We start from the raw sequence: 51,899 nt of genomic DNA on the forward strand, positions 1-51,899 counted from the left end.
CCACTCACGATCGCGGCTTGACTTCTAAGAACCTGAGATGTCTTTCTCCGGGGCGCCCGCGTCGGCGCCGAACTGCCTGAGCGTTTCTCGAGCGTCCAGATGTGCGCTGGCGATAAGGAGGTGGTGGACGGCGGAATGGGGGACTATCGCCGGGCGTCCGCGTCAACCGAATCTGAAGCTCACCGCCGTCGGCGCAGGACCGACCTCGGGAACAACCGTCCCCGCATCGACAGCGGTGCGGTGCGGCGCAGGCTGTCCCGCAGCTGCCCGAAAGCGGGCTCCAGCGTCGGGTCCGGGGTTGTCTCGTCGCTGTACCAGCTGCGTTCCACCGCGCCCAGCACGGTGCGCAACGCCTCCCTGCCCGAGTCGTCCAGACGGTGGCGTTCGGCGATCTTTCCGCCGGCCACCCGGACCGTGTCGCTGTCGGAGATCGGCAGGTCGCGGTCCGCGCACTCGGCTTTCAGCTCGCGCCAGGCCGCGTCGGCGGCGCCGGGGGAGTGTGTCGCGATCGTCTGGAGGCGGCGGCGGCGCATCAGGTCCCGGATCGCGGCGGGGCCACCGGTTGCCGCGAGCACCAGGACGACGAACGCGGCGAGCCACCACGACACCATTCCGGCCAGCAAACCGAGAGCGGCTACCAGCAGGACGGCTCCGGTCAGGGGCAGCCACAGCGCTGCCAGGCGTAGCCGGGTCGGGGCGGTGACTGGGTTTCTGACCAGGACATCGCCGTCGGGGGTGGATCCAGGCGGGACGCCGGACGGGGGCAGATCCGCGGCGGGCGGCGGGCGGCGGCGCAAGAAGTACGACGTCGCGACGGCCGCGGCGCCGAGGACGGCCAGCGTCAGAGCCAGCCAGGTCAGCCAGCTGTCGCCGGGAGTCGTGTCCACGGGGGCGGCGGGGGTGGCCTGGTCTTGGTTCTTGTCCGCCGACGCGCCGGTGGACGGGGCGGCGGAGCGCGAGGCCGTCGGGAGGTCGTCGGTGGCGTTGGGCTGCTGCGGGTTCTGGGTGTTCTGCTGGAGATACGGCGGGACGATGCCGCGGCCGTCGGCGAGCGGGGTCGGGTCGAAGCTGACCCAGCCCTTGTCGCCGAAGTACGCCTCGACCCACGCGTGCGCGTCCTGCGAGCTGATCGACTGGTAGTCGCCCTTGGAAACGCCGGGAGTGAAGCCGATCGCGACGCGCGCGGGGATGTGCGCGACCCGCAGCATCACCGCCATCGCCGACGCGTATTGCTCGCAGTAGCCCCGTTTTCCCTTGAGGATGAAGTCGGCGAGAGCGTCGGAGTCGGTGGCGTCCGCGGTCTTCGTGTCGTACACGAAACCGTTCTGCGCGCTGAAGTACTGCCACAGCGCGGTGGCCCGGTCGAAGTTGTTGGTCTTGCCCGCGGTGAGCTGGTCGGTCAGCGCCGTGACCCGCTTGTCGACCTGGCTGATCCGGGTGTAGAGACCGGGCACCTCGTCGGATTTCGGTGCGGTGTCCCGCAATTCCGCGGCCGTCGGCTCTTTCAGCGACGCGGTTTCCACGTAGGGCGGCGCGGGCTCGCTGCTCGTGGTGAACACCGAACCGCTGACCCGGTCGTACAGCCACTGCGGCGGCACGCCCCGGAGCGCGCGCGGGGCGCCGTAGACCGGCAGCCAGTTGTCGACCCAGCGCGTCGGCTGGATCTGGATCTGCCGCGACACCCCGGTGCCGTCGTCGCCGGGCGCGGCGGGCAGCGTGCTGTTCGCGAGCACGCCGGTCTGCGCCTGGCCGCCGGCGCGCAGGCCCCAGCCCTTGTTCGGGGTGTAGGTGTCCAAGGTGAACGCGCGCATCAGCCGCCGGTCCGGGCCGAGGCCGCGGACCTGGAACAGCTCGGTGTTCTGACCCTGGTCGAGCAGCCCGCGCAGCTGGGTGAACGGCGCGATGCCGAACCCGCCGGTCCCGTCGCCGTCGCCGCCCGGCCCAGAGCCGAACGGGATCTTGCCGACGGTCCCGACCATGGTGATCCCGCCGCCCAGCAGGCCGAGCACGATCGCCGAGCTGACCACCGCCACCGGGGCCTGCGCGAGCCGCAGCGTGCCGCCGGAGCCGGGCGCGTCGCGGTTGCGCCAGCGACGGTGCCGGTGGTTGCCGTCGAGGGCGAGCAGGCACGCGAAGGCTCCCGCGCCGAGCACGAACGTCCACCACGGCATCAGGTCGTCCGACAGCGCCGCGGGCACCGCGTACACGCAGAGCAGCACGAGCCCGGTCGCCGCAGGTGCTGCCGCGGCCACGGCGAGCGTGTCGACCAGCACCGCGACCAGGCCGACCGCGATCGTCACCAGGCACAGGATCGGCTGCGTGCTGTCGACCGGCGGGAGGCCGATCCGGATCTGGTCGGCCGCCGCGGTGAGCGTGGCCTGGAGTTCGCCGAAGGCGGTGGGGCCGGGGAAGATCGTGAGCACGCCTTGGGTCGTGAACGCCCCGGTGATGAGGAACAGCAGCACGAGCAGCTGCCCGAACCCGGCGACGACGGTCGGCGCGCGCAGCGATCGCAGCGCCAGCCCGGTGCCCGCGACCAGCACGACGGCCACGAAGACGTACCCGAACCAGGCCCAGCCGGCCACGACGCTGGTCAGCGACGTGGCCGCGCACAGCGTCGCGAGCCCGGCGGCGATCGGCGGCAGGACGCTGCTCCGCCACGCGGGCGGGGGATCGGTCGGCTGCGGCGTCGGGGTGTGCGGGATCGGCGGCGCGCCGGACGGGCGGGGAGCGGTGGTGGTCATCGGATCCCCCTGAGTGCTCGTGAGGGGCAATACCGGTTAGAACCGGGATTGCCGCTCACGACGGTGCTTGCCGGGCTCATCGCGTACCGCCGATCACCGTCGACCGGTGGGTGCCCGCGCGGCACAGCAGCCCCCACACCTCGGGCATCGGCGTCCGCGGACCGGCCACCACGACGCCCCAGCCCGCGCCGCGCAGCAGCTCCGCCGACTCCTCCGTCGCCGCGGCCAGGTGGTCCGGCGAGGCCGAACCCGCCCAGCTCGGCGTGTCCAGGAGAACGGCGAGGCTGCGGACCCCGCGAGCCCGGTACCGCGTCAGCTCGTGCACCGATTCCGCGCTCACCGTGCCCAGGATCGCGATCAGTTCCTGCCCTTCGGCCGGGTCGTGGCCGAGCGTCACGTCTCGCTGGTGCGCGGGCTGGAGCGCGGCCAGCGCGTCGAGCACCAGGTTGTCGTAGCCTTCCCCGCCGTCGGCGGGAGAGTCGGCCAGCGAGATGCCGTGTTCGGTCACCAGCCGGACCCGGTGGCCGGTCCGCCGCAGGTGCAGCGACACCGAAGCGGCGAACGACACCGCCCACTCCAGACTCGCCGACGGGCCGCTCCCGTGGTGCGCGGCCGCGCGGTGGTCCAGCAATACTGTCGTGCCGCCGCGCCAGGGGCGTTCCTCGATGCGGACCATGATCTCGTCGCGGCGCGCGGTCGACCGCCAGTGGACCTTCCGCATGTCGTCGCCGGTGCGGTAGTGCCGCACGATCACGTCCGGCTCGCCCTGCCCGGAATGCAGCCGGACGCTTCCGTCGTCTCCCGCCCCGGCCCCGGCGCCGCCGGGCAGCCCCCACAGCGGCACCGTGCGCGGCACGACGACCAGCCGCGAATGGCCGATCAGCTCCCGTTCGAATTCGCACAGCCCGAACGGGTCGGTGATCGTCGCGCGCAGCGGGCCGACCTGCTGGATCCCGCGCATGGCCGGGCGCAGCGGGTACCGCAGCAGCACGCGCCGGTCGTGCGGCAGCCGTTCGACCACGAACCGCGGGCGGGTGCCCAGCGCGTACGGCACGCCGTCCTCCAGCAGCACCTCGCCGCCGGGCAGCCGCCCGCTGCGCCACAGCTCCAGGTCGACCTCGCCGGCCGCGCCCGCCGCGACCCGGTCCGGGCGCAGGGAGCGCGCCGCGCCGAGCCGCAGCCGGGTCGCCGAAATGTAGACGGCGACCAGCAGCGGCAGGGCGACGACGAACACCGCGACCCGGAGCAGGTCGCGTTCGTTGAGCACCAGCGAGCACACCGCGGCCGCGATCCCGGCGGCGAGGAGGCAGCGGCCTCGGGTGGTGAGGCCGGAAAGCGCGCGCAGCATGCGGATTCCCTACTCGGGTAGCGGGACGCGCCTCAGCGGGCCGAGCCCTGGGGGACGGGGACGCGGTGCAGCACCGCGCGGACCACGTCGGTCGCCGAACGGCGGGCGGCGTGCGCCTCGGTGGTGAGCACCAGCCGATGCGCCAGCACGGGGACCGCGACCGTGTGCAGGTCGTCGGGCACCACGTAGTCGCGCCCGGACAGCGCGGCCTGCGCGCGGGCGGCCCGGACCAGGTGCAGCGTCGCGCGCGGCGAAGCGCCGAGCCGGATCTCCGGCACCTGCCGGGTCGCCGACACGACGTCGACGGCGTACCGGCGGACCTCCGGCGCGATGTGCACGCCGCGGACGGTTTCGATCAGCCGCTGCATCGTCTCGCCGTCGGACACCGGAGTCAGGTCCGCGAGCGGGTTGTGCCCGGAATGCTCGTCGACCATGGCCAGTTCGGCCTGCTGGTCGGGGTAGCCGATGGACACCCGCGCGGTGAACCGGTCGCGCTGGGCCTCGGGCAGCGCGTAGGTGCCCTCCATCTCGATCGGGTTCTGCGTCGCGATGACCATGAACGGCGCGCCGAGGGAGTAGGTGCTCGTGTCGACCGTGACCTGGTGCTCCTCCATGCACTCCAGCAGCGCGGACTGCGTCTTCGGCGAGGCCCGGTTGATCTCGTCGCCGACCACGATGTTCGCGAACACCGGGCCGGGCCGGAACTCGAACTCGCCGGTCTGCCGGTTGTAGATGGAAACGCCGGTGACGTCGCTGGGCAGCAGGTCGGGCGTGAACTGGACGCGGCTGACAGTGCAGTCGATCGAGCGCGCGAGCGCCTTCGCGAGCGAGGTCTTGCCGACGCCCGGCACGTCCTCGACGAGCAGGTGCCCCTCGGCGAGGAGGGTCACCAGCGCGATCCGGATGACGTCCGGCTTGCCGACGAGGACGCGTTCCACGTTCGCGGCGATCCGGCGCGCGGCGTCGTGCAGTTCGCCGAGCCCGGCCGCCGGGACCTGCGCCAGCCCGTCCGCGGACTCGACCGCCGGGTACGGCGGCTGCCCGGACCCGGAGCCGTGACCTCCGGCGGGGGAAGCGGACTGGATTCTCGACGTCACTCGACCTCCTGGTGGCGCAATAGCTGGACGGGAACCGGCGGGGATGCGCGCCTGTCCAGCGTTCTCCCCAGTGTGTCAAACCCGGGAGAACCGGGCGGCGGAACCCCGAGATCGTTTCATGGTGACGCCCAGCCACCTCGGTACTCCTTCTTACGGGTGATTATGAGGCATTTTCAGGTGATCCCGCTGACCGTGTGCACTGTCGTATGCTCCGAAACGAAGTCGCCCGACCACGGTTCGACGTCGGAAGAGGTGCATCCGCGCATGAGCGAGGCCGAGGCGGAACGGAAAGCCGGGCTCCCGGGACTGTCCGGCGGCCGGTTCGCGGTCACGCCCGAACTGGCGACCGCGACGTACGCGAAGCTCGGCGAACTGCAGGACGTCGTCGGCGAGATGGTCCGCGAGGCCGCGGTGCTCGGCCGGTCGGTGCCGCTCGGCGGCGGGTACGCCGGCGAGGTCGGCGCGTTCATGGCGAAATACGGCCTCGGCCGCGACGGCTCGGCGGTCGACCAGCTCACCGCGTTCGGGAAAGAAATCGCCGGGCTGAAGAAACGCATCGGCGGCGCGCTGGAGAAGTACCGCGACCAGGACGGCGAAGCCGCCGAAGGCGTGGACTGCACCGGTGGCTGACCGTTCCGCGGCGCGCGCCGCGCTCCTTTTTCTCCCGCTCGCCGGGCTCACGGTGCTCGTTTCGTGCGGCCGGATGCCCGGCATCTCACACGCCGCGCCCGCCGACGGAGGCCCGCCCGCGCCCGCGCCGCCGTCCTCCTCCGCTCCTTCGCTGGCCAAGCTCGATCCGTGCACACTGCTTTCGCCGCAGGACCGGTCGTCGGCCGGGCTCCCCGGGCAGGGCAAGCCGAAGACGATCGGCGAGGCGCGTGCCTGCGACTGGACGGTGCCCTCGACCTTCGGCGTCACCGTCACTCTCGACGAGACCAACGGACTGGCCAACCTCGACCTCTCCGGCGGCAAGCGCACCAAGAAGGACGTCGGCTCGCACCAGGCGGTGCAGGTGTCCGGCCGCCGCGGCACCTGCGCGGTGCTGCTCGACGTCGGCGGCGCGCGGAGCGTGCAGGTCGACGTGAACAACGCGAACTTCGCCGACTCGGACCTCGCCTGCTCGCGGGCGGGCGACGTGGCCGGGCTGGTCGAGCCGAAGCTGCCGTGAACCCCCCGTGCGAGGAGGAAAGTCGTGACCGACACCCCGGCTGAGTCCCCGGTCCCCGAGCCGACGGCCCGGTACGAAGCGTTCAGCCACGCGGCGCTGGCCGCGCAGGCGGTCAACGGCAACGACCCGGCCGCCGCCGGCGAGTCGGGCACGCGGTGGGCCGGGCTGTCGCAACGGCTTGAGGACTCGATCGGCGGGCTGGTCGCGTTGTCCGCGGGCAGCGAGGAAACCTGGCAGGGCGACGCCGGCGACGCGATGCGGAAAGTGCTCGGCACAGCGTCCGGCTGGCTGGCCGAAACCTCCGTGGTGTCGGCGAAAGTCGGGGAAGCCGTGCAGGGGCAGGCCGAGGTCGCCGCCCGGGCGCGCGCGGACATGCCCGCGCCGGTGGACTTCGACCCGGCGGCGATGATCCGCTCCGCCGCGGCGAGCGGGGACCTGGTGCGGCTGGCCGGGCTGTCGTCCGCCATGGACGAGCGGCGCGCCGAAGCCGAGGCCGCCCGGCAGAAGGCGATCGACGTCCTGCGCACCCGGGACACGGCGTTGCGCGGGCTGCTTCCCGAAGGCGAGTTCCCCGCGGTCCCGCCGCTCGGTGCGGGGCCGGCTTGATCAGCCTGTCGGCGTCCGCGTTCGACATCGTCTGGGCCGACCTCGGCCTCGACGCCCCGCCCGCGCCGCTGGCGGTGCGCAGCGTGGGGGAGACCGACGCCGACCGCTCCGCGATCCGCGCGGAGGTCTACCGGAACCTCGGCGAGCGCGGCCTCTTCGACGGCCGTCTCGACGCCGCACTGGAGAACAGCCTCCGCGTGCTGGCGTCCGCGGAACGGTATGTGGAGTGCGAGGCGCTCGCGGACATGACCGCGGACGAACCGTTCCGCGCGGTCGCCGCGATCCGCGGCCGCAACGCGGTGCTGGCCGTGCAGCCGGCGCGGACGATCGGCGTGCGCGGCATCGGGGAAAGCGAATTGGCCTCGGCGATCGTCGACGTGCTGCCGGAACTGTCGGCCGGACCCGGCTACGGCGTCCGGCTGCCCGCGGCGGGGAAACCGCCCGGCGGCGCACAGGGTGAGGAACTGCGGGCGATCCAGTCCCGGCCGGTGTACGCGGCGGGCCAGTTCACCGTCCACGTCCGCGACCGGGCGGGCAAACTGGCCAGGACCGGCGGGCTGACCTGGTTCGACACGGACGCCGGGGCCTATTCGGCGGTGTCCTCGCCGGGTCGCGGCGGGCAGGAATGGGTGACGGTGTCCCCTGTGGACAGTGCACGGCTGGCCGAGCGGGTCATGGAGCTGGCACCGCGCCGACCCGATGGGTCGTGAGCGGCGATGCCGGTTCTGACCGGCACCGCCGCTCACGACGTCGGTTACGGGGGCCGCTGATCACCGTCGACCGGCGTGCGCCCGCGCGACAGCGGTCCTCGCTCGGCCCGCCGCGGTTGTCTCGGCACCGTCGCGCCGGGTTCCGTCCGGCTGGCCGCGGCCAGTTCCCCACGCCGCCCCACCGGACTCGGCCCGCCTGCTCCCCTTGCTTCCACCGCGTGACCAGGCTGCGCTGCCCCGCCCCACCGCGCATCTCCCGGGGGTGGCGCCGACTCCCGCCACGCTCCTTCCAGACGCCACTGCGGCTCCCCGCCACCCCGCTGCGGCTCCCCGCCGGGCCCCGCTGCGCTGCCCCGTCCTGCTCCACCGCGCATCTCCCGGGGGTGGCACCGACTCCCACCACGCCCCCGCTGCGGCTCCCCGCACTGCTCCACCGTGGCGCCTCCCGAGAGTGGCGCCGACTCCCGCCACGCCCCCTCCGGGCCCCGCCGCGGCTCTCCGCAACGTCGCCCCGCCGGGCCCCGCCGCGGCTCCCCACCCTGCTCCACCCGCGGTCCCCACCAGCCCCCACCGGTTCCCCCACCGACCCCCACCACTGGTCCCCACGCTGCCGAAAGGCGGACGTTTCAGGCCTTCCGAGGTTGCGGGAGACCCCGGTGCGGGGGATCTTCGCCACGGTCCCCCCACCGCGCCCCCACCTGGACCCACCTCCGTGACCTGCGCAAACGCGCCACCCGACGGAGTGGCGCGGCCGCGAGACGCGTTGACTGTGGTGAAAAGTGGGGTACGGTGGTGCCCAGTGGGGCGGAAGGGAGCCCCCGAGCCGGAACCGGGCGGGGAGCCAACCGGATCCGGTAGGGAGGTGGAGGCCGGTGTTCCTCGGCACCCACACCCCGAAGCTGGACGACAAAGGGCGGCTCACACTGCCCGCGAAGTTCCGCGAAGCCTTGGCAGGCGGGCTGATGGTCACCAAGGGGCAGGACCACTGTCTCTTCGTCTTCCCCCGTGCCGAGTTCGAGCAGATGGCCAGGAAGGTCGCCGAAGCCCCGTTCACGAACGAGGCGGTGCGGGCCTACCAGCGCTACCTGTTCGCCGGGACGGACGAGCAACGTCCGGACGGGCAAGGGCGCGTCGCCATCGCGCCGGAGCTGCGCCGGTACGCGGGGCTCAACAAGGAGTGCGTGGTGATCGGCGCGATCACCCGGCTCGAGATCTGGGACGCCCAGGCGTGGCAGGGCTACCTGGACGAACACGAGGACAGCTACGCACAGGCTCGGGAGGAAGTTCTGCCGGGCGTCTTCTAGGAGACGCCCTGAGCGCACCTGCGTCGTCGGGGGACGTGGGTACGCCGTTCGACGCGGATGCCGTGAGGCCTCTGTCCGCTCTTTGACCCTGGCGCACCTTCCCCGGTGCCAGGTCAGCAAGCGGGCGGGCAGGGACCTGACGGCATCCGCCGCATCTTCCCCGGAACACACGCGGCAGAAAGGGGGAAGACATGGCGGGCGAAGCCGAGCACGTTCCGGTGCTGCTGGACCGCATCGTCGAGCTGTTCGCCCCCGCGCTGGCCGATCGCGACGCCGTGCTGGTCGACGCGACCGTCGGCCTCGGCGGCCATTCCGACGCGCTGCTGGCCGCGTTCCCCCGGCTCCGGCTGATCGGCCTCGACCGCGATCCCGCCGCGCTTGAGCGCTCCGCGGAGCGGCTCGCGCGGCACGGCGACCGCGTCGACCTGGTCCACACTGTCTACGACGGACTTCCCGAAGCGGTGTCCGGGCTGGGACTGTCCTCAGTGGAGGGCATCCTGTTCGACCTCGGCGTCTCGTCGATGCAGCTCGACCGCGCCGAACGCGGATTCGCCTATGCGCGGGACGCGCCGCTGGACATGCGGATGGACCCGACCACCGGGTTCACCGCGGCCGACGTGCTCAACACTTACGCGCCCGGCGAGCTGATCCGGATCCTGCGCGACTACGGCGAGGAACGCTTCGCGCAGCGGATCGTCCGCGCCGTGGTGGCGGAACGGGAGAAAGAGCCGTTCACCCGCAGCGGCAGGCTGGTCGAACTGCTCTACTCCGCGGTTCCGGCGGCGAGCAGGCGCACCGGCGGGCATCCGGCGAAGCGCACCTTCCAGGCGCTGCGGATCGAGGTCAACGGCGAGCTGGAAGTGCTGCGCCGGGCGATGCCCGCGGCGCTGGGCACGCTGGCGATGGACGGCCGGATCGTCGTCGAGTCCTATCAGTCCCTTGAGGACCGGCTGGTCAAGCAGGCACTCGCGGAACTGGCGAAATCCCGGACGCCGGAAGGGCTTCCGGTCGAACTGCCCGGGCACGGGCCGGAATTGAAGCTCCTCACCCGGGGAGCGGAGAAAGCCGGCGAGAGCGAGATCGAGCACAACCCGCGGGCCGCTTCGGTGCGGTTGCGCGCAGCACAACGGATCGGAGAGCCGCGATGACCGCACCCACGAAGTCCCGCCGCTCGTCGTCGACCGCTGCGGAGCGGGCACCGCGGAACACCGTCACCGAGGCCGACGCTCCGGCTCGGCGGCGCACGACGGCGGCCGAGCGCGCGTACGCCCGGCGGGCGCAGCGGGCCGACCTGCTGCGGCAGCGCGCGCCGAAAAAGCCGGTCGCGGAACCGGAAACCGTCGAAACGAAGACCGTGCGCACACGGCTCAAGCTGCGCTGGCCGCAATCGCGCGCGTCGTTCGTGCTCGTGATGATGGGGCTGCTGGCGGTCGGCGTCGCCGCGACGCTGTGGTTCACCACGCAGGCGATCGCCGATTCGTACCGGCTCGAAAAGCTGCGCACGGACAGCGCTTCGCTGATGGAGACGAAGGACCGGCTGGAGCGCGAGGTCGCGAAGGCCCAGTCCCCGGCGTCTCTCGCGCCCGCGGCCAAACAGCTGGGCATGGTGCCCGGCGGCGACCCGGCGCGCATCGTCGTCGGCAAGGACGGCAAGACGACCGTCGTCGGCGAACCGAAGAAGGCCGAGGCACCGCAGGACGACGCGGCCGCCCCGCCGTCGACCCCCGTCGCGCCGCCCGCGGAAGGCGGCATCGAAGGCGATCTGCCGGGCACCACGCCGGGCCTCGCCGGGGGAGGCCAGTGATGGCGGCGGGCGGCAGCAGCCGTTCCCGGGCGGCGGGCAGCGCGCGGCGGACTTACGCCGCGGGCACCCGCCGCGCGGTAGCGAAACGGGGCAACGGCGGACAGCGCAGCCGGTTCTCCGCGGTGCGCATCATGCTCGTCGTGCTGATGGTGGTGGCGGGCGCGAAACTGGTGCAGGTGCAGTGGTTCGAGGCCCCCGCGCTGTCGGCGGCGGCCGAACGGCAGCGCACCCTCACCATCGACATCCCGGCGCAGCGCGGATCCATTGTGGACCGCAATGGGGCGAAACTGGCGTTCAGCGTGGAAACCCGCACGCTGTCGGTGAACCTGCGGGCGCTGCACAAGTCGATGGACGAGTACGCGAAGAAGTACCCGGACAAGGGCCGCAACTTCGAAACCGAGGTGTCGGGAGCGGCGAAGCTGATCGCGCAGAAGCTCCCGCACCTGACGACGGAGGCCGAACAGCTGGCGCTGCTGCACAAACAGCAGTCCTTCACCTACCTTGTCGACAACGTCGAACCTTCGGTGGCCGACCAGATCGTCAAGAAGTACGCGTGGATCAGCGTGGAGAAGCGCGCCAAGCGCGAATACCCGGGCGACACGCTCGCGTCGAACATCGTCGGCATGGCGAACTGGCGGATGGAAGACGCCGACGTGTCGAAGCACAACCTGCACGGCGTGATCGGGCTGGAGAAATCGCGCGACGCGGACCTGGCCGGCACGCCCGGCCGCGAGATCGTGAACACCCAGAACGGCAACGACAATCTGTACCTGCCGGGCACCGAGCACGTGCTGAACGCCGCCGTCCCGGGCTCTGACCTCGAACTGACGATAGATTCCGACCTGCAGTTCGAGCTGCAGCGCCAGCTGAGCGACTACGCCGCGAAGGCCGGAGCCAAGGGCGGACAGGCGGTCATCATGGACGCGAAGACGTCCGAGGTGTACGCGCTGGCCGACGCGAGCACGTTCAACCCGAACGACCCGTCCACCATCAAGGACGACCTGCTCAACAACCGCCCGATCACCACGCCGTACGAGCCGGGTTCGGTGAACAAGGTGGTCACCGCGACCGCGGCGATCGACGACAAGATCGCCACGCCGACCTCGACGCTGGAGGTGCCGGGCTCGATCAAGATCGCCGACCGGACGGTGCACGACGCGTGGGTGCACGGCACGCAGACGTTCACCACCACCGGCGTCTTCGCGAAGTCCTCCAACGTCGGCACGCTGGAACTCGCGCAGCAGGTCGGCCCGGACCGGTATCTCGCGCTGCTGAAGAAATTCGGCATCGGGCAGAAGACCGGCATCGGCCTTCCCGGCGAAAGCTCCGGATACGTGCCGCCGCGCAAAGACTGGTCGGCGTCCACGTTCGGCAACCTGCCGATCGGGCAGGGCCTTTCGATGACCGTGGTGCAGATGGCCGGGATGTACCAGGCGATCGCGAACGACGGCCTGCGCGTCGAACCGCGGATCGTGAAGGCGAAGAAGAACCCGGACGGCACGGTCACGCCGGAAGCGCCGCCGAAGACCGAGCGCGTGGTGAGCCCGGAAACCGCGAAAACGGTGCGGGACATGCTGCGCGCGGTGGTGCAGAACGCGAAGAGCCCGAACGCGGGCACCGCGCCGTCGGCCGGGCTGGAGGGCTACCAGATCTCCGGCAAGACCGGCACCGGCCAGCAGATCGACCCGCGCACCAAGGCCTACAGCTCGAGCCTGGCGAACATCACCTTCGCCGGGATCCTGCCCGCCGACCACCCTCGGTTCGTCGTCGGCATCCGCCTCGACGCGCCGGACAGCACGCCCGCCGGGCATTCCGCGGGGCCGCTGTTCCACTCGATCGCGTCGTACCTGTCGCAGCGGTACCAGATTCCGCTGTCCGACGGTCCGTCGCCGGTGGTGCCGCTCGTCGTGGGCTGACCCGCCCGCTCTCCTGAACCGCCGGTCCGTGAGGGCCCCGCGTCGGGGGCGTTGCCAGCGGCACGCGGAGTTCCGTCGAAGGCCGCGGTGCGGCTTGGGCGGCGCACCGAATGCGGTGTTGGGCGTGCTCAACGCAACCAATGCGGCCTGGGGTGCGTTCGATGCGGCCAGCGCGGCGCCGGGGCCGCGCGAGGCGGCGGACGCGGCACCGGGAGCGGGCCGCGCGTGCGGGCGGCGCGGGCGATCGTCCACACGGGCCGGTGCATCGCGAGGGAAAGGGTTGCGCCGCAACGATCTTGACCGCTCCGCCTACCACACCCGCGGCGGGGGCGCGCGTTCGCCGTACCGCGTTGGGTCACCCGGATCCGGCCTCGGTAACCTCTCCGGCGTGTCCGTGTCCTCGTCCCAGCCCCGAAGCGGGCCCGCTGCCGCGTCGCTGCCGGACAGCCCGGTCAAGGCAGCCGCCGCCCCGCCCCGCCCGGCCCGGATCGACCCGGTCCCGCTGGCCACTCTGCTCGCCCGTGCGGGAGCCCGGCTCATCGCCGACCGTCCCGAGGCCGCCGACTTCACCGTCACCGGCACCACGCTGCGTGCGCAGCACGTGCTCCCCGGTGACCTGTTCGCCGGCCTCCCCGGAGCCCGCGCGCACGGAGCCGACTTCAGCGACCAGGCCCTCGCCGCCGGCGCCGCGGCCGTCCTGACCGACCCGAGCGGAGCCGACCGGCCCGCGCTGCGCGACGCGCCGGTGCCGGTCCTCGTGCACCCGGACCCGCGCGCCGCGCTCGGCGAGATCGCCGCGTGGATCTACGGCGAGCCGTCGCTGAGCCTGTCCGTCCTCGGCGTCACCGGCACCTCCGGCAAGACCACCACCTCCTATCTGGTCGACTCGGGCCTGCGCGCCGCCGGGCGCACCACCGGTCTGATCGGCACGGTCGAGACCCGCATCGCGGGCGAGCGCCTCGTCAGCGGGTTCACCACGCCGGAGGCTCCGGACCTGCAGGCGCTGCTCGCGGTGATGCTGGAACGCGGCGTCACGCACGTGCCGATGGAGGTGTCCAGCCACGCGCTGGCGCTCGGCCGGGTCAACGGCACCCGGTTCGCGGTGGGCGCGTTCACGAACCTGTCGCAGGACCACCTCGATTTCCACAAGGACATGGAGGAGTACTTCGCCGCCAAGTCCCTGCTGTTCGACGGCCGGTCGACCACCGAGGTCGTCGTGGCCGACAGCGCGTGGGGGCAGGCGCTGCTCACGCCGCAGACGGTGACCGTCTCGACCGAGGCCGGGGCCGACGCGCTGTGGCGGGCCGCCGACATCGAGGCGACCCCCGCGGGGGAGCAGACCTTCACGCTGCTCGGGCCGGACGGGCTCAGCCTCGCCGCGAAGATCCCGCTGCCGGGCACGTTCAACGTCGCCAACGCGGTGCTCGCCGCGGCGATCCTGGACAGCGCGGGCATCGACGCCGGCGACATCGTCGCGGGGCTCGCCGCGGTGGAGGTGCCTGGCCGGATGGAGCGGGTGTACCTCGGCCAGGAGTTCACCGCGGTGGTCGACTACGCGCACAAGCCGGCCGCGGTGGCGCAGGGCCTCGACGCCCTGCGCGCCCGCACCGACGGCCGCGTCATCACCGTGCTCGGCTGCGGCGGCGACCGCGACACCGCGAAGCGCCCGATGATGGGCGAGGCCGCGGTGCGCCGCAGCGATCTCCTGATCGTCACCGACGACAATCCGCGTTCGGAGGACCCGGCCGCGATCCGCGCCGCGATGATGGCCGGGGCCCGCGCGGTCGGGCCCGCGGCGGGCGGCGAGGNCGCGAGGCGATCGCGTCCGCGGTGTCGCTCGCCCGGCCGGGGGACATCGTCCTGATCGCAGGCAAGGGCCACGAGACCGGCCAGGAGGTCCAGGGTGTGGTGCACCCGTTCTCCGACCGGGACGAACTGGAGGCCGCCATCCGCAAGCGTCTCGAGGTGACCGCGTGATCGAGCTGAGCCTGGCCGAGATCGCCGACGTCGTCGGCGGCAGGCTGCACCGCACCGACGGATCCGCCGTCGTGACCGGCAGCGTCGAATTCGACACCCGCGAGCTCGGCCAGGGCGGGCTGTTCCTCGCGCTGCCCGGCGAACGCGTCGACGGGCACGATTTCGCCGCGAAGGCGGTCGAGGCCGGCGCGATCGGCGTGCTGGCCGCGCGGGAGGTCGACGCCCCGGCGATCGTCGTGCCGCCGCTGCCGCCGGGACAGGGCAACGCCGGGTCGGTAGCGCTGACCGGCGACACCGACGGCTCCGGAGTCGCCGTGCTCGCCGCGCTGGCCAAGCTCGCCCGGTACGTCGTCGAGCGGCTGGCGGCGGGCGGGCTGACCGTCATCGGCGTCACCGGCTCGTCCGGCAAGACCTCGACCAAGGACGTCATCGCGCAGCTGGTCGAGCCGATGGGCCCGACGGTCGCGCCGCCCGGGTCGTTCAACAGCGAGCTGGGCCATCCGTGGACCGCGCTGCGCGCCGACGCGTCGACCAGGTTCCTCGTGCTGGAGATGTCCGCGCGCGGGGCCGGGCACATCGCCGCGGCCGCCGAGACGACGCCGCCGCGGATCGGCGCGGTGCTCAACGTGGGCAGCGCGCACGTCGGCGAGTTCGGCTCGCGCGAGGGCATCGCGAAGGCCAAGGGCGAGCTGGTCGAGGCGCTGCCGGAAGACGGCCTGGCGGTGCTGAACCTCGACGATCCGCTGGTCGCCGCCATGGCGAGCCGCACGAAGGCCCGTGTCGTGGGGGTGGGGGAGTCGGCCGGGGCGCAGGTCAGGGCCGTCGACATCACGGTCGACGACGAGGCCCGCCCGTCCTTCCGGCTGAGCACGCCCGAGGGCGAGGCCCAGGTGACGCTGCCGCTGCACGGCGAGCACCACGTCGGCAACGCGCTGTCGGCCGCTGCCGTCGCGCGCGAACTGGGCGCGACCACCGGGGACATCGCGCAGCGGCTGTCGTCGCTGCAGCGGCGCTCGGAGCGCCGGATGGACGTCACGACCCGCGCGGACGGCGTCACGATCCTCAACGACTCGTACAACGCCAACCCGGAGTCGGTCCGGGCCGGGCTGAAGGCGCTGGCGTCGATGAGCCGCTCCGGCCGCCGCGCCTGGGCGGTGCTCGGCGTGATGGGCGAGCTGGGCGAGGACTCGGTGACCGCGCACGACTCGATCGGCCGGCTCGTGGTCCGGCTCAACATCGAGAAGCTCGTCGTGGTCGGCCAGGACGCGGCCGCCATGCACCAGGGCGCGCTGCAGGAGGGTTCCTGGGGCGAGGAGTCGGTGCTGGTACCCGATGTCGAGGCCGCGGTCGCCGTGCTGCATGATCAGCTCCGTTCCGGGGACGTGGTGCTGGTCAAGGCGTCCAAGGCCGCCGGTCTCTGGCGGGTGGCCGAAGCGCTGCTGGCCGATCCCGGGAACTCCCCCTCCTCGTCTTCCGAACGCTCGAACGGTGGTCACGCGTGATCAACATCATGATCGCGGCCGCGGCGGGTCTGCTGGTCTCGATCCTGCTCACGCCCTACCTCATCCGGGTCTTCTCGCGACAGGGCTTCGGCCAGGAGATCCGCGAGGAAGGCCCGCAGGGGCACAAGTCGAAGCGCGGCACCCCGACCATGGGCGGCGTCGCGATCATCATCGCGATGGTCGTCGGCTATTTCGTCGCGCACCTGATCACCTGGATCAGCAACTCGCGCTCGGCCGCGCCCTCGGCGTCGGGCCTGCTGGTGCTGATGCTCGCGGTCGGGCTCGGCGTGGTCGGCTTCCTCGACGACTTCATCAAGATCCGCAAGCAGCGCAACCTCGGGCTGAACAAGACCGCGAAGCTGGTCGGCCAGCTGGTGGTCACCATCCTGTTCGCGGTGCTGTCGCTGCAGTTCAAGGACGCGCAGGGGCTCACCCCGGCCTCGCAGAGCCTGTCCTACGTCCGCGACCTGGCGCTGATCACCTTCCCGTCGGTCGTGTTCGTGATCTTCTGCTACATCGTCATCTCCGGCTGGTCGAACGCGGTGAACTTCACCGACGGCCTGGACGGCCTGGCGGGCGGCGCGGCGGCGATGGTGCTCGCGACGTACGTGGTCATCTCGTTCTGGCAGGCCCGGCTTTCCTGCTCCACCCAGCCGCTCCCGGCCTGCTACGACGTGCGCGACCCGCTCGACCTCGCGGTCGTCGCGGCCGCGGCCACCGGGGCCTGCATCGGGTTCCTGTGGTGGAACGCCGCCCCGGCGAAGATCTTCATGGGCGACACCGGGTCGCTCGCCCTCGGCGGCCTCGTCGCCGGGCTGTCCATGACCACCCGCACCGAACTGCTCGCCATCGTCATCGGCGGCCTGTTCATGGTCGAGATGATCTCGGTGGTCACCCAGATCGCGGTCTTCCGCACGACGCGGCGGCGGCTGTTCCGGATGGCGCCCTTCCACCACCACTTCGAGCTGGCCGGGTGGGCGGAAACCACGGTGATCATCCGGTTCTGGCTGCTCTCGGCGATCTGCTGCATGTTCGGGCTCGGGCTGTTCTACAGCGAGCAGCTGAACTTCGGAGGCTGAGCCGTGCAGCTGGAGGGCACACACGTTCTCGTCGCGGGCGCGGGGGTCACCGGGAAATCGGTCGTTCCCGTGCTGCGCGAACTGGGCGCGCGAGTCACGGTCACCGACGGCAACGCCGACCGGCTCGCCGAGCTGAAGGACCTGGACGCCGAGCTGGTGCCCGGCCTGACCGAACCGCCCGCGGGCACCGCGCTCGTGGTGACCAGCCCGGGCTGGCGGCCGGCGTCTCCGCTGCTGGTCGCGGCGGCCGAGGCGGGCGTCGAGGTGATCGGCGACGTCGAGCTGGCCTGGCGGATCGGGCAGCTGCGCGAGCATCCGCCCGCATGGCTGGTCATCACCGGCACGAACGGCAAGACGACCACGGTCGGCATGCTGGAGTCGATCCTGCGCGCGGCCGGGGCCGACGCGGTGGCCTGCGGCAACGTCGGCTATCCGGTGCTCGACGCGGTCCGCGGCGGGCACCAGGTGCTGGCCGTCGAGCTGTCGAGCTTCCAGCTGCACTGGTCGTCCACGATCGCGCCGGACGCGTCGGTGGTGCTGAACCTCGCCGAGGACCACCTCGACTGGCACGGTTCGATGGCGGAGTACGCCGCCGCGAAGGGCCGTGTGCACGAGCGTTCGCGCGCCGTCGTGCACAACGTCGACGACCCGTGGTCCGCGCGGATCGCCGAGGACCACGCGCCGGACGGCGCCCGGCGGATCGGGTTCGTGCTCGACACCCCGCGCGCCGGGGAACTGGGCCTGGTCGAAGACCTGCTGGTGGACCGCGCGTTCGGGGCCGACCCGGAGACGAGCGCGGAGGAGCTGGCCGAGATCGCCGACGTCCGCCCCGCCGGACCGCACAACCTCGCGAACGCGCTCGCCGCGGCCGCGCTGGCCCGCGCGCACGGAGTCACGCCCGCGGCGGTGCGGAAGGGGCTGCGCGCGTACGAGCCCGCGCCGCACCGCGCGGTGGAGGTCGCCGAGATCGGCGGCGTCCGCTATGTCAACGACTCGAAGGCCACCAACCCGCACGCCGCGCTCGGTTCGCTGCTCGCGCACGAAAGCGTGGTCTGGATCGCGGGCGGGCAGCTCAAGGGCGCGTCGGTGGACGAGCTGGTCGCCGCGGTCGGCGGACGGCTGCGCGCCGCCGTGCTGCTGGGCCTCGATTCACCCGTGATCGAGGCCGCTCTCGCGCGACACGCGCCGGATGTCCCGGTCAACCGCCTCCTTCCGGGTGACGATGAGCCCATGACTGCGGCGGTGAATGCGGCCAGCGCCCTGGCTCGTCCTGGTGACGTGGTGCTGCTCGCGCCCGCCGCCGCCTCGCTGGACATGTTCCGCAGCTACGGAGAACGCGGCGACGCGTTCGAAGCCGCGGTGCGTGCGCTGGACGACGGCGCGGCGGGGGCGGCGGATGACGGTCGTTGACGGAGACAAGCCCCGGCCGCGCCGCGTCCGCAAGGAAAGCCCGTTCGTCGCGCTCCGCACCGCGCTGACCGCCTGGCTGTCCCGGCCGCTGGCGTCGTTCCACCTGGTCCTCGCGCTGACCGGCATCCTCACCGTGATCGGCGCGGTGATGGTGCTGTCCGCGTCGTCGGTGGCCTCCTACAACCCGAAGACCGGCAGCGGCGTGTACGCGCTGTTCTCCCGGCACCTGATGTTCGTCGCGCTCGGCGGGATCGTGTTCTGGGTCGGCCTGCGGGTGCGGCTCGAACGGGTCCGCCGGATGTCGGCGACGATGACGGTGGTCTGCCTCGGGCTGCTGCTGCTGGTGCTGACGCCGCTCGGGTCGACGGTGAACGGTTCGCAGGGCTGGTTCAAGCTCGGCGTGTTCACCTTCCAGCCGGTCGAGGCGGCGAAGGTGGCGCTGGCCTTCTGGGGCGCGCACATCCTGGTGATCAAGTACAACGTGCTGCACCAGTGGCGGCATCTGCTGGTCCCGGTGGTGCCGGTGGCGCTGCTGATGTTCGCGCTGGTGATGCTGCAGCCCGACCTCGGCGGCACGATCACCCTCGCGGTGGTGCTGCTCGGCCTGCTGTGGTTCGCCGGCGCGCCGAAACGGCTCTTCGGGGTGATCCTGGCCGGCGGCCTGAGCGGCGTGCTGGTGCTGGCGATCATCGCGCCCTACCGGCTCGCGCGGGTGATGTCGTTCCTGTCGCCGGACGCGGACACCTCGGCCGAGGGGTTCCAGGCGAACCAGGCCAAGCTGGCGCTCGCCGACGGCGGCCTGTTCGGCAAGGGGCTCGGGCAGGGCGCGTCGAACTGGGGCTACCTGCCGAACGTGCAGAACGACTTCATCTTCGCGCTGATCGGCGAGGAACTGGGCTTCGTGGGCTGCGCGGTCGTGCTGGCGCTGTTCGCCGGCGTGGCCGTGGTCGGCCTGCGCATCGCCACCCGCAACATCGACCCGTGGATCCGGATCGTCGCGGGCACGCTGACGGTGTTCCTCGTCGCGCAGGCGGCCATCAACATCGGCTACGTGGTCGGGCTGCTGCCGGTCACCGGCGTCACGCTGCCGCTGATCTCCTACGGCGGCACCTCGCTCGTGATCACCATGCTCATCATGGGCGTGCTGGCCAACGCCGCGCGGCACGAACCCGAGGCGGTGGCCGCGCTGCGCTCGCACGGGCCGGGTAAATTCGGACGCCTGCTGCGGCTGCCCGCGCCCGATCCGTACCGCCCGCCGTCCTCCCGCAAGGGAACGCGCGGCGCGGGGACCGGGACGAAGGCGGCCCGGCCGGCGCCGCGTGCGGCCCGGCCCGCACCGGCACAGGAACGCCGCCGGTCGGCGCGGCGGACTACAGCGAACCGCGGTGCCCGGAGCACCGCGAACCGGAGAGGTCATTGGTGAGCAAGCCCGTCAAGGGAACCGAGCGGTCGGCCGCGGGCCGGGCGCCGGTCGTCGTGGTCGCAGGCGGGGGCACCGCCGGGCACATCGAGCCCGCGCTCGCGCTGGCGGACGCGGTGAAGCGGCTGCGCCCGGACGCCGAGGTGATCGCCCTCGGCACGGAACGCGGCCTGGAGAACAAGCTCGTGCCCGCGCGCGGGTACCCGCTGGAGCTGATCCCGCCGGTGCCGATGCCGCGCAAGCCGACGCCGGAGCTGCTCCGGCTGCCGCTGAAGGTGCGCGACGCGGTCCGCCGCACCCGGGAGGTGCTCGACCGGGTGCACGCGGACGTCGTGGTCGGCTTCGGCGGTTACGTCGCGCTGCCGGCGTACCTCGCCGCGCGCGGCCGCACGCCGATCGTGGTGCACGAGGCGAACAAGTCGGCCGGGCTGGCCAACAAGGTCGGCGCCCGGTTCGCCTCCCGCGTCGCGGTCGCGGTGCCGGGCACGCCGCTGCCGAAGGCCGAGGTGGTCGGCATTCCGCTGCGCCGCTCGATCACGTCGCTGGACCGGGCCGCGCTGCGCGCCGAGGCACGCGAATTCTTCGAGCTGGACCCGGACGCGCCGACGCTGCTGGTGTTCGGCGGTTCGCAGGGCGCGGCGTCGATCAACTCCGCGATTTCCGGCGCGGCGAAGGACTTCGCCGAGGCGGGCGTCGGCGTGCTGCACGCGCACGGGCCGAAGAATTCCCTTGTGGTGCAAGAGTTTCCCGGACGCCCGCCGTATGTGCCGGTGCCGTATCTGGAGCGGATGGACCTGGCCTACGCCGCGGCGGACGCGGTGGTGTGCCGGTCCGGCGCGATGACCGCGGCCGAGGTGTCCGCGGTCGGGCTGCCCGCGGTGTTCGTCCCGCTGCCGCACGGCAACGGCGAGCAGGCGGTCAACGCCCAGCCCGCGGTCGACGCGGGCGCGGCGCTGATGGTCGCCGACGCCGACCTCACCGCGGAGAAGGTCGCCGAGCTGGTGATCCCGCTGGTGACCGACGCCGACCGGGTCGCCGCGATGAGCGCGGCCGCCGTCGGGCTCGGCCACCGCGAGGCCGACGAGACCCTCGCCCGCATCGTTTTGGAGGCCGCCGGTGCCTGACACGCCCGAACTGCCCGCGCGGCTGCGCCGGGCGCACCTGATCGGGATCGGCGGGGCCGGGATGTCCGGCATCGCGCGGATTCTGCTCGCCCGCGGCGCGGCCGTGTCCGGGTCGGACGCCAAGGAATCGCGCGCGCTGCTTTCCCTGCGCGCGCAGGGCGCCACGCTGTTCGTCGGCCAGACCGCGGACAACCTCGCGGAGCTGGCCGAACCGCCGTCGGCCGTCGTGGTGTCCACCGCGATCAAGGAGGCCAACCCGGAACTCGCCGCGGCCCGCGAACGCGGCATCCCGGTGCTGCACCGCGCGCAGGCGCTGGCCGGGCTGATGGCCGGGCACCGCGTCGCGTGCATCGCGGGAACGCACGGCAAGACGTCGACCACGTCGATGCTCACCGTGGCGCTGCAGAACTGCCGGATGGACCCGTCGTTCGCGATCGGCGGCGACCTCAACGAATCCGGGGCCAACGCCCACCACGGCGAGGGCGGCGTGTTCGTCGCCGAAGCCGACGAGAGCGACGGCTCCTTTCTCACCTACACGCCGTCGGTGGCGGTGGTGACGAACGTCGAGCCCGATCACCTCGACCACCACGGCACCGCCGAGGCGTACGTGAAGGTGTTCGGCGACTTCGTCGGCCAGATCGCGCCGGGCGGGCTGCTGATCGTGTGCGCCGACGACGAGGGCGCGGCCCGGCTCGGCGACGAGGCCGCCGCTGCCGGAGTGCGGGTGCGCCGGTACGGGCGTGCCGCTTCCGGCGAGGGCGACGTGCGCGTGCTCGACTACACGCCCGCGCCGGACGGCGGTGTCGTGCGGGTCGCGCTGGACGGCGAAGAACACGACCTGCGGGTCGCGGTGCCGGGCGAGCACATGGCGCTCAACGCGGTCGCCGCGCTGCTCGCCGGGCTCGAACTCGGCGCGCCGCTGGACGGCATGGCCGCCGGGCTCGCCGCGTTCGGCGGGGTGCGCCGCCGGTTCGAGTTCAAGGGCCGCGCGGGCGACGTCCGGGTGTACGACGACTACGCGCACCACCCGACCGAGGTGGCCGCGCAGCTGCGCGCGGTGCGCACGGCGGCGGGCAGCGGACGGGTCGTCGTCGTGTTCCAGCCGCATCTTTACTCGCGCACGCAGACTTTCGCCGCCGAGTTCGCCGAAGCGTTGTCGCTGGCCGACGAGGTCGTGGTGCTCGACGTGTTCGGCGCGCGCGAGGAGCCGGTGCCGGGCGTGAACGGCGCGCTGATCGCCGACCGGGTGACCGTTCCGGTGCATTACCAGCCCGCTTTCGACGTCGCCGCCGGTTTGGTCGCTGACCTCGTGCGTCCGGGCGATCTCGCGATCACCATGGGCGCGGGCGACGTGACGCAGCTGGGCCCGGAGATCCTGGCCGAGCTGGACCGGAGGGCCGGCCGACGATGACCGAGACCCGGCAGCAGCGCCGTCGCTCGCCCGCGCCTCGCGCGGGCGAGGAACAGCGTGCTGCCCTGGCCCGGGAACGACGCGGGAGGCGGACCGAGGAGGAACGCCGGCGCACTCGTGCCCGGACCTCCGCGCGTTCGGGCCGTTCGACGCGGGCTGCCGCGCGGAAGTCCCGGCCCACGCGCGGCAAGGAGATCCGCCGTCGCTGGGTGGCTCTGCTGACTGTGGTCACCCTGGTCGCGCTGGGGTATTTGCTGTTCTTCAGCTCGCTGCTCGCGGTGAAGACGGTCGAGGTGCAGGGCGCGAAAACGGTGTCGGCGGACCAGATCCGCGCGACCGCCGCAGTGCCGCCCGATCAGCCGATGCTGCGCGCGGACGTCGACGGGATCCGCGACCGGGTGGCCCAGATGCCGGGCATCGCGACCGTCGACGTGTCCCGGTCGTGGCCGACGACGCTGGAGATCGCGGTGACCGAACGGACCGCGATCGCGTTCTTCGACAGCGGTCCCGGCGGCGACGGGGTGCACCTGGTCGACGGCAGCGGGGTCGTGTTCAAGACGGTGAAGACCCGGCCGGTCGGGCTGCCCGAGCTGAAGCTGCCGAAAGTGTCGGTGGACGATCCGGTCACTCGCGCGGTGACCGCGGTGCTCGGGGTGCTGCCGGAGCAGTTGCTGAAGCAGACGAAGACGGTCACCGCGCAGACGCCGGCGAGTGTCGAGTTCACGCTGTCCACCGGCAAGACTGTGCGGTGGGGGAACGCGGAGAACACTGACCGCAAGGCGAAGGTGCTGGCTGCGTTGCTGACCCAGCAGGGGAAGATCTACGACGTTTCCGCGCCTGAGCTGCCGACCATCACCTCGTGAGTGGCGATGCCGGTGAGCGTCGGCATAGCTGTTCACGAGCCTTCCGTATGCCGTACGCTAGTCGAGTTCGTACGCCATACGAGAAGGTGGGGGCATGACAGTTCTGGTGACGGGTGCGACCGGCAACGTCGGGCGGCTGGTGGTTGACGAGCTGGTGGCTCGCGGGGTGCCGGTGCGGGCGTTGACGGTGGACCCGGAGCGGGCGGCATTGCCGGACGGGGTCGAGGTGGCGGTCGGGTCGCTGGCCAAGCCTTCGACGTTGCCTGCTGCGCTGGCCGGGGTCGAAGCGGTTTATCTGGCTCCTTACCCGCGGACTGTTTCGCGGTTTTGCGAACTGGCTTCGGCGGCTGGGATTCCGCGGGTGGTCGCGCTGTCCGGGTCCAGTGTGGGGGATACGCATCCGATGTCCAGCGGGCACGGGTTCGCCGCGGTCGAGGCCGCGGTGCGGGCTGGTGAATTCGACTGGACGTTTGTGCGGCCCGGGGCGTTTATGATCAATTCGTTGGGGTGGGCGGCTTCGATTCGGGAGCGGGGGGAGGTCCGGTCGGTTTATCCCCGGGCTACGCAGACGCCCGTTGATTTGGGGGATATCGCCGCGGTGGCTGCCCAGGTGCTGGCCGCGGAAGGGCATGGGGGGCGGACTTATGAAGTGAGCGGGCCGGAGGGGATTTCGCTGGAGGCGATGGCTGCGGCTATCGGGGGTGCGGTGGGGAAGGCGCTGCGGTTCGTGGAGTTGACCCCGGAGGAGCAGATTGCCGAGTGGGTCGGGGCCGGGTATCCGGAGGGGGTTGCTTCGTGGTTGCTGGAGAATTTCGCGGTGACTGATCGGGAGCCGCAGGTTCCTACTGGGGTGGTGGAGGAATTGCTGGGGCGGGACGGGGTTTCTTTTGCTGAGTGGGCCAAGGTTAATGGTGCGGCGTTTTCCTGAGGGGGTGGCTCGTCGCCCGGCGGCGACATTGCGCCCGGTGCTCGGTTAGGGCGCCCCGAAGCTGGGGTGTGACTACGGCGCGGGGGTGCTGGTCAGGGCGGAAAGCTTCCTTGACCAGCACCCCCGCGCCGTGTTTTGGCTTCGTATCAGGGGGTGGCTGCCTGGTTGGGCGGTGCACTGGCTGCGGATGCTTTAGCCAGCGGTTTCGATGAGGTCTAGGTCTCTGGTGCAGAAGCTGTGGTGTTCGAAGGTTTCGGTGAGCACGGTGCCTAGGCATTGGCGCACTGAGCGGCCTCTTGCGTAGGGCGGCCAGACGTTGTCGTCGGGTACTGGGGCTGGTGCTGTTAGCTGGGCGGTGGTGACGTTGTCCAGCCAGGCTTCTAGTTCGGCGGCTTGTGCGTCGCGCACGTTCGCGATTTCGTCTAGGGACGGATCTAGCGAGAGGTCTAGCCCGTGTGCTTCGCGGTAGGGCTCGACGGTGGGGCCGATGCCCATGGGCGTGAATTGCGACGTCGAGCCTAGGCAGCAGCGGCGGAACCAAGAGTCGTGGACGAAGACCAGGTGGCGCATTGTCTGCGCCGCGGACCATTCGTCGTTCACGCTGCGGCGTTCGATGCCTGGTGCGCGGCGGATTCGCTCGATCGTCGCGGTCCAGCCGGCACGGAGCCGGCGCGCTGCCTCGCGCAGGTCGGCGAGGTCCGCCGAGCGGATCAGCACTCGCACCGGATGGCGGCGGTCCAGTTCCGCCTCGACGTACTCGCTGACTTCGACGCCGTTCACCACGAGGTTGGAGACGAGCCCGTCGATCACGGCGTCCCGCATGACCACGCCGATCAGGCGCGCTCCGGTCAGATCGCACTCGCGGAACTCCGCGTCGTGCAGGTCCTCGTCGACATGTCTTTTCACGATCCGCATCGTAGGATCGAGCACCGACAAAACCGGCTCCGCGCGGCCGATCGCGGGTCGTGCGGGGGACCCTGGGGGAAGCAGAGCCCTCCGCACGACCGGCGGGGGTCAGGCCAGTGCGGCGTCCAGGGTGATGGTGGTGCCGGAGAGGGCCTTGGAGACCGGGCAGGTTTGTTCGGCGGCGGTGGCCAGCTCGGCGAACTGGTCCGCGGTCACGCCGTCCAGTTTCGCGCGCAGGGTGATGGCGATGCCGCTGATTTCGAAGCCGCCGCCGTCGGCCGGGCCGAGGGTCACCTCGGCGGAGACGTCGATGTACTCGGCTTCCAGTTTCCGGGACTCCAGCACGCCGGAGAGGTTCATCGCCAAGCAGCTGGAGTGGGCGGCGGCGATGAGTTCCTCGGGGCTGGTCCGGCCGTCCGGATCGCCTGCCCGGGTCGGGAAGGACACCTCGTAGGCGCCCAGGTTCGACGAGTCGAGGGTGACCTCGCCCTTGCCTTTCTGCAGTCCGCCGGTCCAGTGGGTGGTCGCGTCGCGGCTGGGCATCGCTGTCTCCTTCGAAACGGTGGGGGAACACTCCCCTGTTGAAGATAGTGCACAATTACATTGTGTGCAAGTTAAAACGCGGAAAGGGGTGGCCCGGTACGGCAGACTGCGAACGGTGACCGATGCTCCTGAACGTCCCGATCCGCCGATGGCGGGGGACGAGCGCGCCCAGCTCACCGGCTTCCTCGACTTCCTGCGCGCCAGCGTCGTGTGGAAATGCTCCGGGCTCACCGACGAGCAGGCCCGCCGAACGCAGGTGCCCAGCGAGCTGACCACGATCGCCGGGCTGCTGTGCCATCTCACGCTCGTGGAGAACTACTGGTTCCGGGTCGTGCTCGACGGGCAGCCGGACGCGTGGGCGGATCGGCTTGAGATCGATCGCGATGCCGAGTTCCGGCTCGCGCTGAAGCTGCCGATGACGCAGTTGATCGCCGACTACGAGGCGGAGGCCGAGCAGTGCCGGGCGGTCGTGGCGGCGCGGGGGTTCGACGACACGGTGCTGTTCAAGGGGGACAAGCCGCTCACGGTGCGTTGGGTTGTCACGCACATGATCGAGGAGACCGCGCGCCATCTCGGGCATCTTGACCTGTTGCGGGAGCTGACCGACGGTCTCACCGGGGAGTGAGCCCCGATCGCGCGCAGCTGGCCGGCGACCTCGAACCGCTGCGCGCGACCATGGCCTGGGAGTGCCCCGGGCGCATCGGCGAGCAAGCGCACGTGCCCGGCGAGCTGATGACCGCCGCCGGGAGGCCCGCAGCGGTTGGGCCGCGCGGCTGGTGACGGCCGGAACGGTGGTCGAGTGTCAGGTGAAGGAGACCTCGCGGCCGCACGAGTTGTCGCGGAAGCTCATCGGTCAGTGAACTTCTTCGGGGGCAGCGGGACGAATCCGCTGGTGCGGGCGATGTAGCCGGCGTAGCCGGGGCGGGTGTGCCGCATGCCGTTTTCCAGCATGGGCTTGCCGGTGCCGCGGGCGAGGGTGAAGGTCATCGCGACCGGGGACAGGATCGTCAACGCACCGGGCCACGTCGAGCAGGCCAGCAGGTAGAGGCCCCACCAGACGCAGGCGTCGCCGAAGTAGTTCGGGTGCCGGGTGTAGCGCCAGAGGCCGGTGTCGAGGACTTGGCCCCGGGTCGCCGGGTCCTCGCGGAACCGGCGCAGCTGCTCGTCGCCGACGGTTTCGAAGGCGAAGCCGACCAGCCAGACCGCCACGCCCAGCCAGGCGGTGACGCCGAAACCCGTGCCGGACATGGCGAACTGCACGGGCAGCGAGACGAACCACAGGACCACGGCCTGCATCAGGTAGGTCCGCACGAAGATCCGGACGCCGGGATTCGCGCCCGCGCGTTCGGCTATCTGCTGGTAACGCGGGTCTTCCGGCTTGCCGCGGTTGCGCAGGTGCAGGTGAACGGCCAGACGCACGCCCCAGACGACGGTGAGCGCGGCCGTCGTCAGGCGCAGGGCGAGCGGGCCCGTGCCGAAGGGGAACGAGACCACCGCGACGAGGGCGAAGCCCAGGCCCCAGAAGGTGTCGATGGTGTCGTAGCGGCGGCGCAGGCGGGCGATGCCGAAGGTCAGGGTCACCGCGACCAGGGTGACTCCGGCGGTGAGGGCGAGCAGCGCGATCATGCCCACTCCCTCGTCCACGGCAGGGCGGAGCGGCCGGTCGCGTCCGGTCGCACCGCGAGGATCTGGTCGACGCCCATGCGGTTCTCCTCGAAGGCGAGTGCACCACCTGCGAGGTAAAGCCGCCAGACCCGGGCTCCGGCCTCGCCGATCAGCGCGACGGCCTCGTCCCAGTGCTGCTCCAGCGTGTCTGCCCAGGCTCGCACAGTCGGGACGTAGTGCTCGCGCAACGCGTGCACGTCGCGGATTTCGAAGCCCGCGGTTTCAAGGTGGCCGAGGGTGCGGCTGAGCGGGCGCATGGTCATGTCGGGGGCGATGTAGCGCTCGATGAACGCGCCGCCGCCGGGTGCGACCGCTCCGCGCGACATTTGCTGCAGCAGCAGGCGGCCGGTGGGTTTGAGCATCCGGTGCAGCGTGGCGGCGTAGGCCGGGTAGTTCTCTTCGCCGACGTGTTCGCCCATCTCGATGGATGCTACGGCGTCGAAGGTCTCTCCGGCGAGTTCCCGGTAGTCCTGCCGCCGGACTTCGACGCGGTCGTCCAGGTCGTGCTGCGCAAGCCGGGTTTTGACGTGCTGCACCTGCTCGGCGGAGATGGTGACGCCGACGACCTGGACGCCGTGGTGCTTCGCCGCGTGCACGACCAGGGAACCCCAGCCGCAGCCGACGTCGAGCAGGCGCATGCCCGGCCGCAGGCCGAGTTTGCGGCAGATCAGCTCAAGTTTGTCGTGCTGGGCGCGAGCAAGACCAGCAGAGCCGGCGTCCTCGGACCAGTAGCCCGAGGAGTACGCCATCGAATCGTCCATCAGCAGCTGGTAGAAGGCGTTCGACAGGTCGTAGTGGTGCGAGATCGCGGAGCGGTCCCGGCCGAGGGTGTGCCGCTTCCCGCGCAGCCGGGCTTCTTCGGCGGGCGGCTTCGGCGGCAGGCCGAACACTCCGAGCCGGGCGGCCAGACGCACGGCCTCGCCGAAGTCTCGTGCGGACAGGTGCGGCCGGTAGGCCCAGGCCCGGCGGAAGCCCTCGGTGAGATCCCCCTCGACGTCCAGATCGCCCGAGACGTAAGCCCTGGCCAGGCCCAGTTCGCCAGGCGAGTACAGCAGCCAGCGCAGCGCGCGGCGGTTTTTCAGGACGACGGTCGGTCCGGCCGGTCCGGCCTGGTGCCCGTCCCAGGTGCGGACGGCGACCGGGAGCGGGCCGCCGAGGACGCGTTCGGCGAAGCCGGCGAGTCGGTGGGCTGCGGATTTCGGCATGCGAGGGGTTCGGAGCCGAGGATCGCCCGGATTGGCGCCAATCCGGCCCGGCCGCGGCGCCGAATGCCTTCCGTGCACCACACCACGGGACAACGCATCGCTGTCATCGGCAGCGGGGTCGCCGGCCTCACCGCCGCGTACCTGCTGCAGCGCCGCTACGAGGTTCTGCTGTTCGAAGCCGACGACCGGCTCGGCGGCCACGCCCACACCCACGACGTGCCGAGCGCGCACGGCGGGACCGTCGCCGTCGATACCGGGTTCCTCGTCCACAACGAGCGCACCTACCCGACGCTGCTGCGGCTGTTCGGCGAACTGGGCGTCCGCACCCGCGAGACCGAGATGTCGATGAGCATCCGTTGCGACGGCTGCGGCCTGCAGTACGCCGGGGCGAAGGGCGTGCGCGGGCTGTTCGCGCAACGGAGCAACGTCGCGTCCACGCGCTACCTGCGCATGCTGGCCGAGGTGAAGCGGTTCCACCGGCACGCCGGACGCCTGCTGGCCCGCCCCGACGCGGGCGACGTCCCGCTCGGCGCATTCCTCGCGATCGGCGGGTATTCGCGGTACTTCGTGGACCATTTCGTGCTGCCTCTCGTGTCCACGGTGTGGTCCGCCGATCGCACCGACACCATGCAGTATCCGGCGCGGTATCTGTTCGAATTCCTGCGCAATCACGGAATGCTCACCGTGCGGAATTCGCCGACCTGGCGGACGGTTGCCGGCGGTTCGCGGGAGTACGTCGAGCGGGCGGCCAAGCAGCTCACCGCAGTGCATCTGTCCACTCCAGTACGCGCGGTGCGGCGGACCGCGCGCGGCGTCGAGGTGCGCGACGATGCCGACACAGCACACCGGGTCGACCGCGTCGTGGTTGCGACGCATGCGGATCAAGCGTTGCGCATGCTGACGGATCCCACCGCGGCGGAACAGAAACTGCTCGGTGCTTTCCGCTACTCGCGCAACGAAGCTTGGCTGCACACTGATCCCGCCGTGCTGCCGACCGTGCCTGGTGCCCGGTCTTCCTGGAATTACCGGACGCCTGGCTGCGGGGCGGACATGCGCGCTGTCCAAGTCACCTACGACCTGAATCGCCTGATGGGCCTCGACGAAGCGACGACGTACGCCGTCACCCTCAACCCGAGCGTCGGCCTCGATTCGGACGCAGTGGTCGCGAAAATGTCCTACGAGCACCCGATCTACACGCCGGAATCGGTTGCCGCGCAGAGGAGCCTGGCGGAATTGAACGACGGTGTCCTCGCGTATGCCGGGGCTTATCAAGGCTGGGGATTCCACGAGGACGGCTGTTCTTCCGGCGTCCGCGCCGCGGCCAGTTTCGGGGTGAGCTGGTGACCGCTCTCTACGACGCCACCGTCGCGCACGTCCGCCGGGCCGACCCGCCGTACTCCTTCGCGCACCGGATGTACCTGTGGCGGACCGACCTCGACGACCTGCCGCGGCTGCCGTGGTGGCTCCGGCCGTTCGCGCGCTTCGACGGCCGCGACCACTTCAGCCGGGACGAGCCCGGCGACATCCGGTCCAAACTGGACGCTTGGCTCGCGCACCGCGGAGTGGACTTGCGCGGCGGACCGGTGACGATGCTCGCGTCGGCGCGCGTTCTCGGGTACGTGTTCAATCCGATCACGGTCTACTGGTGCCACACGCCGGACGGCGCGCTCGCCTGCGTGGTCGCCGAGGTGCACAACACCTACGGCGGACGGCACGCCTACCTGCTCCGGCCCGGCGGGGACCTCGGGGACCTCCGGGCGGACAAGGAGTTCTACGTGTCGCCGTTCCAGGAGATGGCGGGGGAGTACCGGATGCACCTGCCGCGGCCGGACACGCTGCTGGCGTTGACCGTCGTCCTCCAGCACGACGGAGACGCCGCGCTGACCGCTACGCTGCGAGGAGTCCGCCGTCCGGTCGGGATCCGCACGCTCGCGCGGTTCCTGCTGGGCAGGCCGCTGCAACCGCAGCGCGTCGCGGCGCTGATCCGCCGCCACGGGCTCGCGCTGTGGCGGCGCAAGGCCCCGCTCGCCGCCCGGACCGGACAGAACACGGCAGGAGCCCTCCATGGATGAGAGCGCACGCCCGGCGGACCGGCTCTCGGCGGTGCCCTCGACCGGTGCCGAGGACCTGATGGCGCTGGTCGCGAAGGGGGACGAACGCGCCTTCGAGCGGCTCTACGATCAGCTCGCCGGTCCCGTCTACGGGCTTGTCCGCCGCATCGTGCGAGACCCTGCGCAGTCCGAAGAGGTCGCGCAGGAGGTGCTCGTGGAGCTGTGGAAGACCGCGACGCGTTATTCGCCGGCGAAGGGCAGCGTCCTGAACTGGGCGATGACTCTCGCGCACCGCCGCGCGGTCGACCGGGTCCGGTCCGCCCGGGCGAGCACCGAACGGGAGCGCAAAGCGACCTTCGAAGCCGCGCGCGGGCGGCCGTTCGACGAGGTCGCCGAATCCGTCGCGACCCGGCTGGAACGTTCGCAGGTGCGGCGCTGCCTGAAGACGCTCACCGAACTGCAGCGGGAATCGGTCCTCCTGGCCTACTACCAGGGCTACACCTATCGCGAGGTCGCCGACGTGCTGGACACGCCGCAGGGGACGGTCAAGACGAGACTGCGCGACGGGTTGATCCGGCTGCGCGACTGCTTGGGGGTGACGGCGTGAGCAGCCCGGAGATGCACACGTTGGCCGGCGCGTACGCGCTCGACGCGCTGACGGAGGTCGAGCGGGCCCAGTTCCGCCGTCACCTCGAGCAGTGCGAGGCCTGCGCGCAGGAGGTGCGGGAACTGAGCGAGACCGCGGCCCGGCTCGGCGCGGCGATGGACGAGCAGCCGCCGTCCGGCCTCAAGGACCGGGTGCTGACGGAAATGCGCACGACGCGCCAGCTGCCGCCGCGGACCGGCGCCGCGGAACCGCGTCCGCGCGGACCGCGCCGCTGGCCGATGCTCATCGCCGCCGCGGCCGCGGTGATCGGGCTCGCCCTGGCCGGCGTGTTCGGCGGGATCGCGCTGCACACCAGCAGCCAGCTGAACAGCGCACAGTCCGAATTGGGCGCCGCGCGCGACCGCTACCTGCCGGTGGCCGAATTGCTCACCGCGCCCGACACGCGGACCGAGCACGTCACGTCGCCGCGCGGGGGCGGAGGCACGGTGGTCGTTTCGCGGAAGCTGGACCGCGTGATGTTCATGCAGTCCGGGCTGCCGCCGGTCCAGTCCGGGCAGGTGTACGAGGCCTGGCTGATGGGCCCGGACCTCGCGCCGCGCCCGGCTGGTCTGCTGCCCGGGGGACCGTCGGGTTCGCTGGTGGTGGCGGACGGCCTGGCTGGTGCGCAGCAGTTCGCGGTGAGCGTGGAGCAGGCCGGGGGATCGCCGTCGGGGAAGCCGTCGAGCGACGTCGTTCTGGTCACTTCCGTGCCCGCATAGCAGACCGCGCGCCCGGCCTCGCGGCGGGCTCCGGCCTTGCGCGCGGCTTCGCGTTGTGGCAAAACACCTTTGCCGCTCACGGCGTGGCTACTGGATTAGAGCTTGCGCGGCGCCTACCGTCCTGCCTTGACGCCGGTGGTTGACATAACTCTCACTCTCGGGTTGAGGTTGAGGGTTTCCGGCCCCGGCGGGCGGCATGTGCACATCACGATCAGGAAGGCGGACCCGATGACGCCCCCGCACAACTACCTTGCGGTGATCAAGGTCGTCGGCATCGGCGGCGGCGGCGTGAACGCCGTGAACCGGATGATCGAGGTCGGCCTCAAGGGTGTCGAGTTCATCGCGGTGAACACCGACGCGCAGGCACTGCTCATGTCCGACGCCGACGTCAAGCTCGACATCGGCCGGGAACTGACCCGCGGACTCGGCGCCGGAGCCGCCCCCGAGGTGGGGCAGAAGGCGGCCGAGGACCACCGCGAGGAGATCGAAGAGGTCATCAAGGGCGCCGACATGGTGTTCGTGACCGCGGGCGAGGGCGGCGGCACCGGCACCGGCGGCGCGCCGGTCGTCGCGCAGATCGCCCGCAAGCTCGGCGCGCTCACGATCGGCGTGGTGACCCGCCCGTTCACCTTCGAGGGCAAACGCCGCGGCAAGCAGGCCGAAGAGGGCATCCAGCAGCTGCGCAACGAGTGCGACACGCTGATCGTGATCCCGAACGACCGGCTGCTGCAGCTCGGCGACATCGGCGTGTCCCTGATGGACGCGTTCCGCTCCGCCGACGAGGTGCTGCTCTCCGGTGTCCAGGGCATCACCGACCTGATCACCACGCCGGGCCTGATCAACCTGGACTTCGCCGACGTCAAGAGCGTCATGTCCGGCGCGGGCTCCGCGCTGATGGGCATCGGCTCCGCGCGCGGCGAGGGACGGGCGATCCAGGCCGCGGAGAAGGCGATCAACTCGCCGCTGCTGGAAGCGTCGATGGACGGCGCGCACGGCGCGCTGCTGTCCATCGCGGGCGGATCGGACCTCGGGCTGTTCGAGATCAACGAGGCCGCGTCGCTCGTGCAGGAATCGGCGCACCCGGACGCGAACATCATCTTCGGCACGATCATCGACGACTCCCTCGGCGACGAGGTCCGCGTCACGGTGATCGCGGCCGGGTTCGACGCGGGCGCGCCCACCCACAAGAAACTCGACCCGCCCGCGTTCGGCGGCAAACAGGGCAACGGCACCGCGTCCGCCGCGGCGGGCCAGGTCGGCGGCGGTTCGGCCGCGCAGACCCCGCCGCAGACCGGGGCCACCCCGGTGCCCCCGGCGGGCAGCTCCGGCTACCCGGTGGCTCCGCCGCGGACTCCGCCGTCGGGCCTGCCGCAGCCGGGCACCGGCACCCCGCCGGGCGGCCTTCCCCAGCCGGGCGGCGGCTCGCGCGGCTATTCGCCGATCGGTTCCGGTTCCGCGTCGGGCGGTCTGCCGAGCCGCCCGACGACGGTGCACGACGACCCGACCGACGACGACGTGGACGTGCCGCCGTTCATGCGGCGGTAAGCAAGGACTCGCGAGCGACGGCCGTCCCGACACGTTCGGGGCGGCCGTTGCCGTGCCCGGGCCCTCGTGAGCGCTGGTGCCGGTTTTCACTGGGATCGCCACTTACGAGGCTTTGGGGTGCAGGGCTCGTGAGCGCTGGTGCCGGTTCTTGCCGGGATCGCCACTCGCGAGGGCCCGGCCACGACGCGTACTTGCGCGGGACAAGGCAGCTGCTGCGGTGGCCGCGGGGCATGGGCGCAGTGGGCAGAAGCGTGCGGCGGCCAGACCGGCCTCGTGAGCGCTGCTGCCGGTGAGAACCGGGATCGCCGCTCACGAGCCTCGCCCCCGGCGGCCGCCGCGGTTTTTGGCAGGATGACGGGGTGCGAGTACGACGAGTGGTCACGACCAGGGCGGGCGGGGCTTCCCGGCCGCCGTACGAGAGTTTCAACCTCGGCGACCATGTCGGCGACGACGCGGGCGACGTCTACGCCAACCGCAAGCGGCTGGCGACCGAACTCGGTCTCGCCGAGGACAAGCTGGCCTGGATGGAGCAGGTGCACGGCCGCACCGCGACCGTCGTGGACGGCACCGAGACCTCCGCCGCCGAAGCGACCGACGCGCTGGTGACCGATCGTCCGGGCGTCGCGCTCGTGGTGCTGGTCGCGGACTGCGTTCCGGTGCTCATGGCGGATCCGGAAGCGGGCGTCGTCGCCGCGGTGCACGCGGGCCGGGTCGGCGCGCGCGTCGGCGTGGTGCCTGCCGCGCTGGAGGCGATGCGCGAGCTCGGCGCCGAACCGGGCCGCGTCGAGGCGTTGCTCGGTCCGGCCATTTGCGGCGACTGCTACGAGGTCCCGGCCGCGATGGCCGCGGACGTCGAGAAACATCTGCCTGGCAGTTCCGGCACAACGCGCAAGGGCACGACCAGCCTGGACCTGCGGGCCGGGCTCTGGCAGCAGCTGGCCGACCTCGGCGTCGGCCGCGTCGGGGCGGATCCGCGGTGCACGGCGGAGGACAAGACGTTGTTCAGCTTCCGCCGCGACGGCACCACCGGCCGCATCGCCGGAATCACCTGGCTGGAAGAGGAGCAGGCGTGACCGAGGACCCGGCGGAGCAGCGGCGGGCGGAGCTGGCGGCGTCGCTGGCCGCGGTCGAGGAGCGCATCGCGAACGCCTGCGCGGAGGCCGGTCGTTCCCGCGACGAGGTGCGGTTGCTGGGCGTCACCAAGACCTTCCCGGCGACTGACGCCGCGGTGCTGACCGACCTCGGGCTGCTGAACCTCGCCGAAAACCGCGACCAGGAAGCGGGTCCGAAGGCGGCCGAGGTCGCCCAGCTGCGCCCGGAAGCCGCGCCGCGCTGGCACATGGTCGGGCGGCTGCAGCGGAACAAGGCGCGGTCGGTGGTGCGCTGGGCGGCCGAGGTCCAGTCGGTCGACTCGGCGCGGCTCGCCGACGCGCTCGCCCGCGCGGTCGCCGCCGCGCGGGAGGCGGGGGAGCGGACCGGACCGCTCGACGTCCTGGTCCAGGTGAGCCTCGACGGCGACGTCGCGCGCGGCGGGACCCGGCTCGAGGAGCTCGACGCCCTCGCCGACCGCATCGCCCACACGGGGGAGCTGCGACTGCGCGGCGTGATGGCTGTGGCCCCGTTGGGGGAGGACCCGGGCACTGCTTTTGCCCGCCTGTCCCGCGCGGCGGAAAGAGTCCGTGCCCGGTATCCGGAAGCGGCTGACGTCTCCGCCGGGATGAGCCATGATCTGGACCAGGCGATCCGGCACGGCTCCACGTGTGTGCGTGTCGGAACCGCGTTGCTCGGCGGGCGCGGTTTAGCCTCGCCGTAGGGAGTCCGCCCGGTGGTGACGTTTCGTGTCCGGCCGGGCGGGGCACAACGGTGCGGGAGCGGCAGAGGGCTAGGGAGAGGCTATGAGCGCGCTGCAGAAGCTGAAGGCCTACTTCGGGATGGTGCCCGCGGACGAAGACGGCTACGACGACGGGTACGACGACTACGACGACGGCTACGACCAGCCGCCGGCGCGGTCCCGGGCGCGCTACCGCGATGTCGAAGAGACTTACGGCGAACCGGCCGCTCGCGTGCGGTCGCGGTCGATGGCGGCCGAGCCGACGACGCACGGCGCGCTCGCCGTGGACCGCCAGCCGGAGCCGATCGCCCGGTTGCGCCCGGTCGCCGAACCGGTCGCCGCGCCGGTCCGGGACCCGCTCAGCCGGATCACCACGCTGCACCCGACGAGCTACATCGAGGCGCGGGCGATCGGCGAGCACTACCGCGAGGGCATTCCGGTGATCATCAACCTCACCGAGATGGAGAACGCGGACGCCAAGCGGATCGTGGACTTCGCGGCGGGACTGGCGTTCGCCGTGCGGGGGTCGATGGACAAGGTCACCAACAAGGTGTTCCTTCTCTCACCGCCCGATGTGGACGTGACCGCCGAGGACCGCAGGCGGATCGCCGAGGGCGGATTGTTCCTGCGCGGGTGAACGGGGGAGGACCGCTGGGCGCAGCCAGACGTGATTTTGTCGACTATGCCGCCCTCGGGGCGGCTGGTCGCGCCCCATCCGGCCGTCCCCCGCTAGAGTGGTCGCCGTGAATGCTGTGTGGCTTGCGATCTGGTACGTGCTGTTTGCCTTCTGGCTGCTGCTCACGGCCCGGATCGTGGTCGAGCTCGTGCGGACTTTCGCACGGGAATGGCGTCCCGCCGGAGGGGTTGCGGTGACGCTCGAGACCATCTACACAGTGACCGACCCGCCGGTGCGGTTGTTCCGCAGGATCATTCCGATGGTCCGGATCGGCGGCGTAGGACTGGACTTGTCGATTATGGTGCTGCTGTTGGTTGTGTTCTTCGCGATGCAACTGACACCCAGGTGATCGGGGAAAACCCGGGTGTGTCCTGCAGGCCATGGAGTGCGTGAGGTGATCTGATGTCGTTGACCCCCGCTGACGTGCATAACGTCGCGTTCAGCAAGCCGCCCATCGGCAAGAGGGGCTACAACGAGGACGAGGTGGACGCGTTCCTCGACCTGGTGGAGACCGAGCTTGCCCGGTTGATCGAGGACAACAACGAGCTGCGCCAGCAGGTCGAGCAGCTCGACTCCGAGCTCGAGTCGACCCGCTCGGAGCTCGAGAACGCGAAGGTCGCCGGCCCGCCGCCGGGCCGCGACCCCGAGCCGTCGCGGCGGCTCGCCCCGGTTCCGCCTCCCGCTTCGGCGATGGAGCAGACCCAGGCGCACTCGATGGTCCCCGACAGCGGCGAGCCGAACGTCCAGGCGGCCAAGGTGCTCGGCCTGGCCCAGGAAATGGCCGACCGGCTCACCGCCGAGGCGAAGACCGAGTCCGACGGGATGCTGGCGGAGGCGCGGACCAAGTCCGAGCAGCTGCTGTCCGACGCCCGGGCGAAGTCCGACTCGATGGTGAACGAGGCGCGCACCCGCGCCGAGACGATGCTGAACGACGCGCGCACGCGCGTCGAAACGCTGGAGCGCCAGGCGCGCGACAAGGCGACCACGCTGGAACGCGAGTCGCAGCGCAAGTACACCGAGACGATGAACAACCTGAACGCCGAAAAGGGCGCTTTGGGCAAGAAGATCGAAGAGCTCCGCACGATCGAGCGCGAATACCGCACCCGGTTGCGCGGCTTCCTCGAGTCCCAGCTGCGCGAGCTCGACGACCGCGGCTCCGCGGCCCCGGCGTCGGCGTCCTCCGGGTCGAGCCAGTCCTCGACCGGAAACAGCGGCCAGGGCTACTCGTTCGGCCCGCGCGCCGAGGCAGGCTGACCGACCGCCGCACGCACCCCGCCGGATGACCTTCCGACCCGGCGGGGTTTCGGCGTGTCCGGGTCCGGCACCGCCACGGTGGGGAACCGGCGGGGTACGCCGCGTGGGCGGGTCGCATCGGGAAACCGGGCGGCGCGTGTTGTAATTCAGCGTGCTCTACATCGTCCTCCTTCTGGTGCTGGCGGCTCTCGGGCTGCTCGTCACGGCGCTCATCACGGGCACCTCGCTGTGGGCCTGGGTTTCCATCGGCCTTTCCGTGCTCGCCGGGCTCCTTCTGCTCGTCGACTGGCTGCGCCGGCGCAAACGCGCGGACACCGGCTCGGACGAGGACTCCGAAGAGCCGGCCGACGCCGAGGACTCCGAGCCGGACTCGGATTCGGCGGAGAACAAGGACGAGGCGGCCCCGGCCGAAGCGGACGCCGAGCAGACCGCGCTGATCCCGGCGACGGGCGAGCTGGGCGATCCGGCGGACGTGCCGGAACCGGAGGTCGGGAAGCCCGCCGCGGAAGCCGGACCCCAGTCCGAGGCGAAGGCGGTGCGCGACACGCCGCCCGCCGTGGAGGAGACCGCGCCGGAGGACCTCGAGGTGGTCACGGAGCTTGAGGACGAGGTCGTGGTCGTCGACGAGTACCCGCGCTACCACCTGGTGGACTGCGGCTGGCTGTCCGGCCGCGACACGATCCCGATCGGCGTCGGCGAGGCGCGGCAGCTCGGGTTCACGCCGTGCGCGCGGTGCGGTCCGGACGCGGTGCTGGCCGCGGCGCATCGCTGACGCCCTCGTGCGTGGCGATCGCGGTGCTAACCGTGATCAGCACTCACGAGGCCCAGTACCCGCTCAAGCTCCGCGCTCCCGCTTTCGGTGAGCCGCACCGCTCGATGCGCCTTCGTGCGGCTTTGCAGCCACCCCGCGTCGAGAAACCGTCGCGTCACTGCTGCGCCCAGGGCTCCGGCCAGGTGATGGCGCTGCTCTGTCCAATCCAGACAGAACCGCAGCAGCGGACGACGGCTCTCCGCGGCCGCCTCGACATCCACGCCTAACGCGGCGAACACGTCGTCGGCGGCAGGGCCCAGCACGTACGGATGTTCTTGCAGCTGCGAGGAAATCCGGTCCCCGGCCCGCCGTCGCGTGGTCGGGTCACCATCCACAGTGGCCAGTGCGCCGCGGTCGAGCAGGGCCGCCGTGACGGTCACGCCGAGGCGTCCGGCGACGTGGTCGTAGCACAATCTCGCGGTGCGCAGGGCTTCCGCGCGGGTGCCCTCCCGCAGCGAGCGGACGGGGCGCGCGGGGGAGTGCCGGGCGAGCGCTTCCAGCAGCTCGGGGGCCGCGCCGGCGATGCGGTAGAACCGGTGCCTGCCGGATTTTTCCGCGGTCACCAGGCCCGCGGCCAGCAGTTTCGACAGGTGCGCGCTCACGCCCTGCGCGGTCAGGCCCGCTTCGCCGGCCAGCACGGACGCGGCCAGCGACCGGTCGTCCGCGAGGGCCATCAGCACGCGGACCCGCGCCGGATCGGCGAACAGGGCGGCGGTGCGCGCGATGTCGGCGTCTCCTTCCATGCCTCCAGCATGCTCCCGGCACACTTCCACCGCGACGGAAGCGTTCCCGGTGTCTGCTGGGCCCATGCGCACCGCGATCCTGTTCACCATGTGCGCCGGGATGTTCCTGGTGCAGCTCGACGTCACCGTCGTCAACGTCGCTCTCCCCACTCTCGGCGGCGAACTGCGCGCGAACGTTCCGCAGCTGCAGTGGGTGGTGGCCGGCTATTCGGTCGTGCTCGCCGCGTTGCTGCTGACCGGGGGAGCGCTCGGCGACGTGCTCGGGCACCGCGTCGTGGTGCTGACCGGGCTGGGCGTTTTCGGGGCTGCTTCGGCGGCGTGCGGGCTGGCGCGGTCGGCGGGCTGGCTGGTCGCGGCCCGGGCGGTGCAAGGGGCCGGGGCGGCGTTGGTGCTGCCGGGCACGATGGCGGTGATTGCCGGGACGTTCCCCGGCCGTGCGGAACGTGCCCGGGCACTGGGGGTCTGGGCCGGGATTTCGGCGCTCGCCTTGCCTGCCGGACCGTTGCTGGGCGGGATTCTCGTGCAGACGGCCGGATGGCGGCCGGTGTTCTGGCTGAACGTTCCGATCGTCGCCGCGGCGGCCGTCGCGACCCGGCGGCTGGTGCCGCCGGACGTCCGGAAACCGGGCCGCGTGGACGTTCCCGGGGCGGCGACCGCTGCGTTAGCGCTCGGCTCCGGGGTGTACGCGGTGATCGCGAAGACACCGTGGGCCGGGTTGCTCGCGGTGGCGGCGGCCGTGGCGTTCGTGGTGGTGGAACGGCGCGCTCCGGCACCGATGCTGCCGTTGCCGCTGCTGCGCTCGCGGCAGACGGCGGGCGCGAACCTGGTGTCCGCGGCGATGAACTTCGTCGGCCTGGGTTCGGTGCTGGTGTTCACGCTCTACTTGCAGGACGTGCTCGACGCGGACCCGATCGCCGCGGCCGCCGCGGTGCTGCCCATGTTCGTCCCGATGGCGCTGCTCGGCCCGGTTTCCGGACGGCTCACCGCGAGGTTCGGCTCGCGCCCGCAGATCGTGGCCGGGCTCCTGCTCGGCGTCGCGGCGATGCTGAACCTGCTGCGGATCGGCCCCGGCACCGGGTACTGGACGCTGCTGCCGACGCTGTTGGTGCTCAGCGCCGGGATGGGACTGCTGACCGCCGCCGTGGTGACTGCCGTGGTCGCCGACGCGCCTGGGGAGCGGGCGGGCATCGCGGGCGGGTTCAACAACGCGGCGCGACAGGCGGGCGGCGCGCTCGGCGTGGCGGTTTTCGGTGCGGTGGCGGGAGAACCGGCGGCGCACGCGTCGTTCGTGCACGGCCTGCACTTGCTGGGGCTCGGGTCGGCTGGGCTGTGGCTCGCGGCTGCGGTGCTCGCGGTGGTGACGGTGCACGGCCGGGGCAGGGCGAAAGCGAGTTGCGGCGACAGGTTAACCTGGAGTCAGCAAGGCGTCGATCCGGCCATCACCGGGGAGCCTCCGGAAGAACCGGGCGGTCGCCGCCCGCAGTAGAACCGGACGGGTGCGGCCCGTGACAGCCGTGCGACGAGTGGCCCGGGAGCAGTGCGCCGGGCAAGCGGGGTGGTACCGCGTGACGCGCGAGCGTCTCGTCCCCGTGTGGGTGGTCGCCGGCCGCCCGTACGAGCGACGAACGCAAGGAGCACCCGGATGTACCCCCAGGCTTCGCCGGGCGGAGAGACCACGGTCCCGTCCCAGCCGTCGTTCCCCGCGCTGGAGGAGAGCGTCCTCGCGTACTGGGAGAGCGACCGGACCTTCCAGGCGACCGTCGACGCCCGCCCCGAGGGCACGAACGGCGACAACGAGTACGTCTTCTACGACGGCCCGCCCTTCGCCAACGGCCTGCCGCACTACGGGCACCTGCTCACCGGGTACGTGAAGGACATCGTCCCGCGCTACCAGACGATGAAGGGCAAGCACGTCGAACGGCGGTTCGGCTGGGACACCCACGGCCTGCCCGCCGAACTCGAAGCGATGCGGCAGCTCGGGATCACCGAGACGACCGAGATCGAAGAGATGGGCATCGCGAAGTTCAACGAGGCCTCGCGCGAATCCGTGCTGCGCTACACCGACGAATGGCGCGACTACGTGACGCGCCAGGCCCGCTGGGTGGACTTCGACAACGACTACAAGACGCTCGACGTCACCTACATGGAGTCGGTGCTCTGGGCGTTCAAACGGTTGTGGGACAAGGGACTCGTCTACGAGGGCTACCGGGTCCTGCCCTACTGCTGGCGCGATGCGACGCCGCTGTCCAACCACGAGCTGGGCATGGACGCCGACGTCTACCGCAACCGGCAGGACCCGGCCGTCACGGTCGGATTCCGGCTGGAGGGCAACGACAACGACCTCGACGGCACGCACCTGCTGATCTGGACCACGACCCCGTGGACGCTGCCGGCCAACCTCGCGACCGCGGTGCACCCCGAGGTCGAGTACGTCGTGGTGGAGACCGAAACCCAGCCGGGCAAACGCTTCCTGCTCGGCGAGGCGCGGCTGGCCGCGTACGCCCGGGAACTCGGCGAGGAGCCGACGGTCGTCGCGCGCTACACCGGCGCGCAGCTGGCCGGGGCCCGGTACGCGCCGCCGTTCCCGTATTTCGCCGGGCTGGAGAACGGTCACCGCGTGCTGCTGGCGGACTTCGTCACCACCGAGGACGGCACCGGGATCGTGCACCTCGCGCCGTACGGCGCCGACGACAAGACGGCGACCGACGCGGCCGGGATCGTCCCGCCGACCCCGGTGGACGCGCACGGCAAGTTCGACGCCACTGTGCCGGACTACGCCGGGCAGCAGGTGTTCGACGCGAACCCGGACATCGTGAAGGACCTCAAGAACGGCACCGGCGGCGCGGCGGCGCAGGGCGCGGTGCTGCTGCGGCACGAGACCTACGACCACTCGTACCCGCACTGCTGGCGCTGCCGGAACCCGCTGATCTACAAGCCGGTGTCGTCGTGGTTCGTCGCGGTGACACAGTTCAAGGACCGGATGGTCGAGCTGAACCAGCAGATCACCTGGTACCCGGAGAACGTCAAGGACGGCCAGTTCGGCAAGTGGCTGGAGAACGCCATCGACTGGTCGATCTCCCGCAACCGCTACTTCGGCACGCCGATCCCGGTGTGGCGCTCGGACGACCCGGCCTACCCGCGCATCGACGTCTACGGCTCGCTGGACGAGCTGGAGGCCGACTTCGGCGTGCGGCTGGACAACCTGCACCGGCCCTACATCGACGAGCTGACCCGGCCGAACCCGGACGACCCGACCGGCAGGTCCACCATGCGCCGCGTGCCGGACGTGCTCGACGTGTGGTTCGACTCCGGGTCGATGCCCTACGCCCAGGTGCACTATCCGTTCGAGAACCGCGAATGGTTCGAGCACCACTACCCGAGCGACTTCATCGTCGAGTACATCGGGCAGACCCGCGGCTGGTTCTATCTGCTGCACGTGCTCGCGACCGCGCTGTTCGACCGGCCGGCGTTCCGCACCTGCGTGTCGCACGGCATCGTGCTCGGCTCCGACGGCCAGAAGATGTCGAAGTCGCTGCGGAACTACCCGGACGTCAACGAGGTCTTCGACCGCGACGGGTCCGACGCCATGCGGTGGTACCTCATGGCGAGCCCGATCCTGCGCGGCGGCAACCTCGTCGTGACCGACCGGGGGATCCGCGACGCGGTCCGCCAGGCCGTGCTGCCGCTGTGGAACTCGTACTACTTCCTCGCCCTGTACGCGAATGCCGAAGGCAAGCAGGGGCAGTGGCGCACGGATTCCACGCACCTGCTCGACCGGTACGTGCTGGCGAAGACGCACGAACTCGTCACCGACGTCGAGTCCGCGATGGACGGCTACGACATCGCGGGCGCGTGCCAGACCGTGCGGGACTTCCTCGAAGTGCTGACGAACTGGTACGTCCGCCGGTCGCGCGACCGGTTCTGGGCGGGCGAGCAGGACGCGATCGACACGCTGCACACGGTGCTGGAGGTGACCTGCCGGGTCATCGCGCCGCTGCTGCCGCTCACCACCGAAACGGTGTGGCGCGGGCTGACCGGCGGCCGTTCGGTGCACCTGGCCGACTGGCCGAACGCGCTCGACCTGCCCGCCGACGCCGCGCTGGTGACCGCGATGGACAAGGTGCGGCAGGTGGCGTCGTCGGCGCTGGCGCTGCGCAAGGCGAACAAGCTGCGGGTGCGGCTGCCGCTGGCGAAGCTCGTGGTCGCGGCCGAGGAGGTCGAACCGCTGCGCGGGTTCACCGAGATCCTCCGGGACGAGGTGAACGTGAAGTCGGTGGAGCTGACCACCGACGTCGCCGCGCACGGCTCGTTCGAGGTCGCGGTGAACGCGCGGGCGGCCGGTCCGCGGCTGGGCAAGGCCGTGCAGCAGGTGATCAAGGCGGTCAAGGCGGGCGACTGGACGACCAACGAGTCCGGCGCGGTCGTGGCGGCGGGCGTCGAACTGGCCGACGGCGAATACGACCGGCGGCTGGTGGCCGCGGGCGGCGGCGCGGCGGCCGAACTGCCCGGCGGGGCCGGCCTGGTCGTGCTGGACACCGAGGTCACCGAGGACCTGGCGAACGAGGGTTTGGCGCGCGACCTGGTCCGCGTGGTCCAGCAGGCCCGCCGCGAGGCCGGTCTCGACGTCGGCGACCGGATCTCGCTGACCGTGGACGCCATCGGCGAGGTGACGGCCGCGGTGCGCGAGCACGAGGAGTTCGTGGCGTCCGAGACGCTCGCGACGTCGGTGTCCTACGGCGAGGTGGCCGAGGGCTTCGACGGCACGGTCGGCGAGGGCGTGAAGGTGCGCGTGGCGGTCGCGAAGGCGTGATCTGACGCGGTCCCGCCCCTGAGTACGGGTGCCCCGGGCGCGCGGTCCCGCTGGGGTGAACGTCTGTGAGGGGAACTCTCAGGGAATCAGATTCCCTCAGGGTTCCCCTCACGTACCTCAGCGGGAGTGGGGAGAGCCGCGCCCAGCCGGGGACTGCGGACGGGCGGGCCTCGGCTCCGGTGCCCGGGCAAGCGTCTGCTAGGGATTCCCCATGACTTCAGAAGCCGCCGCCGAACCGGCCGCCGAGGGGCTGGCCGCCGGCTTGCGCCAGCGGCACCTCGCCATGCTCGCGATGGGCGGCGTGATCGGTTCGGGATTGTTCGTCAGCTCCGGCGTCGGGATCAAGCTCGCCGGGCCCGCCGTCGTGCTGTCCTTCGTGCTCGCCGGCACGCTCGCGATGCTGGTCATGCGCATGATGGCGGAAATGGCCGCCGCGATCCCGTCCAGCGGGTCCTTCTCGGTGCACGCCGAGCGCGCGTTCGGGCCGTGGGCCGGGTTCGCCATCGGCTGGCTGTACTGGGCCGCGCTCGTGGTCGTGCTCGCGGTCGAGGCCACCGCGGCCGCGATCATCGTCAACAGCTGGCTGCCCGGCGTTCCGCAGTGGGCGCTGGTCCTGCTCTTCATGGCCGTGCTGACCGCGGTCAACTTCACGGCGGTGTCCCGTTTCGGCGAACTCGAGTTCTGGCTGGCGCTGATCAAGGTCGTGGCGGTCGTGGCTTTCCTGGTCCTCGGCGTGCTCGCGTTCCTCGGCGTGCTCCCGGGAACGTCTTTCGCCGGAACGGCCAATCTCCTCGGCAACGGCGGGCTGCTGCCCCACGGATGGCAGGGCGTCGGCGCCGGTTTGCTCGCGGTGGTCTTCAGCTTCGGCGGCCTGGAAGTGGTGACCATCGCGGCCGCCGAGTCCGACGACCCCGCGCACGCTGTCGGCAAGGCGGTCCGCAACGCGGTCGTGCGGATTTCGGTGTTCTACATCGGTTCCATGCTGGTCATCGTCTCGCTGTTGCCGTGGCCGAGTGTCCAAACCGGACAGAGCCCGTTCGCCGCGGTGCTCGAACGGATCGGGATCCCGGCGACCGGGCAGATCATGAACGTGGTCGTGCTGTTCGCCTTGCTGTCCACGCTGAACACCAACATGTACGGCGCGGCCCGCATGGTGTACTCGCTGGCGCGCCGCGGCCACGCGCCGCGCGCACTGGCCAAAGTGGACCGCAACGGCGTGCCGAGCTTCGCCGTCGCCGCTTCGGTGCTCTTCGGGTTCGTTGCCGTGGCGCTGAACGCGCTCTGGCCGGACACCGTCTTCCAGTACCTGCTCAACGCGGTCGGCTCGGTGCTGCTGATCGTGTGGATCCTGGTCGCCTGCACGCAGTTGCGGGTGCGCAAGCAGCTGGAACGCACCGCGCCGGAGAGCCGCACCGTGCGCATGTGGGGCTTCCCGTACCTGACCTGGGCGACGCTCGCCGCGATGGTCGCGATCCTGGCGGTGATGACCGGCGACCCCGCCGCCCGGATCCAGCTGATCAGCTCGGGCGTGCTGGTCGCGGCGCTGGTCGCGGCCGGGATCTGCGGGCAACGCGCCCGCCGGAAATCCGACCAAACTGTATAACGACCTATACGGCCCGCCGTTGATCACGAATTCGTCGCGTTTCCCGAGGTAACGCCCGCTTCGGCGCAGCGATGGAAAGCTGAGCGAGGGACGCGGGCGGACCGCGTGGGCGAGGGGGAGGCGACGGTGAGTCCTGCCGGGAAGAAGGGCGTGCTGATCGGGGGCGCGCTGGCCGTGGTCGCGATCGTCGTGGCAGCGGTCGTGCTGCTCAGCGGCGGGGGATCGACGGCGGCCTCGCCAGGTTCGGAGCCAGGGTCAACCGCCGCGGAGCCGAACGACCCGGGCTCGGCCGCTCGCGGATACCTGCTCGCCTTCGCCACGAAGGACGCCGACACCGCCAGCAAGGCCACCGACGCTCCGGCGGACGCCTCTTCCGCGCTGCAGGACGCCTGGGCGACGCTGCGGCCCAAGGAACTGACCGCCAAGCTCGGCGACGTCGGCGCGGCGCAGGGCGGCAAGGCCACGGCCGCCTACACGATCATCTGGAACCTCGGCCCCGGCCACACCTGGACCTACACCGGCAGTCTCGGGCTCGTCCAGGCACAGGGCACGTGGCGGGTCCACTGGGCGCCGACGGCGCTGCACCCCGAGCTGGAAGCGGGGCAGCGGCTGGCGATCGCGTCCTCGGACGTCCCGGCAGTGGTCGACCGCGACGGCAAACCGCTCGTCGTCTCCGGCGGAGGAGGGCTGAAGCTCGCTGACGAGAAGGCGTTCCCGCTGCTCCGTTCGGCGCTCACCGGGCACGGGCAGGCGTCCGAAGCGTTCGCGGTGGAGCGCGTGGACGCCACGGGCAAGAATCTGGAGACGCTGTTCGGCAACCCCGAAGGCGACCACAAACCGGCCGCCACCGGGCTCAGCGTCGCGACCCAGAAGGCGGCCCAGGCAGCGGTCGACGGGTATCACGGCAAGGCCGTCCTGGTCGCCGTCCAGCCGTCGTCCGGCGACGTGCTCGCGGTGGCGCAGAACGGCAGCGTCACCAACGCCGCGTCGGCGTTCAGCGGCCAGTACGCGCCGGGGTCGACGTTCAAGATCGTCACCGCGACCGCGGCGCTGGAAGCCGGCCTGGTCACGCCGGATTCCTCGGTTCCGTGCCCGCTGACCGACCGGATCGGCACCCGCACGCTCTCCAACGAGGGTTTCGACCTCGGCACGACCACCGTGCACCAGGCGTTCGCGAAGTCCTGCAACACCACGTTCGGCAGGCTCGCTTCGCAGCTGCCCGCCGACGGGCTCGCGAAGGCGGCCGCCCAGTTCGGCCTCAACGCCGACTTCGCGATCGAGGGCCTGTCCACCGAGATGGGCCGCGTCGACCCGGCGGCGAACGCGGACGAACAGGTCGAGGACGGCATCGGCCAGGGAAAGGTGCAGGTCAGCCCGATGGGAGCGGCGGTGATGGCGGCGACCGCGGCGTCCGGGCGCGCGGTCGTGCCACGGCTGTGGGAAGGCGGCACCAAGGTCGGCACCGGCTACCAGCCGCCCTCGGGTTCGGTGCTGGCCGCGTTGCGCGGGATGATGCGCGAGGTCGTCACCGGCGGCACCGCGACCGGCCTGGCGCACTCCGGCTCGGTGTTCGGCAAGACCGGCACCGCGCAGTTCGGCGACGGCGCGGAGGCACACGGCTGGTTCGCCGGCTATCGCGGCGACCTGGCGTTCGCGGTGTTCCTGGAGGGGGCCAACGACTCCAAACCGGCCGTCTCGCTGGGCGCGAAGTTCCTCGACGCGCTGTAAGGGCTCACGACACGCACACGCTCAGGCCCGCGCCGACCGCTGCCGGTGAGAACCGGCAGCAGCACACACGGCCCCTGGAGGCCTGCCTGCGCCGCGTTACGGTCGTGAGTGGCTATGCCGGTTCTCACCGGCATAGCCACTCACGCCCGACTCTTCGGCCGCCGCCGAACGCTGCCCGCTCTACCCTCCCTGTATGGAAACCGTCGCACTGGCCGAGGTCGCCGCCGTGCTCGCCGACCCGAGCCGCGCGACCATGTGTCTCGCGCTGCTCGACGGCCGCGCCTGGACGGTCGGCGAACTGGCCGCCGCGGCGCGGATCGCGGTCTCGACGGCCAGCGAGCACGTGACGCGGCTGGCCGAGGCCGGGTTCGTCGCCCGGGTGAAGCAGGGGCGGCACGCGTACGTGCGGCTCGCGAATCCGCGGGTCGCGGAGCTGATCGAGCATCTGGCGCAGCATGCCGAACTGAAACGGCCGTCCGGGCTGCGGACTTCGTTGCGGGTGCGGCGGTTGTCGTTCGCGCGCAGTTGCTACGACCATCTCGCCGGGACGCTCGGCGTCGCCTTGCGCGACGGGATGGTCGAGCGGGGCCTGATCGACGTGTCGGACGGGCTCGCGCTCACCGAAGCCGGACGCGACGTGCTGGCCGATCTCGGTGTCGCGGTGCCGGACCGGCCGCGGCGGCCGCTGCTGCGTGACTGTCTGGATTGGACAGAGCGGCGGGAACACCTCGCGGGCGCGGTTCCGGCGGCGGTGCTGGAGCGGGCGGTCGAAGCCGGATGGCTGACGCGGGACCAGCAGCGCGCGATCCGGGTCCTGCCCGGTGCGCGGGGTCCGTTCGCCGCGCTGGGTGTCGATCTGGCGACGGTGAGTGCCGCCGAGGCTTCGTAACACACCGGCGAGGTCCCCCGGACCGGTGGTGCGCGCACGGGAACCGGACACCGCCTCACTATTCTGGACGCCTGCGGGCGACGGGAGGGAGGCGGAGGGGTGGACGAGCTTCCCATGCTGCTGGGCGTCGGAGCGCTGGTTCTGGTCGTCTCGGTGCTCGCGGTGCGGGTGTCCATCCGGCTCGGATTCCCCTCGCTGCTGCTGTATCTCGGGATCGGCGTCGTGCTCGGCGAAGCCGGGTTCGGCATCCGCTTCGACAATCCGGCGCTCACCCAGTCCCTCGGGCTCGCCGCGCTCGTCCTGATCCTCACCGAGGGCGGGCTCACCACGCGCTGGTCCGCGGTGAAACCCTCGCTGGGGCCCGGAATCCTGCTGTCCACACTGGCCGTGGTGATCAGCATCGCGGTCACCGGCGCGGCACTGCACTGGCTGCTCGGCCTCGACTGGCGGCTGGCCCTGCTGTGGGGCGCGGTCCTCGCGTCGACCGACGCCGCGGCGGTGTTCTCCGTGCTGCGCACGGCCGGGGTCGGCAAACGGCTCGTCGGCGCGCTGGAGCTGGAATCCGGCATCAACGACGCGCCCGCCTACATCGCGGTCGTCGTGCTCGCCTCCGGCGAGGCGGTGGACTGGTCGCTGCCGCTGCTGGTGGTCTACGAACTGCTCACCGGCCTCGCGCTCGGCCTCGCGTTCGGCTGGCTGGGCGCGCAGGCGCTGCGGCGGGCCGCGCTCCCGGCGACCGGCCTGTACCCGCTCGCCACGGTCGCGGTGTGCCTGCTCGCGTACTCCTCGGGACAGCTGGCGCACGCGTCCGGCCTGCTCGCCACCTACGTCGCCGGCCTGGTGCTGGGGAACTCCAAGCTGCCGCACCGCTCGGACACCCTGTCCTTCGCCGAAGGGCTCGGCTGGCTCGCGCAGATCGGCCTGTTCGTGCTGCTCGGCCTGTTCGCGTCGCCGACCCGGCTGCTCGAAGCGCTGATCCCGGGACTGGTCGCGGGCGCGGTGGTGCTGCTGCTCGCCCGGCCGCTCTCGGTGGTCCTGTCGCTGCTGCCGTTCCGTTTGCCGTGGCGGGAGCAGACGTTCCTGTCCTGGGCCGGATTGCGCGGTGCGGTGCCGATCGTGCTCGCGATGATCCCGCTGTCCGAAGGCGTGCCCGGCGCGCAACGGCTCGTGGACGCGGTTTTCGTGCTCGTCATCGTGCTCACCGTGCTGCAGGGCGCGACGCTCAGCCCGCTCGCGCGGATCCTCGGACTGGCGAAGGCGACACAGGCGCACGAGATCGAGGTCGACGCCGCCCCGCTCGACGAACTCGGTGCGGAACTGCTGCAGGTGCGCATTCAGAAGGGGTCGAAGCTGCACGGCGTGTACCTGTCGGAGCTGCGGCTGCCCGCCGGGGCGACGGTCAGCCTCGTGGTCCGCGACGGGGCGGGCTTCACCCCGCAGAAAACGAGCCGCTTGCAGGTCGCCGACCAGCTTCTGGTGGTCACCACCGCCGCCGACCGGGACGCGACCGAACGGCGCATCCGGGCCGTCGACCGGGCCGGCCGCCTCGCCCGCTGGCACGGGGAATCCGGGGCCTGACCCTTCTGCCCTTTGTGGACATACCCGGTGACTGCCGTCTCAGATCACGAGACGGCGCTGGTTTCGTCCGGGGGTTGTCCGCTATCTTCGGTTTCAGGTCATGAGTGCCAGCGCGAAGCCCCGGCTCGCTGGCCGGCAACCCTCCTACCGCGGTGGGGTGCCCCGGGTGAGGACCAGGCCGGTCGCGCAGTGCGGCGGGCAAGCGCGGGCCCCTCGCCGGGGGTCCCCCGGAACGCCGAGGAGGCACCGTCATGACTCTCGCACTCGACCGGTCCACGGAAGCTGTTGGCACCGCTGTTCCCGCTGTCGCGGGTGCGGCGCTGCGGGTCCCGCTGGTGACGGGCGGCGACATCGGCTACGCCAACCTCGACCACGCGGCGAGCGCGCCGTGCCTGGACGCGGTGCGCTCGGCGGTCGACGAGTTTCTTCCCTGGTACGCCAGCGTGCATCGTGGCGCGGGCTTCGCTTCGCAGGTCTCGACGCGGCTGTACGAACGGACCCGGGACGTGGTGCGCCGGTTCGTGGACGCGCGCAGCGGCGACTCGGTGATCTTCACTCGCAACACCACTGACGCGTTCAACCTGCTGGCAAAGGCGTTGCCGCGCAAGACTTCCGTGGTGGTGTTCGACAGCGAGCACCACGCGGCGCTGCTGCCGTGGCGGGGTCCGAACGTCCGGCGCGTGCAACTGCCGCGGACCCGGCTCGCCGCAGTGTCCGTTGTGGACGAAGCGCTTGCGGAATGTCCGCAGGGGCCTCGGTTGGTGGTGGTCGCTGGTGCGTCCAATGTGACTGGCGAGCTGCTGCCGGTCGCCGAGATCGCCGCGGTGGCCCGGAACCACGGCGCCCGGGTGGCCCTTGACGCCGCGCAGCTCGCTCCGCATCGGCGGATTTCGTTGCGGGAGCTGGATGTCGACTACGTCGCGCTGTCCGGTCACAAGCTGTACGCGCCCTTCGGGGCTGGTGCGCTGATCGGGCGCGGCGACTGGTTGCGGGCCGCCGAGCCGTACCTCGCCGGTGGAGGCGCTACGAAGCTGGTGACCGAGGAGGCCGTGGTGTGGAACAGCGGCGAGGAGCGGCACGAGGCCGGGTCGCCGAACACCGTTGGCGTGTATGCGCTTGGGGTGGCTTGCGAGCAGCTGGCGGCTCAGTGGGATGCCGTTGGCTCGCACGAGGCCGCTCTGCTGGAGCGGCTGCGCAAGGGGCTTGAAGGCTTGCCGGGGTTCGCTGAGCTGCGATTCTTCGACGCGCCGGTGGACCGGGTCGGCACGGTGAGCTTCGTCGTCGACGGATTCGAGCCCGGGTGGCTGGCCGCGGTGCTGTCGGCTGAGTACGGGATCGGCGTGCGGGACGGGGCGTTCTGCGCGCACGTGGCCGCCCGGCGGTTGATCCGCGAGGCCGGAAGCGAGGGCCAGCAGGCGGTTCGGGTGAGCCTCGGGCTGGGGAGCACTGAGGAGCACGTGGACCGGCTGGTGCTGGCGCTGCGGCAGATCGTGGCCCGGGGAGCCCGGTGGGAGTACGCGAAGGCGGACGGGCGATGGGCGCCGGTGGGGGATACGCGGGAGCTGCCGCCGTTTTGCGCCTGAGGGCACTGGGGTGACGGTTCCGGTTTTGGGACTGGCTCGCCAGAAAACTTGACCACGACGCGGGATCGGCTCAACGGCGCGCCCGCCGCGGCGGCGGAGCCGGCGCCATCAAACACTGCCGGTGCGCCAGGATGATCGCGTGCAGGTCATTCAGCAGGCCGCGTTCGGCGAGATGGCCGTTGAGGAGCGACCGGGCAGGTGAGTGAACGCGGCTCGGGCCGCGTCGGCCGGGGTGGGGACCGGGGTGTCGCAGCCGGCCAGGGCGGTCTGCGGCACGTCGTGGATTTCCCGCGGTTCGGTGCGGGAGAGGCCTGCCAAGGGGCGCAGGTGCGCGCTGTCGGCTGGCCAGCGGGGAGAGGTCGAAGGCGATCCCGGCCGCGGCGGGGATCTCGGCGGGCAGGGCAGCGAAGCGGCGTCCGGGGCGACTGAATTCGGGCCGGGGACTGCCGCTGTGACCTGCTCGGGCGCGGTTGTGGACAATGGGGGTGTGAGCACCGATCCTTCGCCGTCCGAACCCGAGGTCGAGCCGTCTGCGGAACCGCCCGAGCAGGAGGCTGCCGACGAAGGCGCGCCGCTGCCCAAGCGGCGGGTCTGGGTGGTGTTCGCGGTCGCGGCGCTGCTGTGGGCGATCGACCTGATCACGAAGAACCTCGTCGTCGCCGACCTCGAGGGCAAGGAGCCGAAGCCGATCCTCGGCGGGCT

General features: G+C 71.7%; 44 protein-coding genes, 2 pseudogenes and 1 riboswitch. Of the genes and pseudogenes, 38 read left to right on the forward strand and 8 right to left on the reverse strand.

Features of this window, described 5'->3' with window-relative positions:
• Nucleotides 1–179 precede the first annotated feature (179 nt).
• The 3 genes from A4R44_RS17210 to A4R44_RS17220 form a co-directional block, all read right to left on the reverse strand.
• A complete protein-coding gene (locus A4R44_RS17210) occupies nt 180–2,744 on the reverse strand; it encodes a DUF3488 and transglutaminase-like domain-containing protein (RefSeq protein ID WP_067581298.1) in 2,565 nt (854 codons plus the stop codon).
• Between the two features lie 76 nt (nt 2,745–2,820).
• Nucleotides 2,821–4,092: a DUF58 domain-containing protein gene (locus A4R44_RS17215; protein WP_067581300.1), complete on the reverse strand. Its 1,272-nt coding sequence runs from the start codon at nt 4,090–4,092 to the stop codon at nt 2,821–2,823.
• Nucleotides 4,093–4,124: 32 nt separating this feature from the next.
• Nucleotides 4,125–5,189, reverse strand: a complete 1,065-nt coding sequence (locus A4R44_RS17220; RefSeq protein WP_067581302.1) for a MoxR family ATPase — start codon at nt 5,187–5,189, stop codon at nt 4,125–4,127.
• A 264-nt stretch (nt 5,190–5,453) separates the two neighbouring features.
• Between A4R44_RS17220 and A4R44_RS17225 the strand changes: the two genes are divergently transcribed.
• From A4R44_RS17225 to A4R44_RS17305, 17 genes and pseudogenes are all read left to right on the forward strand, one after another.
• Complete coding sequence (locus A4R44_RS17225; RefSeq protein WP_067582245.1) at nt 5,454–5,819, forward strand: hypothetical protein; 366 nt, start codon at nt 5,454–5,456, stop codon at nt 5,817–5,819.
• Nucleotides 5,812–6,357 (forward strand): DUF3558 family protein, encoded by a 546-nt coding sequence (locus A4R44_RS17230; protein WP_093573686.1) that lies wholly within the window; start codon nt 5,812–5,814, stop codon nt 6,355–6,357. Before A4R44_RS17225 ends, A4R44_RS17230 begins: the two co-directional genes overlap by 8 nt.
• A 24-nt stretch (nt 6,358–6,381) precedes the next feature.
• The gene (locus A4R44_RS17235; protein ID WP_067581304.1) at nt 6,382–6,963 is read left to right on the forward strand and encodes a PPE domain-containing protein; all 582 of its coding nucleotides are present in this window, start codon (nt 6,382–6,384) and stop codon (nt 6,961–6,963) included.
• Nucleotides 6,960–7,673 (forward strand): ESX secretion-associated protein EspG, encoded by a 714-nt coding sequence (locus A4R44_RS17240; protein ID WP_067581305.1) that lies wholly within the window; start codon nt 6,960–6,962, stop codon nt 7,671–7,673. Before A4R44_RS17235 ends, A4R44_RS17240 begins: the two co-directional genes overlap by 4 nt.
• An 872-nt stretch (nt 7,674–8,545) precedes the next feature.
• The gene (gene mraZ, locus A4R44_RS17245; protein ID WP_009080393.1) at nt 8,546–8,977 is read left to right on the forward strand and encodes a division/cell wall cluster transcriptional repressor MraZ; all 432 of its coding nucleotides are present in this window, start codon (nt 8,546–8,548) and stop codon (nt 8,975–8,977) included.
• Between the two features lie 191 nt (nt 8,978–9,168).
• Complete coding sequence (gene rsmH, locus A4R44_RS17250; RefSeq protein WP_067581307.1) at nt 9,169–10,125, forward strand: 16S rRNA (cytosine(1402)-N(4))-methyltransferase RsmH; 957 nt, start codon at nt 9,169–9,171, stop codon at nt 10,123–10,125.
• Nucleotides 10,122–10,781 (forward strand): hypothetical protein, encoded by a 660-nt coding sequence (locus tag A4R44_RS17255; protein ID WP_067581309.1) that lies wholly within the window; start codon nt 10,122–10,124, stop codon nt 10,779–10,781. The genes rsmH and A4R44_RS17255 overlap by 4 nt, the downstream gene beginning before the upstream one ends.
• Entirely contained in the window at nt 10,781–12,697 is a 1,917-nt protein-coding gene (locus tag A4R44_RS17260) for a penicillin-binding protein 2 (RefSeq protein ID WP_067581311.1), read from the forward strand. Before A4R44_RS17255 ends, A4R44_RS17260 begins: the two co-directional genes overlap by 1 nt.
• Nucleotides 12,698–13,133: 436 nt before the next feature.
• Nucleotides 13,134–14,674 (forward strand): annotated as a pseudogene (locus A4R44_RS17265) (UDP-N-acetylmuramoyl-L-alanyl-D-glutamate--2,6-diaminopimelate ligase).
• Nucleotides 14,671–16,176, forward strand: coding sequence for a UDP-N-acetylmuramoyl-tripeptide--D-alanyl-D-alanine ligase (murF, locus tag A4R44_RS17270; RefSeq protein WP_067581312.1), 1,506 nt, complete (start codon nt 14,671–14,673; stop codon nt 16,174–16,176). The pseudogene A4R44_RS17265 and the gene murF overlap by 4 nt, the downstream one beginning before the upstream one ends.
• Nucleotides 16,173–17,255, forward strand: coding sequence for a phospho-N-acetylmuramoyl-pentapeptide-transferase (gene mraY, locus A4R44_RS17275; RefSeq protein WP_067581314.1), 1,083 nt, complete (start codon nt 16,173–16,175; stop codon nt 17,253–17,255). The genes murF and mraY overlap by 4 nt, the downstream gene beginning before the upstream one ends.
• Nucleotides 17,256–17,258: 3 nt before the next feature.
• Nucleotides 17,259–18,665 (forward strand): UDP-N-acetylmuramoyl-L-alanine--D-glutamate ligase, encoded by a 1,407-nt coding sequence (gene murD / locus A4R44_RS17280; protein ID WP_067581316.1) that lies wholly within the window; start codon nt 17,259–17,261, stop codon nt 18,663–18,665.
• Nucleotides 18,652–20,088 (forward strand): putative lipid II flippase FtsW, encoded by a 1,437-nt coding sequence (gene ftsW / locus A4R44_RS17285; RefSeq protein WP_067582251.1) that lies wholly within the window; start codon nt 18,652–18,654, stop codon nt 20,086–20,088. The genes murD and ftsW overlap by 14 nt, the downstream gene beginning before the upstream one ends.
• Nucleotides 20,085–21,209, forward strand: a complete 1,125-nt coding sequence (murG, locus tag A4R44_RS17290; protein ID WP_067581318.1) for an undecaprenyldiphospho-muramoylpentapeptide beta-N-acetylglucosaminyltransferase — start codon at nt 20,085–20,087, stop codon at nt 21,207–21,209. The genes ftsW and murG overlap by 4 nt, the downstream gene beginning before the upstream one ends.
• A complete protein-coding gene (murC, locus tag A4R44_RS17295; RefSeq protein WP_067581320.1) occupies nt 21,202–22,620 on the forward strand; it encodes a UDP-N-acetylmuramate--L-alanine ligase in 1,419 nt (472 codons plus the stop codon). The genes murG and murC overlap by 8 nt, the downstream gene beginning before the upstream one ends.
• Entirely contained in the window at nt 22,617–23,483 is an 867-nt protein-coding gene (locus A4R44_RS17300; protein ID WP_067581322.1) for a cell division protein FtsQ/DivIB, read from the forward strand. Before murC ends, A4R44_RS17300 begins: the two co-directional genes overlap by 4 nt.
• Before the next feature lie 94 nt (nt 23,484–23,577).
• Nucleotides 23,578–24,411 (forward strand): NAD(P)H-binding protein, encoded by an 834-nt coding sequence (locus A4R44_RS17305; RefSeq protein ID WP_067581324.1) that lies wholly within the window; start codon nt 23,578–23,580, stop codon nt 24,409–24,411.
• 192 nt (nt 24,412–24,603) lie between these two features.
• Here the strand turns inward: A4R44_RS17305 and A4R44_RS17310 are convergent, their stop codons facing one another.
• On the reverse strand, nt 24,604–25,317 hold the full coding sequence (locus A4R44_RS17310; protein WP_198545326.1) for a DinB family protein: 714 nt from the start codon (nt 25,315–25,317) through the stop codon (nt 24,604–24,606).
• Nucleotides 25,318–25,425: 108 nt separating this feature from the next.
• Nucleotides 25,426–25,860: an OsmC family peroxiredoxin gene (locus A4R44_RS17315; RefSeq protein WP_067581326.1), complete on the reverse strand. Its 435-nt coding sequence runs from the start codon at nt 25,858–25,860 to the stop codon at nt 25,426–25,428.
• Nucleotides 25,861–25,975: 115 nt separating this feature from the next.
• Here A4R44_RS17315 and A4R44_RS17320 point away from each other — a divergent pair, with 115 nt between their 5' ends.
• Complete coding sequence (locus A4R44_RS17320) at nt 25,976–26,485, forward strand: DinB family protein (RefSeq protein WP_067582257.1); 510 nt, start codon at nt 25,976–25,978, stop codon at nt 26,483–26,485.
• Nucleotides 26,482–26,640 carry a hypothetical protein gene (locus A4R44_RS47980; RefSeq protein ID WP_157904907.1) on the forward strand — a complete coding sequence of 53 codons (159 nt, stop codon included), beginning with the start codon at nt 26,482–26,484 and terminating at the stop codon, nt 26,638–26,640. Before A4R44_RS17320 ends, A4R44_RS47980 begins: the two co-directional genes overlap by 4 nt.
• A gap of 66 nt (nt 26,641–26,706) precedes the next feature.
• On the opposite strand, the gene A4R44_RS17325 is transcribed toward A4R44_RS47980, so the two are convergent.
• Both A4R44_RS17325 and A4R44_RS17330 read right to left on the reverse strand, forming a co-directional pair.
• A complete protein-coding gene (locus A4R44_RS17325) occupies nt 26,707–27,486 on the reverse strand; it encodes a DUF1295 domain-containing protein (RefSeq protein ID WP_095213441.1) in 780 nt (259 codons plus the stop codon).
• Entirely contained in the window at nt 27,483–28,730 is a 1,248-nt protein-coding gene (locus tag A4R44_RS17330) for a cyclopropane-fatty-acyl-phospholipid synthase family protein (RefSeq protein ID WP_067581330.1), read from the reverse strand. The genes A4R44_RS17325 and A4R44_RS17330 overlap by 4 nt, the downstream gene beginning before the upstream one ends.
• A gap of 63 nt (nt 28,731–28,793) precedes the next feature.
• Between A4R44_RS17330 and A4R44_RS17335 the strand changes: the two genes are divergently transcribed.
• The 11 genes from A4R44_RS17335 (at nt 28,794) to A4R44_RS17385 (ending at nt 38,224) form a co-directional block, all read left to right on the forward strand.
• Nucleotides 28,794–30,074: an NAD(P)/FAD-dependent oxidoreductase gene (locus A4R44_RS17335; RefSeq protein WP_067582260.1), complete on the forward strand. Its 1,281-nt coding sequence runs from the start codon at nt 28,794–28,796 to the stop codon at nt 30,072–30,074.
• Nucleotides 30,068–30,802 (forward strand): DUF1365 domain-containing protein, encoded by a 735-nt coding sequence (locus A4R44_RS17340; protein ID WP_067581332.1) that lies wholly within the window; start codon nt 30,068–30,070, stop codon nt 30,800–30,802. The genes A4R44_RS17335 and A4R44_RS17340 overlap by 7 nt, the downstream gene beginning before the upstream one ends.
• Nucleotides 30,795–31,388: an ECF RNA polymerase sigma factor SigK gene (gene sigK / locus A4R44_RS17345; protein ID WP_067581333.1), complete on the forward strand. Its 594-nt coding sequence runs from the start codon at nt 30,795–30,797 to the stop codon at nt 31,386–31,388. Before A4R44_RS17340 ends, sigK begins: the two co-directional genes overlap by 8 nt.
• The gene (locus tag A4R44_RS17350; RefSeq protein WP_095213411.1) at nt 31,385–32,146 is read left to right on the forward strand and encodes an anti-sigma factor domain-containing protein; all 762 of its coding nucleotides are present in this window, start codon (nt 31,385–31,387) and stop codon (nt 32,144–32,146) included. Before sigK ends, A4R44_RS17350 begins: the two co-directional genes overlap by 4 nt.
• A 228-nt stretch (nt 32,147–32,374) precedes the next feature.
• Entirely contained in the window at nt 32,375–33,691 is a 1,317-nt protein-coding gene (ftsZ, locus tag A4R44_RS17355; protein ID WP_067582264.1) for a cell division protein FtsZ, read from the forward strand.
• 359 nt (nt 33,692–34,050) lie between these two features.
• Entirely contained in the window at nt 34,051–34,764 is a 714-nt protein-coding gene (pgeF, locus tag A4R44_RS17360) for a peptidoglycan editing factor PgeF (protein ID WP_067581338.1), read from the forward strand.
• Nucleotides 34,761–35,504 (forward strand): YggS family pyridoxal phosphate-dependent enzyme, encoded by a 744-nt coding sequence (locus A4R44_RS17365; protein WP_067581339.1) that lies wholly within the window; start codon nt 34,761–34,763, stop codon nt 35,502–35,504. The genes pgeF and A4R44_RS17365 overlap by 4 nt, the downstream gene beginning before the upstream one ends.
• Before the next feature lie 82 nt (nt 35,505–35,586).
• Nucleotides 35,587–36,159 (forward strand): cell division protein SepF, encoded by a 573-nt coding sequence (locus tag A4R44_RS17370; RefSeq protein WP_067581341.1) that lies wholly within the window; start codon nt 35,587–35,589, stop codon nt 36,157–36,159.
• Nucleotides 36,160–36,274: 115 nt separating this feature from the next.
• Nucleotides 36,275–36,547, forward strand: coding sequence for a YggT family protein (locus tag A4R44_RS17375; RefSeq protein ID WP_037367937.1), 273 nt, complete (start codon nt 36,275–36,277; stop codon nt 36,545–36,547).
• Between the two features lie 53 nt (nt 36,548–36,600).
• Nucleotides 36,601–37,452, forward strand: coding sequence for a DivIVA domain-containing protein (locus tag A4R44_RS17380; RefSeq protein WP_067581343.1), 852 nt, complete (start codon nt 36,601–36,603; stop codon nt 37,450–37,452).
• Nucleotides 37,453–37,603: 151 nt separating this feature from the next.
• Nucleotides 37,604–38,224, forward strand: coding sequence for a hypothetical protein (locus tag A4R44_RS17385; RefSeq protein WP_067581345.1), 621 nt, complete (start codon nt 37,604–37,606; stop codon nt 38,222–38,224).
• A 26-nt stretch (nt 38,225–38,250) separates the two neighbouring features.
• Here A4R44_RS17385 and A4R44_RS17390 read toward each other — a convergent pair whose 3' ends face one another.
• Complete coding sequence (locus A4R44_RS17390) at nt 38,251–39,006, reverse strand: helix-turn-helix transcriptional regulator (protein WP_067581347.1); 756 nt, start codon at nt 39,004–39,006, stop codon at nt 38,251–38,253.
• A gap of 64 nt (nt 39,007–39,070) precedes the next feature.
• Between A4R44_RS17390 and A4R44_RS17395 the strand changes: the two genes are divergently transcribed.
• The 8 genes and pseudogenes from A4R44_RS17395 to A4R44_RS50370 form a co-directional block, all read left to right on the forward strand.
• Nucleotides 39,071–40,492, forward strand: a complete 1,422-nt coding sequence (locus A4R44_RS17395) for an MFS transporter (protein ID WP_198545327.1) — start codon at nt 39,071–39,073, stop codon at nt 40,490–40,492.
• 156 nt (nt 40,493–40,648) lie between these two features.
• The gene (gene ileS / locus A4R44_RS17400; protein ID WP_067581349.1) at nt 40,649–43,816 is read left to right on the forward strand and encodes an isoleucine--tRNA ligase; all 3,168 of its coding nucleotides are present in this window, start codon (nt 40,649–40,651) and stop codon (nt 43,814–43,816) included.
• Between the two features lie 211 nt (nt 43,817–44,027).
• Nucleotides 44,028–45,419 carry an amino acid permease gene (locus A4R44_RS17405; RefSeq protein ID WP_067581351.1) on the forward strand — a complete coding sequence of 464 codons (1,392 nt, stop codon included), beginning with the start codon at nt 44,028–44,030 and terminating at the stop codon, nt 45,417–45,419.
• A 126-nt stretch (nt 45,420–45,545) separates the two neighbouring features.
• Nucleotides 45,546–47,147 (forward strand): penicillin-binding transpeptidase domain-containing protein, encoded by a 1,602-nt coding sequence (locus tag A4R44_RS17410; protein ID WP_067582267.1) that lies wholly within the window; start codon nt 45,546–45,548, stop codon nt 47,145–47,147.
• Between the two features lie 193 nt (nt 47,148–47,340).
• Nucleotides 47,341–48,036, forward strand: coding sequence for a helix-turn-helix transcriptional regulator (locus tag A4R44_RS17415; RefSeq protein ID WP_067581353.1), 696 nt, complete (start codon nt 47,341–47,343; stop codon nt 48,034–48,036).
• Between the two features lie 99 nt (nt 48,037–48,135).
• Complete coding sequence (locus tag A4R44_RS17420) at nt 48,136–49,614, forward strand: potassium/proton antiporter (protein ID WP_067581355.1); 1,479 nt, start codon at nt 48,136–48,138, stop codon at nt 49,612–49,614.
• A gap of 96 nt (nt 49,615–49,710) precedes the next feature.
• A riboswitch (SAM riboswitch) is annotated at nt 49,711–49,825 on the forward strand.
• 40 nt (nt 49,826–49,865) lie between these two features.
• Nucleotides 49,866–51,197, forward strand: a complete 1,332-nt coding sequence (locus tag A4R44_RS17425; protein WP_067581357.1) for an aminotransferase class V-fold PLP-dependent enzyme — start codon at nt 49,866–49,868, stop codon at nt 51,195–51,197.
• A 487-nt stretch (nt 51,198–51,684) separates the two neighbouring features.
• Nucleotides 51,685–51,899, forward strand: a pseudogene (locus tag A4R44_RS50370) (signal peptidase II); the annotation flags it as partial.

Origin of the sequence: Amycolatopsis sp. M39, from assembly GCF_001651785.1 — a bacterium.
Lineage (GTDB): Bacteria > Actinomycetota > Actinomycetes > Mycobacteriales > Pseudonocardiaceae > Amycolatopsis > Amycolatopsis rubida.

Excerpts from the sequence above, each read along its gene's own strand:
- A4R44_RS17210 (WP_067581298.1), bottom strand. The coding sequence starts at position 2,744 with ATGACCACCACCGCTCCCCGCCCGTCCGGCGCGCCGCCGATCCCGCAC.
- A4R44_RS17215 (WP_067581300.1), bottom strand. The coding sequence starts at position 4,092 with ATGCTGCGCGCGCTTTCCGGCCTCACCACCCGAGGCCGCTGCCTCCTC.
- A4R44_RS17225 (WP_067582245.1), top strand. The coding sequence starts at position 5,454 with ATGAGCGAGGCCGAGGCGGAACGGAAAGCCGGGCTCCCGGGACTGTCC.
- rsmH (WP_067581307.1), top strand. The coding sequence starts at position 9,169 with ATGGCGGGCGAAGCCGAGCACGTTCCGGTGCTGCTGGACCGCATCGTC.
- A4R44_RS17255 (WP_067581309.1), top strand. The coding sequence starts at position 10,122 with ATGACCGCACCCACGAAGTCCCGCCGCTCGTCGTCGACCGCTGCGGAG.
- A4R44_RS17260 (WP_067581311.1), top strand. The coding sequence starts at position 10,781 with ATGGCGGCGGGCGGCAGCAGCCGTTCCCGGGCGGCGGGCAGCGCGCGG.
- ftsW (WP_067582251.1), top strand. The coding sequence starts at position 18,652 with ATGACGGTCGTTGACGGAGACAAGCCCCGGCCGCGCCGCGTCCGCAAG.
- A4R44_RS17300 (WP_067581322.1), top strand. The coding sequence starts at position 22,617 with ATGACCGAGACCCGGCAGCAGCGCCGTCGCTCGCCCGCGCCTCGCGCG.
- A4R44_RS17305 (WP_067581324.1), top strand. The coding sequence starts at position 23,578 with ATGACAGTTCTGGTGACGGGTGCGACCGGCAACGTCGGGCGGCTGGTG.
- A4R44_RS17315 (WP_067581326.1), bottom strand. The coding sequence starts at position 25,860 with ATGCCCAGCCGCGACGCGACCACCCACTGGACCGGCGGACTGCAGAAA.
- A4R44_RS17325 (WP_095213441.1), bottom strand. The coding sequence starts at position 27,486 with ATGATCGCGCTGCTCGCCCTCACCGCCGGAGTCACCCTGGTCGCGGTG.
- A4R44_RS17330 (WP_067581330.1), bottom strand. The coding sequence starts at position 28,730 with ATGCCGAAATCCGCAGCCCACCGACTCGCCGGCTTCGCCGAACGCGTC.
- A4R44_RS17335 (WP_067582260.1), top strand. The coding sequence starts at position 28,794 with ATGCCTTCCGTGCACCACACCACGGGACAACGCATCGCTGTCATCGGC.
- sigK (WP_067581333.1), top strand. The coding sequence starts at position 30,795 with ATGGATGAGAGCGCACGCCCGGCGGACCGGCTCTCGGCGGTGCCCTCG.
- ftsZ (WP_067582264.1), top strand. The coding sequence starts at position 32,375 with ATGACGCCCCCGCACAACTACCTTGCGGTGATCAAGGTCGTCGGCATC.
- A4R44_RS17370 (WP_067581341.1), top strand. The coding sequence starts at position 35,587 with ATGAGCGCGCTGCAGAAGCTGAAGGCCTACTTCGGGATGGTGCCCGCG.
- A4R44_RS17380 (WP_067581343.1), top strand. The coding sequence starts at position 36,601 with ATGTCGTTGACCCCCGCTGACGTGCATAACGTCGCGTTCAGCAAGCCG.
- A4R44_RS17390 (WP_067581347.1), bottom strand. The coding sequence starts at position 39,006 with ATGGAAGGAGACGCCGACATCGCGCGCACCGCCGCCCTGTTCGCCGAT.
- A4R44_RS17395 (WP_198545327.1), top strand. The coding sequence starts at position 39,071 with ATGCGCACCGCGATCCTGTTCACCATGTGCGCCGGGATGTTCCTGGTG.
- ileS (WP_067581349.1), top strand. The coding sequence starts at position 40,649 with ATGTACCCCCAGGCTTCGCCGGGCGGAGAGACCACGGTCCCGTCCCAG.
- A4R44_RS17405 (WP_067581351.1), top strand. The coding sequence starts at position 44,028 with ATGACTTCAGAAGCCGCCGCCGAACCGGCCGCCGAGGGGCTGGCCGCC.
- A4R44_RS17415 (WP_067581353.1), top strand. The coding sequence starts at position 47,341 with ATGGAAACCGTCGCACTGGCCGAGGTCGCCGCCGTGCTCGCCGACCCG.
- A4R44_RS17425 (WP_067581357.1), top strand. The coding sequence starts at position 49,866 with ATGACTCTCGCACTCGACCGGTCCACGGAAGCTGTTGGCACCGCTGTT.